Here is a 56,977-nt window from a genome sequence, read left to right as displayed (position 1 = left end):
GAGTACTTCGATTGATCTTGAAGGCGATGCGCGGCTGTTTTATTGGGACGTGGTGGCGTTGGGTCGCCCGGCCAGTGGCGAGCGTTTTGACCGTGGGCATTTTCAGGCGCATCTGGATATTCGCCGCGATGGCCGATTGCTCTGGCATGAACGCCAGCGCATTGTCGGTGACGACGGTTTGCTTGATTCGCCGATCGGGCTGGATGGTCATCCGGTGTTTGCGACGTTGTTGGTCACTGGTGAGATTGATGCTGAGTTGCTGGAGCGCTGCCGCTCGCTGGGCCACGAAGTGCGTGGGGATTTGACCCAACTGCCGGGGCTGTTGGTGGCTCGTTGCCTGGCCAGTGAGGCGCTGCTCGCCCGCGCCTGGCTCATCGATTTATGGCGTTTGCTCAGACCCGCCCTGCTGGGTCGCGACGCGGTATCCCCCAGAATATGGAGCACCTGAAAAGCGACCCTCACCCCCCGCCCTCTCCCGGAGGGAGAGGGAGCCTGACCGAGTCGTTTGAAATGAATGTAACTGCCTGAACGAATACTGCTGACTGAACCGGCCACTGAAAACAACCGAGATCAGTCCCCTCTCCCTCGAAGGAGGGAGCCTGACCGAGTCGTTTGAAATGAATTTAACTGCCTGAACGAATACTGCTGACTGAACCGGCCACTGAAAACAACCGAGATCAGTCCCCTCTCCCTCGAAGGAGAGAGCCTGACCGAGTCGTTTGAAATGAATTTAACTGCCTGAACGAATACTGCTGACTGAACCGGTCATTGAAAACAACCGAGATCAGTCCCCTCTCCCTCGGGAGAGGGCTAGGGTGAGGGGTTGCTCCAACGGGCACCCCGCGCCCGCAAGAACCTCACAAATCTGCCCTGATGGAACCCCACAATGGACCTGACTCCACGCGAAAAAGACAAGCTGCTGATCTTCACCGCCGGCCTCGTCGCCGAGCGGCGTCTGGCCCGCGGCGTGAAACTCAATTACCCGGAAGCCATGGCCTACATCTCCGCCGCGCTGCTCGAAGGCGCGCGTGACGGCCAGACCGTGGCCGAGCTGATGCACTTCGGCACCACCCTGCTCAGCCGCGAACAAGTGATGGAAGGCATCCCGGAAATGATCCCGGAGATCCAGGTTGAAGCGACGTTTCCCGACGGCACCAAACTGGTCACCGTCCACCAGCCGATCGTCTGAGGCCGCGCCATGACTTACACCATTCGCGATGCGCTGCACGCCGACCTGCCGGCGATCCGTGACATCTACAACGACGCCGTGCTCAACACCACGGCGATCTGGAATGAACAAGCCGTCGATCTCGGCAACCGCCAGGCGTGGTTCAGCGCGCGTCAGGCCCAGGCTTATCCGATTCTGCTGATCGTCGACGGCGACAACAGCGTGCTCGGCTACGCTTCCTTCGGTGACTGGCGACCGTTCGACGGCTTTCGCCACACCGTCGAGCACTCGGTTTATGTGCGCAGCGACCAGCGTGGCAATGGCCTCGGCCCGCAATTGATGGCAGCGCTGATCGAGCGCGCCAGAACCTGCGGCAAACACGTGATGGTCGCCGCCATAGAAAGCGGCAACGCTGCCTCGATTCGTCTGCATGAGCGCGCCGGTTTCAACATTACCGGGCAGATGCCGCAAGTCGGCACCAAATTCGGCCATTGGCTCGACCTGACCTTCATGCAACTGACCCTCAACCCTGGCGCGGAGCCGCCTGACGCCAACAAGGAGTGACACCGATGAACGCCGCCCAACTGCGCCGCGTCAATGCTGAAAGTTTTGCGCATTACCGTCAGGGCCTGATTGATCTGCTGCTCGATGCCGTGGGTTACGGCGCCAGCGTCGGCTTCATGGCCGACCTTGATGCGGCGCAGGCGCGCGCGTATTTCGATGAGGTGCAGGACAACGTCAACAAGGGCAGCGTGCTGCTCTGGGTGGTGGTCAAGGACGAGCAGGTACTGGCCAGTGTGCAACTGGGCCTGTGCCAGAAGGCCAACGGCGTCAATCGTGCCGAGGTGCAGAAACTGCTGGTGCGCGAACACGCACGACGTCGCGGCCTCGGCCAGCAACTGATGAGTGCGCTGGAACTCGAAGCGCCGAAACACAAGCGCGGCATGCTTTACCTCGACACCGAGGCCGGCTCGCCCGCCGAAGATTTCTACAAGGCGTTGGGCTACAGCCGCGCAGGCGAAATCCCTGATTACGCCTGCGATCCGCACGGCACCTATCGGCCGACCGCCCTCTATTACAAGATTCTGCAAGGAGCCCAGTGATGATTCCTGGCGAGTACCAGATCCAGCCCGGCGACATCGAACTCAACGTCGGCCGCCGCACTATCAGCCTGAAAGTCGCCAACAGCGGCGACCGGCCAATTCAGGTCGGCTCGCACTATCACTTTTTTGAAACCAACGACGCGCTGACCTTCGATCGCGCCGCCAGCCGTGGCATGCGCCTGAACATTCCGGCGGGCACCGCCGTGCGCTTTGAACCGGGGCAGAGCCGCGAGGTTGAGTTGGTGGATTACGCCGGGCATCGGCGGGTGTTCGGGTTTGCCGGACGAATAATGGGTGACCTCTGACATCTGCGTGCACCGCTGCCCCTCACCCCAGCCCTCTCCCGAGGGAGAGGGAGCCGATCACCGATAACCGCCCCACCGCGACCAGTCCCCTCTGCGGCGCCGATCTCCGATAGCCGGCCCACCGCGTACAGTCCCCTCTCCCTCTGGGAGAGGGCTAGGGTGAGGGTCGATGGCTCACCACTATTTTCCTGAAGGACGCTGCATGAAAATTTCCCGTCAAGCCTACGCCGACATGTTCGGCCCCACCGTCGGCGACAAGGTGCGCCTGGCCGACACCGAGCTGTGGATCGAAGTCGAACAAGACTTCACCACCTACGGCGAAGAAGTGAAATTCGGTGGCGGCAAAGTCATCCGCGACGGCCAGGGCCAAAGCCAGTTGCTGGCTGCCGAAGTGGTCGACACGCTGATCACCAACGCGCTGATCATCGACCACTGGGGCATCGTCAAAGCCGACGTCGGCCTCAAGGACGGGCGCATCGCCGCGATCGGCAAGGCCGGCAACCCCGACGTGCAGCCCAACGTGACCATCGCCATTGGCGCCGGCACCGAAGTAATCGCCGGCGAAGGCATGATCCTCACCGCGGGTGGCATCGACACACACATCCATTTCATCTGCCCGCAGCAGATCGAAGAAGCGCTGATGAGTGGCGTCACCACCATGATCGGCGGCGGCACCGGCCCAGCCACTGGCACCAACGCCACCACTTGCACCTCCGGCCCGTGGCACTTGGCGCGCATGCTTCAGGCCGCTGACGCGTTCCCGATGAACATCGGCCTCACCGGCAAAGGCAACGCCAGCCTGCCGGAGCCGCTGATCGAGCAGGTCAAGGCCGGCGCCATCGGCCTCAAGCTGCACGAAGACTGGGGCACCACGCCGGCGAGCATCGATAACTGCCTGAGCGTCGCCGATCAGTTCGACGTGCAGGTGGCGATCCACACCGACACCCTCAACGAATCCGGTTTCGTCGAAACCACCCTCGGCGCGTTCAAGGGCCGCACCATTCACACCTATCACACCGAAGGTGCCGGTGGCGGTCACGCACCGGACATCATCAAGGCTTGCGGCTTCCCTAACGTGCTGCCGAGCTCGACCAACCCGACCCGGCCGTTCACCCGCAACACCATCGACGAACATCTCGACATGCTGATGGTCTGCCACCATCTCGACCCGAGCATTGCCGAAGACGTCGCCTTCGCCGAAAGCCGGATCCGCCGCGAAACGATTGCCGCCGAAGACATCCTTCACGACCTCGGCGCGTTCTCGATGATCAGCTCCGACAGCCAGGCCATGGGCCGTGTCGGCGAAGTCATCACGCGCACCTGGCAGACCGCCGACAAGATGAAAAAGCAGCGTGGCCCGCTGCCGCAGGACGGCGCAGGCAACGACAACTTCCGCGCCAAGCGCTACATCGCCAAGTACACGATCAACCCGGCGATCACCCATGGCATCAGCCATGAAGTCGGCTCGATCGAAGTCGGCAAGTGGGCCGATCTGGTGCTGTGGCGTCCGGCATTCTTCGGCGTGAAACCGACGTTGATCCTCAAGGGCGGTGCGATTGCCGCGAGCCTGATGGGCGATGCCAACGCCTCGATCCCGACGCCGCAACCGGTGCACTACCGCCCGATGTTCGCCAGCTACGGCGGCTCGCTGCATGCCACCAGCCTGACCTTTATCAGTCAGGCGGCGCAGGAAGCCGGGCTGCCTGAAACATTGGGTTTGAAGAAGAAAATCGGCGTGGTCAAAGGCTGCCGTGATGTGCAGAAAACCGACCTGATCCACAACGACTATCTGCCGAATATCGATGTCGATCCGCAAACCTATCAGGTCAAGGCGGATGGCGTTCTGCTGTGGTGTGAGCCGGCAGAAACGCTGCCGATGGCCCAGCGGTATTTCCTGTTCTGACGCAGCCGCCACGCTGTAGAAAGGCCTCGGGACCGCGCCTTGCGCACAGTCTCGGGGCCTTTTTCGTGCCGGTATGAAACCACCACGCAAACAGTCGTGTAATTCTCGCCAAAGGAACTACTATTCGATTCGCTCCACCTCTTTTCAGGAACTGCCCATGCGTCTATCCGAGTTCATCCTGGCGAATATCGAGCCTATAGTCGATGAGTGGGAACAGTTCGCCGCAACGATCACGCCAGCCGCCGACTACCTGGATTCCACGGCTCTGCGCGATCACGCCAGCGCCATTCTACGGGCCGCGGCCCGCGACATGAGCAAGCCGCAGAGCCCTGCCGAACAGGCCGCCAAAGCCAAGGGCGAAGGCCCGGAAAAGACCCCGAGTCTGGACGAGGCCGGCGCCAGTCATGGCGAGTTGCGCCACACCGTGGGTTTTGACCTGGTGCAGATGACCTCAGAGTTCCGTCATCTGCGCGCTTGCGTGATCCGCCTGTGGGTCGACAGCCTCAAAGCCCCGGACATGGCCTGTTTTCAGGACATGATCCGCTTCAACGAAGCCATCGACGAAGCACTGGCCGAATCGACTGCGGCCTATGCCGAGCAGGTCAATCGCTCGCGGGACATCTTCCTCGCCATTCTCGGCCATGACCTGCGTGCGCCGCTGCAAGCGGTGAGCATGTCCATCGAGTTGCTGCTGCGCAAATCCAGCCTCGAGGGCGATGCGCTGGCCTGCGCCCTGCACATCAAGCGTGGCGCGCGGCACATGGCGGCGATGGTCAGCGACTTGCTGGAACTGGTGCGCAGTCGACTGGGCAGAAGCCTGCCGATCGAACCGACGCCAATGGATCTGGCCGATGCCGCACGGGCGGCGATTGCCGAGGCGTGCGCCGGCAATCCGGAGTGCGATCCGAAGCTCAATGTTAACGGCGACCCGCGCGGTACCTGGGATGCCGGCCGAATCGACCAGTTACTGCAGAACCTGATTGGCAATGCCTTGCAGCACGGAGCCAAAAAGCGCGATGTCACTCTCGATATCGATGGCGCGGGCGAAAACGTCTGCCTGTCGGTGCACAACTACGGCACACCGATTCCCGAAGAGGCGCTCGGCACGATTTTCGATCCGCTGGTGCGCAGCGCCGACGAAGAACTCGGACAGCCGTCAACCAGCCTCGGGTTGGGCCTGTTTATCGTCAAGGAAGTGGTGAGTGCCCATGGCGGCACCATCGAAGTCAGCTCGAACGAGACTGACGGGACGCGGTTCAACGTGGTGTTGCCCAGAACGGTTTAAGCAGGATCACCGCGTTATCGTTCTTCGCGAGCAAGCTCGCTCCCACAGGAGACCGTGCTCACATGTGGGAGCGGGCTTGCTCGCGAAGAGGCGCGATCAAGCAACTGATAAACATCAGGCAGACTACTCGACCACCAGCCGCGCCAAACGCTGGCGCAACATGCGGTTCTCGGCCCGCAGCTCCTGCACTTCTTCAAGCAGATCGAGTGCCAGCGCGACGCCCTCCCACTCAAGCTCCAGATCACGCCGCAACTTCGCGGCGCGTTTGGCCAGACTCAGCTCGTAGTCGGTGAAACGCCACTCCCGGGGCTGCGCACCCTGAGGTTCGAGGATGCCGTGTTCGACGATTTCGATCACGTAGACGTCCGACAGATCGGCCGCCTCACAGAATTCTGCCAGGTCCAGTTGAACGATCAGGGGGCTGCTCATGGGCTACTCCGTCGTCGGGTTCAGAAGTTCTCGCGCGGGTTGAAGGCGGCTTTCTTCGCCAGTTCCTGCCACAGTGCCTTGACCTCGTCGTCAGCAGCTTTCGGCATCACGGCTTTGAGCTGGACGAACAGGTAACCGCGCTCGCCGGCCTTGTTTTTCAGACCATGACCCTTGGCGCGCATGCGTTGGCCGTTCTGGCTGCCGGCCGGGACCTTGAGGTTGATCTTGCCGGTCAGGGTCGGCACGGCCACTTCGGTGCCCAACGCCAGCTCCCACGGGGCCAGCGGCAAGGTGATGATGAGGTTTTCGCCTTCAACATCGAATTTCGGGTGTGGCGCAAAACGAATGGTCAGGTACAGATCGCCATTCGCCCCGCCACCAACGCCCGGTGCGCCCTGGCCCTTGAGGCGGATGCGCTCGCCGTCGGTCACGCCCGCCGGGATCTTCACGTTCAGGCTCTTGCTGGTGTTACTGACGTGCTGGCCGTTGGCGTTGTACTGCGGCACCTGGAAGGTGACTTTCTTCGACTCGTTCGACAGCGTCTCCTCGAGGAAGATCGGCAGTTCCATTTCCACGTCTTGCCCTCGGCGCCCGGTACTGCGTTGTTGTCGACCTTCGCCGCCACCGAAACCGGGGCCGCGATTGCCGAAGATCGAACTGAAGAAGTCCGAGAAGTCACCGGTGTCGCCACCGCCGCCGCCAAAGCCGCCACGGCTCTGCCAGCCCGGTGGTCCCTGGAACGGCTGACCGTGCTGACCATAACGGCGCAGCTCGTCGTATTCAGCGCGCTTGTCGGCGCTTTTCAGCGCTTCGTAGGCTTCCGAGGCGTCTTTGAACTTGGCCTCGGCGTCTTTTTCCTTGCTGACATCGGGGTGGTATTTGCGCGCCAGCTTGCGATAGGCAGCCTTGATTGCCTTGTCGTCTGCTGTCGGCTCCACGCCGAGTATCTTGTAATAGTCTTTGAAGTCCATCGAAGGAGTCACCGTCCGTTATCGATTTCGCGCCGATGCCAGCATGCGCCGATTCGCGCGTGCCAGGTTGACCGATCTCAAAGTTGTGACCGGGTGGCGCAGCAGAAGTTTATCGGCAGTGGACGGCGGTTCTTGCGACCGCCGGTGGTTCTGCCGGCCCATGCCAGCAAGTTTGGGGCAAAGCTTGAGGTTTCAAGGCAGTTTAGTCGTGAAATAGCAGATGACCGGCCTTCGAATCTGGCGCGCACTGACATACACTGCGCGGCCGTTTTTTTGACCGGAACCGAAAGACATGAAAGACGCCTCTCCAGCCCGTGCCTGCGGTATCGACTTCGGCACGTCCAACTCCACCGTCGGCTGGCTGCGCCCCGGCATGGAAACGATGATCGCGCTGGAAGACGACAAGATCACCCTGCCGTCGGTGGTCTTCTTCAACATCGAGGAACGCCGCCCGGTGTACGGTCGTCTGGCGCTGCACGAGTACCTGGAAGGCTACGAAGGCCGGCTGATGCGCTCGCTGAAAAGCCTGCTCGGTTCCAAGCTGATCAAGCACGACACCAGCGTGCTCGGCACGGCGATGCCGTTCAAGGACTTGCTCGGCCTGTTCATCGGCCAGTTGAAGAATCGCGCCGAAACCGCCGCCGGTCGGGAATTCGAGCAGGTGGTGCTCGGCCGTCCGGTGTTCTTCGTCGATGACGATCCACTGGCTGACCAGGAAGCCGAAGACACCCTGGTCGAAGTGGCGCGCAAGATCGGCTTCAAAGAGGTCTCGTTCCAGTACGAACCGATTGCGGCGGCCTTCGACTACGAGTCGACCATCGAGAAAGAAGAGCTGGTGCTGATTGTCGACATCGGCGGTGGTACCTCTGACTTCTCGCTGGTGCGCCTGTCGCCCGAGCGTCGTGGCCTCGATAACCGTCACGATGACATCCTCGCCACCGGCGGTGTGCACATCGGCGGGACCGACTTCGACAAACAGTTGAGCCTGCAAGGCCTGATGCCGTTGTTCGGCTACGGCAGCCGCATGAAGAGCGGCGCCTACATGCCGACCAGCCACCACATGAACCTGGCGACCTGGCACACCATCAACTCGGTGTACTCGCAAAAATCCAGCCTGGCGCTGGGCAGCATGCGTTACGACATCGAAGACACTGGCGGCATCGATCGCTTGTTCAAGCTGATCGAACAGCGCGCCGGGCACTGGCTGGCGATGGAAGTCGAAGAAACCAAGATCCAGCTGACCCACAGCGACAGCCGCCATGTGCCGCTGGACCGGATCGAAGCCGGTTTGAGTGTCGAGCTGACCCGAGCGCTGTTTGAATCGGCGATCGATGCGCTGCTGGAGCGGGTACGCGGCAGTGTTACGCAGTTGTTGAACGATGCCGGTGTGGCGGTGGAACAGGTCGACACGGTGTTCTTCACCGGCGGTTCGAGCGGCATTCCGGCGCTGCGCAACAGCGTCTCGGCGATGTTGCCGAATGCGCGGCATGTCGAAGGGAATATTTTTGGCAGCATTGGTAGCGGTTTGGCGATTGACGCGATGAAACGCTATGGTTCGATGACCTGATGATCGTTCCCACGCTCCGCGTGGGAATGCCGCCATGGACGCTCTGCGTCCGCTGTTGAGGCTGTGACGCGGAGCGTCACGGGATGCTTTCCCACGCAGAGCGTGGGAACGATCACGGGGTGGTTACACCATCCCGCCCAGCTTCAACTCACTCTTCAGGTACGCATAATAAATCGGCCCCGCCACCACCCCCGGCAGGCCGAACGCGGCCTCGAACACCAGCATCGCCAGCAGCAACTCCCACGACTTGGCACTGATCTGCCCGCCGACAATCCGCGCGTTGAGGAAGTACTCGAGCTTGTGGATAAAAATCAGATAGCCCAGCGCGGCAATCGCCACCCAGATCGATAGCGACAGGCCGACGATGGTGATCAGCGTGTTCGACATCAGGTTGCCGATCACCGGCAGCAGGCCGAGCAGGAAGGTCAGCACGATCAGGGTTTTGGTCAGCGGCAATTTGATGCCGAACATCGGCAGGATCACCGCGAGGAAGATCCCGGTGAAGAAAGTGTTGAGCAGGGAAATCTTGATTTGCGCGAAGACGATGTTGCGGAAGGCCTGCACCAGCAAGTGCAAGCGATCAAACAGGGCCGCCGCCAGCGGTTTGCGCTTGGTGACGTCGGGGATGCGCTGCAAGGCGATGATCGCACCGAGCACCATGCCGATCAGCAGCGTAACGAACATATGTGCCGCGTCTTTGCCGACCAGTTGCAGGTCGGACAGGTGCTTGCCCATCCACTCGCCAATCGCTACGCGAAATTCCGCAGCACTGGCCGGCAGATAGGCGTCGATGAACGGCGGCAATTGCCCCCGCGCGCGGTCGACCACGCCCATGAACTTGTCCAGTGAGGCGCCGGGATTTTCCGCTTCATGCAATAAGAAGCTGATGGCGCCGGCGAAGATCAACGCCAGCACACTCACCACTAACGTGCCCAGCAACGCCACCGCCAGCCAACGCGCGCGGCGACCTTCGATCAGCCGTTGCAGTTGCGGGGTGAGCATGTTGACCAGTTCAAATACCAGCAGCCCGGCCAGCAGGCTCGGCAACAAGCGCAGCGGCAGCACCAGCAGCAAACCGCCGAAAATGATGATGCAACTGACCCAGAACACTACATGACGCTCAGAAAACGTTGGCATACAGCCTCAAAACGAACGGCGTAAAAGGATTGGCAGTCTGCCAGCGTTCCGGGGTGAGCACTAGAAATATGCGGTGCTTCAGGTCCCCTCACCCTAGCCCTCTCCCAGGGGGAGAGGGAACCGATTGGGGGATGCTCTGGATATCCAGTGACCTGAGACAGCGCCATGGAATCCATAATCGCCCGGTTTTTTCAGGTCGACGAATGTCTTGAGACACCGCAGTCAGTCCCCTTTCCCTCCGGAAGAGGGCACCGATTGGGGGATGCACTGGATATCCAGTGACCTGAAACAGCGACATGGAATCCATAATCGCCCGGTTTTTCAGGTCGACGAATGTCTTGAAACACCGCGGTCAGTCCCCTCGCCCTCCGGAAGAGGGCACCGATTGGGGGATGCACTGGATATCCAGTGACCTGAAACAGCGACATGGAATCCATAATCGACCGGTTTTTTTCAGGTCGACGAATGTCTTGAGACACCGCGGTCAGTCCCCTTTCCCTCCGGAAGAGGGCACCGATTGGGGGATGCACTGGATATCCAGTGACCTGAAACAGCGCCATGGAATCCATAATCGCCCGGTTTTTTTCAGGTCGACGAATGTCTTGAGACACCGCGGTCAGTCCCCTCTCCCTCCGGGAGAGGGTTAGGGTGAGGGCAAATCTCAAGCGGACGCGTCGACCCTGACACTCCACAGAACCGGATTATTTTTTCTTCAGGCAATCACTCATGAACGTCTTGCGCGCATCGCCGGTCAGGGCTTTGGTTTTCGCGTCGGCGTTACAGGTTTTCATTTTCTCCTGCTGCGGGGTCAGGGCCTTGGCATCGTTGGCCGCTGGCGCTGCCTTAAGGCAGGTGCTCATGAAGGTTTTGCGCTCATCGCCTTTCAGACTCTTGGCGGTCGCATCGGCATTGCAGGTGGTCATCTTGTTCTGTTGCGCCGTGGCGGCAAAACCTTGGGAACACAGGAGCAAACCAATCATCAACAAAGGGACACGCAACATCTTCATGGAGTTTTCTCCTTGTCGCCGCACCGATGGGAACGGCCTCTGCTGGAGTGTAGCCAAATCTTGTTACACCTTCCTGCCTTCCAGATGGCTACGGCGATACTGCTCTGGCGTACACCCGGCCTGCCGCGCGAACATGGCGATAAACGCCGAGCCACTGCTGTAGCCGAGATCGAAGGCGATTTCCTGCACGCTGCGCGAAGTTTCCAGCGCCTCGATTGCCGCGAGATAGCGCAGACGCTGGCGCCACTCGCCGAAACTCATCCCCAGCTCCCGAACGAATTGCCGGGCCAGCGTGCGTTCGCTGACATGCACCTGCAGCGCCCAATGCGCCAGCGGCTGATTGTTGCCCGGCTCGGCCTGCAAGGTTTCGAGAATCGCCAGCAACCCCGGACTGCTCGCGTACGGCAGATAGCATTCGTGCACTGGCGCCTGTTGCAGTTGATCGACGAGAACCTGAGCCAGACGCTGATCGGCATCGAGTTCAGGAATCTTCACGTCGCGGGCGGCGAAGTCTTTGAGAATCGCCTTGAGGATGTCGCTGATCGCCAGGGTACAGGCGCGCTTGGGCAGTTCGGCGCAGACCTTGGGGTCAAGGCACACCGCGCGATAGTTGACCGGTTGATGGCTGTAGAAGCTGTGCTCGACCTGCGGCGGCACCCACACCGCATACTGCGGCGGCGACATGAAACGGCTGCCGTCGACGTCCATGTGCAGCACGCCATGAGCGGCGTACTCCAGCGTGCCCCACGGATGCCGATGCGGCGCGGCGAATTCGTGGGCATTGAAGTCGGCGTAGCGGAAGTACACCGCTGACGGCAGTTCGCTGAAATCCAGCAGATCGATGTGTTTGCTGTTCATGCTGTCCGGTTTCAGAGGCAGGTTGTCTGGTTCGCAGTATAGGCCTGCATCCAGACAAGGGATAATCGCCCTTCATCAACGTACTGGTTTCGACTCATGCAATACGCGTTTCCGCTGCTGGCGATTTTTATCTGGGCCGGCAATACCGTGATCAACAAACTGGCGGTCGGGGCGATTTTCCCCGCCGAGATCGGTTTCTACCGCTGGCTGCTCGCCGGTTTGCTGTTCACCCCGTTCATGCTCAAAGCCGTCATCGCGCACTGGCCGCAGATCCGTCCAAACCTGGGCAGGATTTTCATCCTCGGCGTACTCGGCATGGCGGTCTATCAGAGCCTCGCCTACTTCGCCGCAACCCTGACCACGGCGACCAACATGGGCATCATCCTCTCGCTGATGCCGTTGATGTCGCTGGCCATGGCGATCATCAGTCTCGGCCAACGCCTGACCGCCGGTGCGCTGGTCGGTGCGGTTCTGTCGTTTGCCGGCGTATTGGTCGTGGTCTCGTCCGGCAGCCTCGGCGCGTTGCTGCAGCACGGCGTGAACATGGGCGATGCGATGATGTTGATCGCCACCCTGGCCTATGCGATCTACAGCACGTTGCTGAAAAAATGGCAGCTGCGCCTGCCGCCGCTGGTGTTGCTGTATTTGCAGGTGCTGGTGGCGATTGTCGTGTTGTTTCCTTTGTATGCCGCCTCGCCAAAAACCGGTTTGACCCTGCAGAACATTCCGCTGGTGTTGTATGCATGCCTGCTGGCGTCGATGCTTGCGCCACTGGCGTGGATGCAAGCTGTGCAGCGGTTGGGGCCGAGTCGCACGACGTTGTTCTTTAACTTGCTGCCGTTGATTACCGCGCTGATTGCAGCAGTGGTGTTGAAGGAGCAGTTGGCGATGTATCACCTGGTCGGTGGGTTGCTGACCTTGGGTGGGGTGATTTTGTCTGAGCGCTGGACAACCGTGTTGGGCCGCCGGATCAGCGTTGCCTGACCCGACCTCTTCGCGAGCAAGCTCGCTCCCACAGGGAAATGCATTCGAATGTGGGAGCGAGCTTGCTCGCGAAGAACGATAACGCGGTCTGACGGTTATACCCCGGCAGCCTCAAGCCGCGCCGCATGCTCGACAAACAATCGCACCGGATCCGCACCTTTGCCGACCAGCCCCAGCGACTGATTGACGATGTCGAAGTGATCCAGCGGATAGTCATCGCCAATCACCGTGCCCAGATGCGAGCTGTACCGCCCGACCATGCCGTCGCACTGCCCCGGCTCACGCACGAAGGTTTTCGCAAACAAGCGACAGCTACGATTGGTGCCGTCGAACAGATTACCGCCACGATCAGTCTTGCCCGGCTGCAACGTCCCTGACCATGAGTAATAACGCACGCCGTTAACCTCCTCCGGCCCGTGCCCACCCCAGATTTCAGGCAACCCCTGTGGATAACGCTGATTGAACAGCGCCACACCCTCAGTCGTCAGCGATTGGTGCGAGGCGTGAATATCCACCGGCAGTTTCGGCCCGTGGTAACCGGTCTCCAGCAGTGCCATCAGCCAGCCGACAAAACGCAGCAATGCTTCAAGCAGACGGCCCTTGGCGCTGTCCGCCGGGTAGTGTTTTTGCAGATAGTCGGCCAGTTCCGAGCCATGATTCGGTCCGGCGACCGACGTCACCGAGGCCACCAGATCCGGCCGTTTCGCCGCCGCATAGCGCGCCGTCAGCGAACCCTGACTGTGGCCGAACAGGTTGACCTTGTGCGCCCCGGTCTCGCGCAAAATCTCATCAATCCGCGCCAGCAACTGCTCGCCGCGCACCTCCGTCGAATGCAGCGGCGATACCTGTACAGCAATCACCGTCGCCCCACCACGGCGCAGCGCCTTGATGATGCCGTACCAGTACGGATAGAGAACCAGCCGGATAAACCCGAGCATGCCGGGCACCAGCACCAGTGGATAACGCGTTGACATGGGCAAACATCCTTGTGGTCGGTGAGTGGATGCCAGGCGTGCAAAACGCCCGCCAAGCATCCTCCTTGATGATGACAACTCAACGACCAGCCTACTTCAGGCCCACCACCCCCGCCACAATCAGCCCGACTGACAGCAGTTTGACCAACGTCAGGCTCTCGCCCAACAGGGCGAAACCGAGGAACACCGTGCCGAGTGAGCCAATCGCGGTCCAGATCGGGTAGGCGATGCTCACCGGCAACTCGCGCATTGCCAGTGTCAGGAAGTAGATCCCGCCGAACGCTGCAATCACCGTGATCAATGACGGCCAGAGCCGGGTGAAGCCTTCGGCGTATTTCATGCCCATGGCGAACGTCACTTCAAATCCGGCGGCGATCAGCAGGAACAGCCAGGCCACCTAGAACTCCCGGGCAAGGCTGAGCAAACGCTGCTCGGCCTCGGCCAACGACACCGCGAAGGTGCGTTCGGCGGACTCTTCGCCCTCGGCAGCGACCACGCTGACGTCGTTGATGCCGATGAACCCCAGCGCCGTGCGCAACCAGGGATCGGCGTGGTTCAAGGCTTCCAGCTCGCCGCCCGGGCCGAAGCCGAAACCACCGCGACTGGTGACGATCAGCGCCTTCTTGCCCTGCAACAGTGGGGTGTACTGCGCGACGCCATTGTCCAGCGTGTGATCGAAGGTCAGGCCGAGCCGCACGATCTGATCGACCCAGGCCTTAAGGCCGCTGGGTACGCTGAAGTTGTACATCGGCGTGGAAATCAGCAGCAGGTCGTGGTCGAACAACTCGCCAACCAGTTGATCGCTCAATGCCAGATCAGCCTGCATCGACAATGGGCGCGCTTCAGGCTCCGGATAAAACGCGGCAGCGACAAAGGCCTCGTTGACCGCCGGAATCAACGCTCGGCCGACTTCACGCCGGGTCACCTGCGCCTGTGGATGACGCACCTGCCAGGCGCTGAGAAAAGCTTCCGCCAACCGCCGCGAGTGCGAACGGTCACCACGTGGGCTGGCATGTATCGCAAGAATCTTGCTCATCTGAAACTCCTTGAGGCTAGACTTTGATTGCTGTGTCGCTGCAGATTGCAGGCAGCAGACCGTTGCCTCAAATGAGCAAAAATCAGTCGGGATGAATTGATTTCATCCATGGAGTTTTCCAATGTTTGCCTCGTTACCGCTGACCGCCCTGCGCGCCTTTGAATCGGCATCACGATTGCTGAGCTTCAAGGCTGCCGCCGAAGAGCTTTCGGTCACGCCGACCGCGATTTCTCATCAGATCCGTTCGCTGGAAGACTGGCTCGGTGTCGCGTTGTTTGAACGTCTGCCACGCCAGGTGCGCCTGACCGAGGGCGGCGAACGCCTGTTTCGCAGCCTGCACGGCGCATTGCTGGAGGTGGCGCAAAGCGTCGACACCCTGCGCCCGCAACGCAACGCCAGCACGCTGACGCTATCGACCACCGCCGCATTCGCGGCGCTGTGGCTGGTGCCGCGTCTCGGGCGCTTTTACGCGCAGCATCCGAACATCAACGTGCGCCTCGATACGCACTGCGAAGTCATCGATCTGCATCAGGACGCCAGTGTCGACCTGGTTTTGCGCTATAGCCTCGACGATTACCCGAACCTGTATGGCCTGTGCCTGTTCGATGAGTCGTTCGGCGTGTACGGCTCACCCGAGCAAGTGGCGCTGGCGGCGCGGCGTACACCGACGTTGATCAGCGTGCGCTGGCACAATTCCAAGCTGTATGCCCATGGCTGGGAAGCGTGGTGCGCCAAGGCCGGCGAAAACTGGTTACACGCGCAACCGGCCATCCGCGAATACGATGAAGAGCATTACGCCCTGCAAGCGGCGATCGCCGGGCAAGGGCTGGTGCTGGCGAGCAATATTCTGGTGTCGGAGAGTGTCGCCAGCGGTTTGCTGGTGCCGTTCATGGGCCAGGTTCAGGTCGATGGCGCCGGGTACAGCGCGTTGTGCGTGCCGGGGCGCGAGCGGCATCCGCCGGTGCGGGCGTTTTTTGCCTGGTTGCGCGAGGAGGCAGTTTTGTCCGCGCTGGCGCCAAGATCGCAGCTTTCGGCAGCTCCTACAGGGGTTGCGTAAACCGATAAAACTTTTTGCAACGCTCACGACTCACAGCTTAGGTAGCGACCGCGTCCGCAGAACGTGGCGACAATCGGATTAGCCTCCAGGAGATCGAAATGAGCGACGACCTGCATCTGTCAGATGTTCAAACCTTGCGCGAACGTGCGCGCCAACACGTCGAGAACGGCGCCGTCACCGAGGGCTACAGCGCCGACCGTGAAGAGGTGCTGCGCTTGCTCAATGAATCGCTGGCCACTGAACTGGTCTGCGTGCTGCGCTACAAGCGCCACTACTTCATGGCCAATGGCGTGAAAGCCCATGTGGCCGCCGAAGAGTTTCTCGAACACGCCACCCAGGAAGCCCAGCACGCTGACCGTCTGGCCGAGCGCATTGTGCAATTGGGTGGCGAGCCCGAGTTCAACCCCGACATGCTGTCGAAGATGTCCCACGCGCAATACGTGGCCGGCAACACCCTCAAAGAGATGGTCTACGAAGACCTCGTTGCCGAGCGGATCGCCATCGACAGCTATCGCGAAATCATCCAGTACATCGGCGAGAAAGACCCGACTACGCGACGTATCTTCGAAGATATCCTGGCGCAGGAAGAAGAGCACGCCGATGACATGGCTGACATCCTGAACGACCTCTAACCCCTATCGCGAGCAGGCTCACTCCTACATGGGAACGCATTCCAAATGTAGGAGTGAGCCTGCTCGCGATGGCGTCTTTACTAACGCTGAAGATTACTTGGTAGGTTTTACGGTAACCGGCGCCTTGCCCGCCTTCATCTGCTCCAGCAACGGCGCACACTGATTCGGCTCACCGCCACTCGGTGCCACCAGCGCCAACAGCCCCGCCGCCGGCGCGGCGATCACACCCAGCGCAACCATCCCCGCCCCTCGCAACATCAGCGGCACAGCCTTCACACCCGCGTCCGGCTTGATGAACCTGCCGCGCACGTACAGCGGTGAACGCAGGGAAATCAAACGCCAGCCCTTGGATTCCGGGGTCACCGTCAGATCCAGTTGCTCGGTGGCCATGTTCGCCGTGCCGTCGATATAGATGATCGCGTTCTCGGTATCGAAGACAAACAGCTGCGTGGTCGCCAGACCGGTCTTGATGTCGAAGTCCGCCGCCGCGCAGTTGATCTTCACTTCCTTGTCGCCAAAGATCTTGCCGACCACATAGTTGCCGACGTTGAGCCCGGCCAGTTCCATCAGCTCACGGCTGATCGCGCCGTCGTTGATCAACATCTTCAACTTGCCGTTGGCGCCGCCCAGCAGTTTGGCCACCGAGTTGCCGCGACCAGTGATATCGGCGTCGCCGTTGAGTTCACCGAAACTGGTCTTCATCGGCTCGAACGTCGGGAACAGCTCCTTGAGCTTGAACTTGCGCGCGGTCAATTTCGCGCGGCCCTCAAGCGGTTCGGTACGACCGTTGAGGCGGATCTGTGCATCAAGATTGCCGCCCGCCACGCCAAAGCGCAGTGGCTCCAGGCTGAGCTCGCCATCGTTAAGTTTCAGGTGGGTATAGAGGTCGTTGAATGGCAGTTTCTCGCTGTGGACGATGCGCTTGCCGGTGAACTCGACATCGGCATCCATCGCGCGCCAGCGATCAGTCTTGAACTCTTCCACCGGCAGCACTTTATCGGCCGGCTGTTTGCTTTCGCCGCCGCGCGCCTTCTGCTTGTCATTGGAGTCAGCGCCGATCAGCGGTGCGAGGTCAGCGAACAACAGTTGATTGGAAAGCAACGCGCCGCTGAGTTTCGGCCGTGGCTGGCTGGCGACGTAGGTAAGGTCGCCATGGATGTCGCTGCTGCCGATCTTGCCGTTGAACTGCTCGTAGGTAAATTTCGCCCCGGCCTCATCGTGCAGTTTGGCGATCAAGTGACCGTCAGTGGAATACGGAGGGGTGTCCGGCAGGGTCACGCCAGTCAGCGGATAAAGATTGCCGAGGCTGGCGCCGGCCAGTTTCAGGCGCAGATCGAGGGCGCCGAGGTTGAGCGGATCCGTCAGCGTGCCGGCCAGTTCGATGCGAGTGTCGCCGATCTTCGCCTGGGCCTGCAGCGGGAATGGCTTGCGCGCATCCTGCAAGGCGAGCAGCCCACCGATCTTGCCTTGGCCGGTGAGGTTTTGACCGTGGTATTGGCCTTTGACCTTCAAGGCAAACGCGTAATCCTGCGGCGCACCGCCCTTGTCCTGCGCAGTCTTCGCTGCTTTGTCACCGACGATATCGCTGTAGGGGATGGGTTTGCCCAGCGGATCGATCAGCACATCCAGATTGGTTTTGAGCGTTTGATCGTCGAGGGTGACATGGCCCTTGTCAAAACCGATGGCGCCGATGTCGACCACCCAGCTCGAGGGTTCAGCGTTCGGATCCTTCGGGTCAAACTTGAACGTCCAGTTGGCGCGGCCATCGGCCAGACGCTGCAACTCTGCATTGGGTTCGGTCAGGTCGATGCGCGGAATCACCACCCGTTGCGCCAGCAATGCCAGCGGCGAGATACGCAGCTCAACGCGTTTGAGCGTGACCATCTGCTGCTTTTTCGACCAGTCCGGGTTGCCCAGGCTCAAATCCTCAGCGACCACGTGCGGCCACGGCACCCAGGCGCGCCAGCCGCCCTCGTCCGGCTCGCGCTGCCAGATCACCGCGAGGTTGCCGTTAATAGCAAACGGTCGGTGCAGTTCTTCCGAGACTTTGGCGTTGAGCGGCGGTTTGATCCGGTTCCAGTCGAAGAACACGATGATCAACACCAGCACGGCCAGTAGCAGCACAAGGATGGCGAAGGTCCAGCTGAAGATTTTTCCAGTGCGCGTCATGCACAAAGCTCCTGATCACGACCGCACGCAAAGACTGCGGCGTACGGCTGAAACGGCGGGCCAAAGCGGCCCTCATGAAATCTACGACTGGCAAACCAGCCGCAGGTTTAATCGAAAGGCCAATAACCGCGTAAAAAGTCGCGCGAAATCTGACCGATCAGTCGAACAGTGTTACCGCGACCCGCACTTTTGCGAGGCGCGAGTGAGTCGGAAATACCCACCCCGGTGCAAAACCGTCGCCCGGAAAGCCGCGATCTAGAGCCTCCCGGCAGAACAATCAATTCTGTTGATTATTACCATTGCGTTTATGAACTTTTATATCGACTTATCGAGAGTAGCATTGCCCTCGTACCCACTTTATCGCCCTCCCAAGGAGCAACCCATCATGAAACGCCAACTACTGCTCAGCCTTACCCTGTCGATGCTAGCCAGCACTGCTTTCGCCCTGCCCGCTGCCGACCAGGCTACCCCGCAAGTGAAATCCAGCCACTCGGTATTCAGCCAGACCGTAGCAGCTGATGGTTCGGACCGTACCCCACAAGGCCAGACCCTGGCTGAAGGCGGCCGTGATCGCCTGGAAGAGAAAGGCCTGGTTCAGGACGGCTACGACAAGACCCCACAAGGTCAGACCCTGGCTTCCGACGGCAGCGACCGCACCCCACAAGGCCAGACTCTGGCTTCCGACGGTAGCGACCGCACTCCACAAGGCCAGACTCTGGCTTCCGATGGTAGCGACCGTACTCCACAAGGCCAGACCCTGGCTTCCGATGGCGGCGACCGCACTCCACAAGGTCAAACCCTTGCCGAAGGTGGTGGTGACCGTGTGATCGAACGCAACAGTGCCTTGAGCTAAGCCCATGGCGGCCTCGAAAAAAAGCCCAATCACCGGATTGGGCTTTTGACTTTTCTGGCCGGTGAAATCTCCTGCTCCATGTCCTCTCGTTCGACGCCGACAAAGCCGATTTGCTAGAGTGCGGCGCTTGTCCTGCCAAAGAACACACCCTGCGATGCTGCCCCGCGCCGAACAGAAACAACAGACCCGCAACGCCTTGATGGACGCTGCCCGCCACCTCATGGAAAGCGGCCGAGGATTCGGCAGCCTGAGCCTGCGCGAAGTGACCAAAACCGCCGGGATTGTGCCCACCGGTTTCTACCGGCATTTTGCCGATATGGATGAGCTCGGCCTGGTGCTGGTCAGTGAAGTCGGCCAGACCTTCCGTGAAACCATCCGCTTGGTGCGCCACAACGAATTCGTCATGGGCGGCATCATCGATGCCTCGGTGCGGATCTTCCTCGACGTGGTCAGCGCCAATCGCTCGCAATTCCTGTTTCTCGCCCGTGAGCAGTACGGTGGCTCGCTGCCGGTGCGTCAGGCAATCGGCCGGTTGCGCGAGAACATCAGCTCCGACCTGGCGGCCGACCTGACGATGATGCCCAAGCTTCAGCACCTGGATGCCGCCGGTTTGAGCGTGATGGCTGACCTGATCGTCAAATCGGTCTTCGCTACCCTCCCCGACATCATCGATCCGCCGGCCGAAGCCTTGCCGGAACATCTGACGCCGCAGGCGAAGATCACCCAGCAACTGCGCTTTATCTTTATTGGGCTCAAGCACTGGCAGGGGCTGGGCAGTACCGAATAACCTTCCTTTATTTCAGCCCAGACCAAATCCCCTGTGGGAGCGAGCTTGCTCGCGAAGGCGTCGTGTCAGCCAACTTCTAAATCACTGACCCACCGCTTTCGCGAGCAAGCTCGCTCCCACATTTGGTTCGGCGCATCGGCCTCCATTTGGTGCATAAAAAAATCTTCACGCACCAAAACCTTCCATATTCCAGCAACATCTTGAAACATCCACTACGCTCCGACAGGGATTTCCTACATCTCGTCCGATTGGCAAGGCCCTTGCTCTAGCCTGAGTATTGTCCATAGCTGGAAGCTTTCCGATGCTGGTGATTCACCGCAGAATCGACCCTCAACCCGTCTGGGCCGCCGAGTTGCACCTGACCTTCGAAGCGCGGAGCAAAAGCCGTTTGCGCTGTTTCAGTGCCGAGGGCGAAGACGTCGGGTTGTTTTTGGAGCGCGGACAGCCGCCGCTGTATGACGGCGAATGCCTACAAGCTGAAGACGGCCGCATCGTCCGCGTCTGCGCCCGCCCCGAGCAATTGCTGCACGTCACCTGCGCCAACGCCTTCGAACTGACCCGCGCTGCCTATCACCTGGGTAACCGCCACGTCGCCTTGCAGGTTGGCGATGGCTGGCTGCGCCTGCTCGACGATTACGTGCTCAAGGCGATGCTCGAACAGCTTGGTGCGCAGGTAGAAGCGATCGAAGCGCCATTCCAGCCCGAGCACGGTGCCTATGGCGGCGGCCATCACCATTCACGCCACGGCGACGAAGACTTCAACTACGCGCCGAAACTCCATCAGTTCGGCGTACGCCTGTGAATCCGGCCTGGGCGCTGCTGCGCCTGGCCAGTCCGCAATTGCCGATTGGCGGCTACAGCTATTCGCAAGGCCTGGAAATGGCGGTGGATAACGGCCGTGTGAACAACCCGGACAGTGCCCGGCGCTGGATCAGCGATCAGTTACTGCTCAACCTCGCCCGCTTCGAAGCGCCGCTGCTGCTCGCGCATTGTCAGGCGGCGGCGGATGGCCGATGGGCCGAGCTGCTGAGCCTCTGCGAAAGCCATCGCGCCAGCCGCGAGACGCGCGAGTTGCATCTGGAAAGTCGGCAGATGGGTTATTCGTTGCAACAACTGCTCAATGGTTTGCCGGAACTCGACGCAGCCGCCCGCGATTTTCTTGATCAATGCCCCGAACCGCATCTGGCCCTGTGCTGGGCGCTGGCCGCGCGTGCCTGGAGCATCAACCCGCAGGACGCGCTCGCCGCCTGGTTGTGGAGCTGGCTGGAAAACCAGCTCGCCGTCCTGATGAAAACCTTGCCGCTGGGCCAGCAAGCCGCCCAACGCCTGACCAGCGAACTGCTGCCGCTGCTGCAACAAGCGCAGCAGGACGCGAGCCGAATCAATCCCGACCACATGGGCAGCGCCGCGTTCGGCCTGTCCTTGGCGTGCATGGCCCACGAGCGCCAGTACAGCCGCCTCTTCCGTTCTTAGGAGAAACACTCGATGAACACACAACCTCTGCGCGTCGGCATCGGCGGCCCGGTCGGTTCCGGCAAAACCGCGTTGACCCTGGCCCTGTGCCTGGCCCTGCGCGAGCGCTACAACCTCGCCGTGGTCACCAACGATATCTACACCCGCGAAGACGCCGATTTTCTCGTGCGCAACGAAGCCCTCGCGCCGGAACGGATCATCGGCGTGGAAACCGGTGGCTGTCCGCACACCGCGATCCGCGAAGACGCCTCGATCAACCTGGAAGCGGTCGATCAACTGAACCGCCGTTTTCCGGGACTGGATCTGATTCTGGTGGAATCCGGCGGCGACAACCTCTCGGCGACCTTCAGCCCGGAACTGTCCGACCTGACCATCTACGTGATCGACGTCTCAGCGGGCGACAAATTGCCGCGCAAGGGCGGGCCGGGGATCTGCAAATCCGATCTGCTGGTCATCAACAAGATCGACCTCGCACCGCTGGTGGGCGCCTCGCTGGAGATGATGGACAGCGACACAAAACGCATGCGCAACGGCAAGCCGTTCGTCTTCAGCAACCAGAAAACCGGTCAGGGCCTTGAGCAAATCATCGCCTTCATCGAACGCCAGGGCCTGCTGACTGCAGCCTGATTCACTTATCAACAAGGAAGCTTATCCATGACACTCAAACGTATTCTTGGCGCCGTGGCGCTGCTGCTGACGCCAGCGCTGGCCTTCGCTCACCCGGGGCATGGCGACAGCGGCCTGGTCGCCGGTATCAGCCACCCGATTGGCGGCCTCGACCATTTGCTGGCGATGCTGGCTGTCGGTTTGTGGGCTGCGCAGCAGCAGGGCGCCGCGCGCTGGGCGCTGCCGTGCACGTTTGTCGGCACCATGCTGATCGGCGGCATGCTCGGTTTTGAAGGGCTGGAATTGCCAGCGCTGGAAAGCGGAATTGCCGCATCGGTGCTCGCGCTGGGTCTGGCAGTGGCCTTGGCGGTGCGGCCGCCGTTGGTCATGGCAGTAGCGGCGACGGCGCTGTTTGCGTTGTTCCATGGCGTCGCGCATGGTCTGGAACTGCCAGACATGAGCAGTCCTTGGGCGTATGCGGCGGGTTTCGTTGTGGCGACCGCCGCTTTGCATGCCGTCGGTTATGGCGTGGTTCGCGTGTTGCCGCAGGCAGCGGCGCCGCTGGTGCGGTTGGCGGGTGCGGCTTCGGCGGTGACTGGGGCTTGGTTGCTAGCAGGCTAGTTTTTATTGTCTGAACTGGCCTTTTCGCGAGCAAGCGCGCTCCCACATTGGATTTGTGGCGAACACAAAACCTGTGGGAGCGAGCTTGCTCGCGAAGGCGGCCGATCAGACGCCGCATCGCTGATGTCAGTCTCTCTGCTACCATGTCGCGCAATCGCCCCAGCCGTGACGACGTCCGCCCATGCCCCACGCTTCTCGCTCCACCTCCCTGCCCGAATTGACCGCCCTGTTCGGCGCTGTGCAACAGCACTTCGTCAACGTGATCGTGCCGCTCTGGCAAGGCCCGGGCTGGAACGCCGACATGGCGTTGCCCTACGAGGCGCTGGACGCCGCGCATCAGCCGCTGCCACCGCAGCGCTATCGGGCGATGGCCTGTGCACGGCAGCTGTATCTGTTTTCCAGTCTGATCGGGGTTGTGGATAACGCTGAAGTGCGTGCAGCGGCACTGTTCCGCTCCTTGCAACGGCACTTTCATGATGCCGAGCATGGCGGCTGGTTCTACAGCGTCGATGCCCAAGGCAAACCGCTGGATCAGCGCAAGGATCTCTACACCCACGCCTTTATCCTGTTTGCCTGCGCGCATTACTGGGCAAAATCCGGCGATCCGCTGGTCGAGTCGACGTTGAATGCGGCGCTGGAAATCATCGGCCGGCGCTTCGCCACCGGCGATGGCCTGTACGAAGCCTGCCTGGAACGCGACTGGATCACCCTGCAAACCGGTCCACTGCAAAACCCGCTGATGCACCTGGCCGAAGCGTTCCTCGCCACCCTTGCCGTGCGCGAAGATGCCCAAACGCAGAAAGCGTTGCTGGCGTTATGCACAGCCATGCACAAGCAGTTCGTCGATCCGCAATATGGCGTGTTGATGGAGAAGCCGCTCGGGGCTGTGGATAACTGGTATGAGCCGGGGCATCAGTTCGAATGGTATTTCCTGCTCGAATCGTCGCCGTTATTGCGTGGTTCGAAACTGCATGCGGCGCTTGACCGGGCGTTTGCCTTCACCGAGCAATACGGTGTGGTGCAGCCATCCGGCGCAGTACGGGCGATGCTCGATCTGGAAACGGACGGACGCCCGCGAGACTCGACCCAGCGGATCTGGGCGCAGGCGGAATATCTGCGCGCCCTGACCTTGCGTCAGGGCAGTGAAGCGGTGGTGCTGCGCCAGTTGCAGGCATTGCAGCAGCGGTTTTTGCATGCTGATGGCTGGCATGAGTGCCGGGATGAGTTGGGCGAGGTGAGCCGTAAGGACATGCCTTCGACTACGCCGTATCACTTGGCGACTTGCTATAGCGGCCTGGCTGAATATCTTCGCTGACGGATAAATAGCTATCGCGAGCAGGCTCACTCCTACAGGGGAACGCATTCCAAATGTAGGAGTGAGCCTGCTCCGGGCGGCGATCCGACGAATGGCCGTTATGCGGTCTCTAGGCAATCCACTTCTTGTCCCCGGTAAAGCTGATGGTCAACCACCGCGCCGCATCCGGCTTGCCCAGCTTCGCCGAGATCTCTTCGCGCAACGCATCCAGTTGCCCGACATTGCTCAGCGCATAATCCGCCGGCAACACCACATGAATCTCGATAAACCGCGCCCGCCCGTGCTTCTGCACGTACGACACGTAATCGTCGAAACCATGCTCGATTTTCGCCGCGTCCATCACCTGGCGCACCTGATCATCCAGCGTGTCCGGGGCAATCCCCAGGACATCTCGCAGGGCCGGGCCAAGAATCTTGAACGCCGGCGGCAACATGGTCAGGGCCAGCACGATCAGGATCAGCGGGTCGACATACACCGCCCACTGCCCATAGCCCTGCGACTTGAGCAGCAGCGCCGCGAGGAAACTGATCAAAAGGCCCACGGACAGCATCGCGTCCACCAGCCAACTGATGTTGTCGAACTGGATCAGGCTGGATTTGAGCTTGCGGTTACGGTGCCGGACGTAGAAAAAGTAGGCGAACTCGACCACGGTAAACACCGCCGCATAAATGATCACCAGCCCCAACTCGATCTCGCGGCCACCGTTGATGATGCCGAACACGCCGTTGAGAAACGCGTAGATCGCGATCAACATCAGGAAACTGCCTTCGATCAGCAGCACCATCGGCTCCAGATGCCAGAAACCAAACTGGAAACGGTGGTTGCTTTGCTTGGCGATCAGCTTGGCCGTGATCAGCATCAGGACTTTGATGAAGGTTGCGATCAGCGAGAAAAAACCATCAAACAGGATGGATTGGGAACCTGAAACAAAACCGGTGACGATCCCGGCAATCGCCACAGCCAACATCAGAATGGTCGATTGTTTGAGCAGTGCCTGCTCACCTCGGTTACTCACTTTGACTCCTCGAAAAACCCTGAAAACCGCGGGGTGCGGTTGGGTTGTTGCGAGGGGAGTTTACCTTATCGGGATTTATTGCCTGTGACGGCCCCTTCGCGAGCAAGCTCGCTCCCACATGAGACCGCGATCAAATGTGGGAGCGAGCTTGCTCGCGAATGGCTTCAACGCGGTCTTAGGCCTTGTTCCGCTCAATGGCAAAACCCGCCCAGGTCTGGCTTACCGGCATCAATTCCAGACTGTTGATGTTGATGTGCGCCGGCGCGTTCATCACCCAGAAAATCGTCTCGGCAATGTCCTGCGGCTGGATCGGCTCGGCACCGGCGTAGGTCGCGTTGTAGCGTTCCTGATCGCCGGCAAAACGCACCAGCGAGAACTCGCTCTCGCACAGCCCCGGCTCAATGTTGCTGACCCGCACGCCGGTGCCTTGCAAGTCGCAGCGCAGGTTCAGCGAGAACTGCTTAACGAACGCCTTGGTCGCGCCATACACGTGGCTGCCCGGATACGGATAGTTGCCAGCAATGGAGCCAAGGTTGACGATGCCGGCGCCACGGCCATGGGCGATCAGGCGCGGCAGCAGCAAGCGGGTGGCGTACATCAGGCCTTTGACGTTGGTGTCGACCATGGTGTCCCAATCGTCGAGATCGCACTTCGGCGCCGGATCCACGCCCAGCGCCAGACCGGCGTTGTTGATCAACCCGCGAAGCTTTGCGAACGACGGCGGTAGATTGGCAATCGCCGCTTCCATCGCCTTACGGTCACGCACATCAAGCACCAGACCGTGCACTTCGGTCTGTTTCGACAATTCGGCGCACAACGCATTGAGGCGTTCTTCACGACGGCCGGTCAGCACCAGTTTCCAGCCAGCCTCGGCAAAACGGCGGGCACAGGCTTCACCAAATCCGGACGTCGCGCCGGTGATAAGCAGGGTGTTGGACATCGTGTTCTCCTTGCTTCGGCCGCCGGGGCAGCCCTTGGAATAGAAAATCAGCAGGCAGCATGCCCGCCCGCGCATTCACGGGCAACACCCACAAGCTGTACAAAAAACAACCAGACATGCCAACGCCATAGCGACCGTGGCCTGTAGCCATGTGCACGCATGTTATCCACAGTCCCTTCCACAGTTTCCGGGGGCAACTGGAAACGCGCAAAGCCGCGCCACACAAGGCTTTGCGGGCGAAATAGAAAGTTTTTTGCTTGACCCTGAAGCGGCAGATGTGCGGGAGATGGCATTTTGCACGACCGAGCAGTCAGCGCAGTGATTGCGCGAGGCCAGTAATTACGGCCCTCAGCGCAGTCTTTCCAGAGTTTAATCACAGACTTATCCACAGGATTGTTCACCCGGAATCGCTGCTATCCGCGACACTATAAAAAGGTTGACAACAAAGACTTCAAGCCCCGCAAAAACGCCTGATCAAAAAACAACCACACACTTGCAGGCCACGGTTTACATGGCGCGCAGCCAGATACACCCACGTTATTCACAGCCAGCTCCACAGCAAACGGGGACAAGTCAAAACTGTGGAAAAACAGCCATTTGCAGCGTCTATATGTCGCGCTTTGGCAGCTTGGGGAATTTGTTTTCCACAATTCTGGATTCTGGCGCAGATCAACTGTAGGAGTGAGCCTGCTCGCGATAGCGGTGTATCAGCCACCGGTGATGGCGAATGGGAAACCGCGATCGCGAGCAGGCTTACTCCTACAGGGGGTTGCGGTGGATTTGCGGAATGAAAAAACCCCGGGACTTCGTCGCCGGGGCTGTGCATAACGTCGAAGAATCAGTGCCCGCCCAGATAGGCGTTACGCACCTCCTCATTCACCAGCAACTCTTTACCCGTGCCCGTCAGGCGAATCTCGCCGTTAACCATCACATATGCGCGGTCCGACAGCTTCAGCGCATGGTTGGCGTTCTGCTCGACCAGGAAAATGGTCATCCCGGTTTTCGCCAATTCGCGCAGGGTCGCGAAAATCTGCTTCACCACAATCGGCGCCAGGCCCAGGCTCGGCTCATCGAGCAGCAACAACTTTGGTCGGCTCATCAAGGCACGGGCAATGGCGAGCATTTGCTGTTCACCACCAGACATGGTCATCGCCCGTTGGTTACGTCGCTCTTCAAGCCGTGGGAACAGCGTAAACATACGTTGCATGTCCTCTTTGGCGTACTTGTCGCCAATCGGGATGGTGCCCATCAGCAGGTTTTCCTCGACGGTCATGTCGGGGAACACTCGCCGCCCTTCCGGCGACTGCGCAATGCCGTTGGAAGCGATGTAGTGCGAGGACTTGTGGGTGATGTCGACGCCTTGATAAAGAATCTGCCCGCCTGCCGCCCGTGGCTGGCCGAAGATCGACATCAGCAACGTCGATTTGCCGGCACCGTTGGAGCCGATCAGGCTGACGGTTTCCCCTTCATTGATCTGCAGCGAAACACCTTTGAGCGCCTGGATCGGGCCATAGAAGACGTCGAGGTCTTTGAGTTCGAGGATCGGTTGCGTCATACCAGCTCCTCTTCGTCGGCGCCCAGATAGGCTGCGATCACTTTCGGATCGTTGCGAATCGCTTCAGGCCCGCCTTCGGCGATGACGATGCCGTGGTCCAGCACCACGATGTGGTCGGAAATGCTCATAACCATGCCCATGTCGTGTTCGATCAGCACCACGGTCAGATCGTGCTCGTCGCGCAGCAGCCGGATCATCGCGCTGAGCGCTTCGGTTTCCTGAGGGTTGAGGCCGGCGGCCGGTTCGTCGAGGCAGATGATCTGCGGCCGCGTGCACATGGCCCGGGCAATTTCCAGACGACGCTGTTGGCCGTAGGAAAGCTCACCGGCGAGCCGGTTGGCGCAGTCCACCAGATCGACCACTTCCAGCCAATAGAACGCGCAATCCAGCGCGTCACTTTCGGCCTTGCGGTAGCCCTTGGTGTTGAGGATGCCGGCAAGCATGTTGCGGTTGACCCACATGTGCTGGGCCACCAGCAGGTTTTCCAGTACCGACATTTCCTTGAACAGGCGAATGTTCTGGAATGTCCGCGCCAGGCCTGCCCGGTTTACCAGGTGCGTACCGCCGAACATTTTGTAGTACATGCGGCTGAGGAATGATTTCGGCGAGACGAAATCGGTCGGCTTAAACGACTCGCCCAGCAACTGGATGACGTTGGTCTGCTGCCCGCGCACGTTGAGTTCGATCTTGCCGCCAGTGGCCTTGTAGAACCCGGTCAGGCAGTTGAACACCGTGGTCTTGCCAGCACCGTTGGGACCGATCAGGGCGAAGATCGAGTTGCGTTTGACCTTCAGGCTGACATCGCTCAAGGCCTTGATGCCACCGAAATGCATCATCAGTTTTTCAACAGAGAGTACGACTTCACTCATGGCGCAGTCCTCTCATAGTGAATGGCACCTTTGCGTGGAGTGACCCCGGTGCGGCTGATGCGGATCAGCCCGCGTGGTCGCCAGATCATCATCAACACCATCAGGATGCCGAACAGCAGCACGCGGTATTCAGCGAAGCCGCGCAGCAATTCCGGAGCAACCGTCAGCACGAACGCGGCGATCACCACACCGATGGTCGAGCCCATACCGCCGAGCACGACGATGGCGAGGATCAGCGCCGATTCGAAGAAGGTGAACGAGGTCGGGTTGACGAAGCCTTGATAGGTCGCGAAGAACACACCGGCAAGACCGGCGGTCGATGCACCGATGGTGAACGCCGAGAGCTTGACCAACACGTGGTTGAGACCCATCGAGCGGCAGGCGATTTCATCTTCACGCAAGGCTTCCCAGGCGCGACCGACCGGCATTTTCACCAGACGATGCTTGATGTACAACACGGCCAGCACCACGAGGAACAAAACCGCGTAGATGAAGTAATACTTCACATCCGGGTTGTAGGCGATGCCGAAGAACTCGTGAAACGGCACCCCGCCATCCTTCGCCCGCTTACCGAACTCCAGACCGAAGAACGTCGGCAATGGCGCCGGCATGCCGTTCGGGCCGCCGGTCAGTGACAACCAGTTGTTGAGGACCAGGCGAATGATTTCACCGAAGCCCAGGGTCACGATTGCCAGGTAGTCGCCGTGCAGGCGCAGCACCGGGAAACCGAGGATGCAGCCGGCCAGCCCGGCCGTGATCGCCGCCAATGGCAACACCGTCCAGAAGCCCAGGCCGAGGTACTGATAACCGAGCGCCAGACCGTAGGCGCCGATGGCGTAGAACGCCACGTAACCGAGGTCGAGCAGACCGGCCAGACCGACCACGATGTTCAGCCCCAGCCCCAGCAGCACGTAGATCAAGCCGAGGATGACCACGCCGAGCAGATAGGAGTTGGAGACAAACGGCACGATGACGGCCAGCACAATCAGCAGCGGGATGATCCAGCGCAGCGAGGATTTGTGATCGGCAGGCAGCACGTGCACACCAGAGCCAGTACTCTCGAATCCGTCGAGAATTTTCAGGCCCTTGGGCGTTTGCAGGAACAGGCTGAGGGCAAAGCGGCCGATCATGACAATGCCGATGATCCAGGCCACCCGGGTCGGTTCGAGGTTGAAGCTGTAACCCTCGAGCACGACGCCGACAATCGGACCGAAAACGATCAGGGCAATCAGGCCGGCAAGAATCGCCTCAACCAGGCTTTTTTTGATATCGATGGATTTTTGAGTGGTTGAAGACATCGCTTACACCTTCGACACAAGAGGACGGCCCAACAGGCCCTGCGGCCGGAAGACCAGAACAAGTACGAGCAGCGAGAAGCTGAACACGTCTTTGTAGTCGGAGTTGACCAGGCCGGAGAACAGCGACTCGGAGATGCCGAGGATGATCCCGCCGAGCATTGCCCCGGGCAATGAACCGATCCCGCCGAGTACCGCTGCGGTGAACGCCTTGATGCCGATAATGAAGCCGGCATAGAAGTCGAAAGTGCCGTAGTTCATGGTGATCAGTACGCCGGCCAGCGCCGCCATGGCTGCACCGATGATGAACACATAGGAAATGACCCGATCGGTATTGATGCCGAGGATCGAAGCCATCTTGCGGTCTTGCTGGGTCGCACGGCACATGCGTCCGAGCTTGGTGTACTTGATGACGTAGGTCAGCAGGCCCATGCCGACGAATGCGGCCACCAGAATGAAGACTTTGGTGTAGGTGAGTTGCACGAAGCCGGTACCGATTTCAACACGCCACGCACCGCTCAGCAGGGTAGGTACGCCCTGTTGTTTGGCGCCCTGGGCGATCTGTGCATAGTTTTGCAGGATCAGCGAGATACCGATGGCGCTGATCAACGGTGCCAGGCGGGTGGAGTTGCGCAGGGGTTTGTAAGCGACACGCTCGATGACCCAGCCATACACCGCCGTGACGACGATGGTGAAGATCAGCGTGCCGAGCATCAGCAGTGGGAAAGATTCGATACCGAAGTACGCCAGCAGAGCCAGACTGATTGCCGCCAGGTAAGCAGAAATCATGTAAACCTCGCCGTGGGCGAAGTTGATCATGCCGATGATGCCGTAGACCATTGTGTAGCCGATGGCGATCAGGCCATAGACCGACCCGAGGGTCAGGCCGTTGACCAGTTGCTGCAGGAAAATACCATCCATAACGCAATCTCACGCAGTGAGAACCTGCACACCTGTGGAGTGCGGTTCTTCTAGGAAAAATACAGATTTACGTCGGAGCAATGTCAGAGCGCGAACGGTTCGATCACCACAGGACCTTGTGGGAGCTGGCTTGCCAGCGATAGCGGTAGAACATTCAACACAGTTGTCGACTGTCAGGCCGTCATCGCGGGCAAGCCCGCTCCCACAGGGCTTTGCGGAGTTCAAAGGGTCGCGTCAGCCCTTACTTCTGTTTTTCCAGCTGGTGATATTTGCCGTCCTTGTCCCACTGGTAAACCACGTAGTCGGAGACTTTCAGGTCGCCCTTGGAGTCCCAGGTTTTTTCACCCATCACGGTTTTCACCGGATTTTTCTTCAGCCAGGCCGCAGCCTCTTCGCCCTTGTTGGACTTGGCGCCGTTGAACGCGGCAGCCAGGGTTTGCACCGAAGCGTAGGCGTACAGGGTGTAGCCTTCAGGCTCGGTACCGGCCTTGCGGAAAGCGTCCACTACGGTCTTGCTCTCTGGCAACAGACGCGGGTCGGCGCCGAAGGTCATCAGCACGCCATCGGTGAATTGCGGGCCACCGGCGGTGGTCACCAACTCGTCAGTCACGATGCCGTCATCGGACATGAACTTGACGTCTTTCAGGCCTTGTTCACGCAGTTGGCGAACCAGCGGGCCGGCTTCCGGGTGCAGACCGCCGAAGTAGACGACGTCGGCGCCAGCGCCACGGATCTTGGTAACGATGGTGCTGAAGTCTTTTTCGCCACGGGTCAGGCCTTCGTACAACACAGGCGTCACGCCGCGCTTGACCAGTTGGGCTTTGGTGGCATCCGCCAGGCCTTGGCCGTAGGTGTCTTTGTCGTGCAGTACGACGACTTTCTTGCCCTTGAGCACGTCGACGATGTAGTCGCCGGCCACAATGCCTTGCTGATCGTCACGCCCGCACATACGGAACATGGCGCTGAGGCCACGCTCGGTGACTTGTGGGTTGGTCGAACCCGGGGTGATCGCGATGATCCCGGCTTCGTCGTAGATTTCCGACGCTGGAATGGTCGAAGAGGAGCAGAAATGACCGACCACGCCGGCGACTTTCTGGTTGGTGAGGTCCTTGGCGACCGTCACGGCCTGCTTCGGTTCGCAGGCGTCATCGCCTTTGACCAGTACGATTTTCTCCCCGTTGACGCCGCCTGCCGCGTTGACTGCGTCAGCCGCTGCCTGTGCACCCTTCATGTACTGCTCGCCAAATGCCGCGTTGGCGCCCGTCATTGGACCAGCTACACCGATTTTCACATCAGCTTGAGCAAACGCAGAAACACCCAACGCAGTAGCCACTGCGAGGGCCAGAAAGCCTTTCTTGTAAAACGTCTGGGACATGAGGTGGTGCTCCAAGGTTTTTTTTAGTTGGCACTGCGACTTCACTTCACTGATTGCTCTGAGCAAGGGCCGTGCCATCGGTTTTTTATTCTTCAAAAAGTCGCTGCTTTCTTGTTATTTCGACTGTTTCGTTCCCATTTTCATTGGGCGTGCAACCGTCTAAACCGCGGAAGGTGAAACCATTTATTTTTTCAGGCGCAACCCGCACGCGCCATCATTGCAACCGCGGCGCCAAACGACGTGCAACCAGCCTGTAACAACCCGCGTCACCGAACTGCACACTGCTGGTGCGGGACTGCTACAACCCGCACCATTACAGGCTAGTCGCTACGTGAAAAAGCGCCGCGTCCGGCAACATATTTCAACACTCAAATCACAATGCGCAGGCACTGGCCCGCGTGATACAGCGAGAACCCGGCCTCGTACAGGCAACTGCGCAAGCCCACACCGGTCAGGGGCTGCATCGGTGCGAAGGGAATCGGCAGGGCTTGAGGATTTCCGTTACACAGGTAATCAGCGAAAGCCTTGCCGACCACGGTGCCGGTGGTGACGCCACGGCCGTTGTAACCGGTGACGGCCACCAGTCCCGGCGCAGGCTCGAACAGGCGCATGAGGTGATCTGGCGTAAAAGCTATACGCCCGGTCCAGGTGCATTCCCACTCGACCGGTTTCAGATTGGGGAAATAATGCTGCTGCACGCGGTCGGCCCAGGCCTTGAGAAACCAGGTCGGTTTTTGATTGCCGTTGCCCAGGCTGCCGAGCAATAACCGCCCTTCTTTGTCACGGCGGATGCTGCTCAACACCTGACGCGTATCCCACGAGCCCTGCCCGCCTGGGAGAATTGCCTGCGCGGCGTCTTCGCTCAGCGGCACCGAAGCGACCTGATAGTAGTAACCGGGGAAGAAGTTGCGCTTGAGTTCGGTCCAGTCGCCTTCGGTGTAGGCGTTGGAAGCGATGACCACTTGCTCGGCCAGCACTGAACCGTGTTCGGTCTGCATCGACCACTTCGCGCCCTGACGCTCAAGGCGAGTGACCGGAGAATGATCGAACATTTGCCCGCCGAGACCGCTCACCGCGTTGGCCAGCCCGGTGACATAAGCCATCGGGTTGAGCGTGCCGGCGCGGCGATCGAGCAAAGCCGCGGCAATCTTTTGCGTGCCGGTGGCTTGCTCGCAGGCCTTGCCGGTCAGCAGTTCAACCGGTGCGCCGCGACGTTTCCATTGTTGCTCGCGGCTGCGCAAATCCGCCTCGCCCTTGGCGTTGTGCGCCATGTGCAGGGTGCCTTCGCGGCGCAACTGGCAATCGATGTTGTACTTGTCCACAAGGCTGAACACCAGCGCCGGCGCCGCACCGAGCATGCGGTTGAGCTGGCTGCCCACCGCTTCGCCGAAACCGGCTTCGATCTCGTCCGGCGGGATCCACATGCCGGCGTTGACCAGTCCGACGTTACGCCCGGAACCACCGTGCCCCGCGCGATGAGCCTCCAGCACGCAGACGCTTTTGCCTTTTTCCAACAGATGCAGCGCCGCCGACAACCCGGTGAACCCGGCGCCGATCACGCAGACATCGACTTTGACTTCGCCTTTGAGCGCGGTTTTATCCGGCCTTTGTGGCGTGAGCTTTTCCCACAGACATTCTTCGCGTAACGGCATTGCCAGACTCCAACAGAAACCTGCCAAACACAGTGCTGATCCTGTGGGAGCGAGCTTGCTCCGGGCGGCGTTCCGACGAAAGGGGCGTATCAGCCAACATCAATGTCGACTGACCCACCGTATTCGCGAGCAGGCTCGCTCCCACAAGGAGGGATCTCCACCTGTCAGTCGAATGTGATGCCCTGCGCCAGCGGCAACTCTAGCGAGTAGTTCACGGTGTTGGTCTGCCGGCGCATATAGGCGCGCCAGGCGTCCGAGCCGGACTCACGCCCGCCACCGGTCTCTTTCTCGCCACCAAACGCGCCGCCAATTTCGGCACCGCTCGGGCCGATGTTGACGTTGGCGATACCGCAGTCGCTGCCGACTGCCGACATGAACTGCTCGGCCTCGCGCACATCGGTGGTGAAGATGCACGACGACAAACCTTGTGGCACGGCGTTGTTCAGGCGCAGCGCTTCCTGGAAATCGCTGTAGCCGACTACATAAAGAATCGGTGCGAAGGTCTCACTGCAAACCACATCACTTTGCTCGGGCATTTCAACGATCGCCGGCGAAACGTAGTAGGCGTTGGGGAATTGATCCTCAAGCTGACGCTTGCCACCGAACACCCGACCGCCCTCGCTCAACGCCTGCTCCAGCGCGTCCTGCATGTTTTCGAAGCTGTGCTTGTCGATCAGCGGGCCGACCAGATTGCCTTCCAGCGGATTGCCGATGCGCACTTTCGAGTACGCAGCTTTGAGGCGAGTAACGATTTCTTCCTTCACCGACTCATGGGCAATCAGTCGACGCAGGGTGGTGCAACGCTGCCCGGCAGTACCGACGGCGCTGAACAGAATCGCCCGTACCGCCATGTCCAGATCGGCGCTCGGGCCGAGGATCATCGCATTGTTGCCACCCAGCTCCAGAATGCTGCGAGCGAAACGCGCGGCGACTTTCGGCGCCACTTCGCGACCCATGCGCGTGCTACCGGTGGCGCTGATCAGTGCGACACGCGGATCATCGACCAGCGCTTCGCCGGCATCGCGACCGCCGATGATCACCTGGCACAGGTTCGCCGGCGCATCGATGAAATTCTTCACCACGCGATCAAACAGCGCTTGGCAGGCCAACGCGGTCAACGGGGTTTTCTCTGACGGTTTCCACACCACCGGGTTGCCGCAAACCAGCGCCAGCGTGGTGTTCCATGCCCACACCGCAACCGGGAAGTTGAACGCGCTGATCACCCCGACCACGCCCAGCGGATGCCAGGTTTCACGCATATGGTGGCCCGGCCGCTCGGAGGCAATGGTCAAACCGTACAGCTGGCGGGACAGGCCGACGGCGAAATCGCAGATGTCGATCATCTCCTGGACTTCACCCAAGCCTTCCTGAGTGATCTTGCCCGCCTCCCAGGAAACCAGTTCGCCGAGATCAGCCTTGTATTCGCGCAGTACTTCACCGAATTGACGCACCAGCTCGCCACGACGCGGAGCCGGTACCTTGCGCCACTGCTCGAACGCATGATCTGCGCGACTGATGTGCTGCTCGACTTCGGCCGGGCCTTCCCAGTTCACGGCGGCAATGCGGCTGCCGTCGATCGGCGAATTTACCGGCACTTTGCCGTTCTGATAAAGGGCCGGGTTCACACCAAGACGATCAAGCAATGCGGCAACCATGGGTCACTCCTCAAGCAAAAAACTGAATGTGTGCGGACGCTTTTTCGCGACCGGGCAGGCCTTTAGTTGTAGCGTCACAATGGCGAGGCAACAAACGACCTTTACGCGAGATATCATTCCGTTTATTCATGCTGCGCTAGAAAGACAAGAAAAGGATCGGCCATGCTGAACAAACGCCACTTGCCCTCGATCACCGCCCTGCAGTGTTTCGAGGCCGTGACCCGGCACCTCAGTTTCACGCGCGCCGCTGAGGAACTGAATCTGACCCAGAGTGCGGTGAGCAAACAGGTCGCGCAGCTTGAAGAGCTGTTGCAGCATTTATTGTTTCGCCGCGTGCGTCGACGTTTGCAGATGACCCCGGCAGGGGATTTGTACTTGGTTGAAGTACGAAAAATCCTCACACAAGTGGAGATGTCGACGCATTACCTGCGTTCCTACGGCGGCGAGACCGAAGTCCTGCGCGTCTCGACGCCCTCGACCTTCGGTGCGCGCTGGCTGGTGCCGCGCCTGAAAGGCTGGCGGCTGCGCCATCCGTCGATTCATCTGGACTTGTGCAACGAGCAGGAAGCGGATGATCTGCTGCAAGGGCGCAGCGATCTGGCGTTCTATTTCGGCCAGGGTTCACGGCCCGGCACTGAATGCCTGAAGTTGTTCGGCGAAGAGTTGGTGCCGGTGTGCGCGCCGGGCAGCCTGCCTGATAAGCCGTTTACTGATCCGACGCAACTCACCGATCTGGTCCTGCTGCAAAATGCCTCGCGCCCGCAGGCCTGGCACGACTGGTTCGACAGTCAGGGTTATCAGACCGAGCACAGCTATCACGGGCCGCGTTTCGAAACCTTTTATATGTGCATCCGTGCCGCGCAGGTTGGCTGCGGTGTGGCGTTGTTGCCGCGATTTCTGGTGGAAGAGGAATTGGCCGACGGCAAACTGGTCATTCCTTTTGAGCATGCCATGCCCAGCACCGATGCCTATTACCTGGCATACCCGGAGCATGCGGCGGAAGTGCCGAAGGTACGGGATTTCGTGAAGTGGATGCTGGAGCAGATCGACAATCCCTGACCGATCACCCTATACGAGCTGTCGAGTGTAACGAGGCTGCGATCTTTTGATCTTAAAAAACCAACATCAAAAGATCGCACATCGACTCCCTCGACAGCTGCTAATACGGGAATTTTTCAGGCGATAACAAATAGGCCCTCAACAACTTGAGCCTGAGCTAGACGCGCGCGCAGATCATCGTCGATAGCGCAATCATCAGTCTTGTACAACCGAACACGTCGATAGGCATCTACCCGATCGATTTCCTGCCCCAGATACTCCCAGACAACCCTCGAGCACGCGGGGGCACGACAGTCCGCAGCAGACACCCCCATCTTCAAACCATTGAGCCGTGTAATACAGCTTTTAAAACTGGGGATGAGAATAGTCTGACTTATTTCGTTGGAGGTAAGCGATTCATAATCGATGAAAAACAAACGATCCCGCAGGTAATAAGCAACACCCAAATATTGATACCTTTCAAAGCCCTCCCCCGCACCGGCTATTTGTAAGCGCTCGTTTCGCTCGTAGATGATGTCATCGCCCTCCTCCCGCACTTGCACAAGCGAACACAGAATAGAGCCGGGGTCAGTCATTGCATGATAATACTCGTAGTAATAACCGATATGGGCTTTCAGTTCCGCCGAAGAATTCTGGCGAAGATGTTCATGCATTATCTGTGGTGCAGTCGTTTTTCTCGGAGCCGGACTTTTACTGTCCTTAATGCTAATCAGGGCTATGAATTGCTCCGCCGGCAGTCCTATCTCAAACTCTTCCACACCAAAAAAATCGCAGATCCGCTTGAGATTAAAAGGTGTAGGAACACTTTTCCCACAAAGGTACTTATTGAATTGCCCACGATTAATACGAACTTTCCTACAAACCTCCGCGACAGATCTGTAGTGACTACACAGCAGCCTCAAATTCGCCGGAAGAAACTCACACATACAATGACTCAACATAAATAAAGAAGGCGCAACCATAGCAGCAACTCGCATCACTTTTAAGCAACTTGCGAAATTGCATCGAATGAAATATGGCTGGATATTACGCCCCTGAAAGTCGTCAGGACTGACCACACCATCAATTTGCCAGCACTCTAAATAGCAAGGAGCTTTGAATGCTAGACGTTATCAACGATTTTCTGTCGGGCAAGGTATTAATACCTTTGGTTCTTGGATTGGGAAGCTACTTCACAATCCGGTCGAATTTTGTCCAAATTAGATACTTCCCCCACATGTTCGGTGTTTTACGCGGCAGTTGGCACACCGGCAGCCATCAATTGAGTTCATTTCAGGCGTTGACACTCAGCCTTGCGGGTCGTGTCGGCACCGGCAATATCGTTGGGGTCGGTATTGCGGTGAGTATGGGTGGGCCCGGCGCAGTATTCTGGATGTGGATGACCGCTCTGTTGGGCATGTCGAGTAGCTTCTTCGAATGTATGCTCGGTCAACTCTATAAGCGCAGCGACGAAAACGGTCTCTATCGAGGGGGCCCGTGTTGGTACATCCAACACGGTCTGGGCAAACGCTGGCTCGGGATAATAGCGGCTGTATTAATGCTGGTGACCTTCGGATTTGCAATCAATGGCCTCGAGTCCCATGCAGTATCGCACTCGTTAAAGGACGCGTTTAGTCTGCCGCCCATGTGGTCAGGACTAGCACTTTCCTTGATTCTGGGAGTCGTCCTCGTCGGCGGGATAAAGCGCATAGCAGCAGTCGCTGACCTTTTGGTTCCCCTTAAGGTTCTCGCCTACATCGGCGTGACGGGCTACGTGTTGATTCTGCAGATCGATCAAGTTCCGATAGTGCTGGTGACCATTATCAAAAGCGCATTCGGTCTGGATCAGGCGTTTGGCGGTCTGGTTGGCAGCGCAATCATTATGGGAGTCAGACGCGGAGTATTTTCCAACGAAGCAGGACTGGGTAGTGCTCCCAACGTTGCGTCAGTAGCGAAGGTCGGTCATCCGGTTGCGCAGGGAGTCGTACAAGCACTGAGTGTTTTCATCGATACGTTCGTGCTCTGCACATGCACTGCACTCATGATTTTGCTATCCGGGTTCTACACTCAGGGCCTCGAAGGTGACGGGATTGCTCTGGCACAAAATTCTCTAGCCGCCGTTGTCGGAGACTGGGGGAGGATGTTTATAAGCGTGGTGCTTGCGTTGTTTGTATTCACGGCGATGCTATACAACTATTACCTAGGAGAAAACAGTTTGCGGTTCATGTTTGACGAACCTCGTAAAATGCTAATTCTCTATCGTGCGCTAGTGTTGATTTTAGTGTTCTGGGGATCCATCGAAGATCTCTCCACTGTTCTGGCCTTTGCAGATATCACCATGACGTTACTGGCACTCGTCAACCTAATAGCGATGGCTTTGCTTTTCAAAATATGCATGCGCATCTTGCGCGACTATGAAGAACAACGTCGCGCCGGGATCAAGACACCTCTTTTCGATTCAAAGTTGTTTCTTGATCTGGACCTTGATCCTGGGGCGTGGCCGCCGCTGGCTGGCCACTCATGCACAACGAATCGTAGCGAGCCCGCTCGACCTCTGGAAGTCGACAAACAGACAACTCCGGCATAGATAAAATAAATGCAGAGTCATTAAAGCAAGCGATGGCTCTGCAGAAAGCCAACCAATAACCTTACTAGCAAACTAAAAGAGCAATAGGCTCTTCGATCTGTCGCGCCTAAAACGACCTGAAGGATTTTACACCATGCAACGATTTTACCCCCTCAAAGCTAACGCAACCAATATCCCCACCTTTTTTATAGACTCGCACGCCGCACCTGATCAGTTATTTGAAGACGCCTGCTTCAGAATCCGCGCCGCCGCCAGTCTCTTGGAGACTTTCACATCAGTCACTATTAAAGGCACCAATGACTCTGACTTCTATCGACTAATACTGCCTGCTTACGTATTACTTCAGGATGGTGTTGATACGCTGGAACAGATCTCCTTCAAAGGAAATTTCATCCATGTATAAAATTGCAACCAACGAAATGATAAGAGCAGCCATGATTAAAGCAGTTGAAACCAGGCTAATACCAAGACACTCACTGCTCGCCGAGTATTTAAAGAGCTGGGACTGTCTTGAGCAAGTGATTCACGCCGCACTTGAGGTACAACCGAAAATGAACAATTTTTGCGGGCTAAGGTGTATGGCCTCAGCGGATCTTTCACCTGAAAGTAAAAAAGCACTGGCAATCCCCACCGCTGATATGCGCCACTAGCGCCATCGATTGAGACCGCGCACAGGCGCGGCGCACTTGGAGACCCCGTTATGAGCGAGAGCGTGTTTGCCGATCGCATCGTGCAGAACCTGCTCGACACCGACTTCTACAAATTGACGATGATGCAGGCGGTGCTGCACAACTACCCCAACGTCGAAGTCGAATGGGAGTTCCGTTGCCGTAATAGCGAGGATCTGCGCCCGTATCTGGCCGAGATCCGTTTTCAGATCGAGCGTCTGGCCGAACTGAGCCTGAGCGCCGATCAACTGAGCTTTCTCGAGCGCATCAGCTTCCTCAAGCCGGACTTCCTGCGCTTTCTCGGGCTGTTCCGCTTTAACCTGCGGTATCTGCACACTGGCATCGAGAACGGCGAATTGTTCATCCGCCTGCGCGGGCCGTGGCTGCATGTGATTCTCTACGAAGTGCCGCTGCTGGCGATCGTCAGCGAAGTGCGCAACCGCTATCGCTACCGCGAAACCGTGCTGGAACAAGCGCGCGAACAGCTCTATCGCAAGTTCGACTGGCTAACCGCCAACGCCTCGGCCGACGAGTTGTCACAACTGCAGGTCGCCGATTTCGGCACCCGCCGCCGCTTTTCGTATGGCGTGCAGGCTGAAGTGGTGAATGTACTCAAACACGACTTCCCCGGGCGTTTCGTCGGCACCAGCAACGTGCACCTGTCCCGCGAGCTGGACATGAAACCGCTGGGCACCATGGCCCACGAGTGGATCATGGCGCACCAGCAACTCGGTCCACGGCTGATCGACAGCCAGATCGCCGCGCTCGATTGCTGGGTCCGCGAATACCGCGGCTTGCTGGGGATTGCCCTGACTGATTGCATCACCACCGATGCCTTCCTCGGCGATTTCGACCTGTTCTTCGCCAAGCTTTTCGATGGTCTGCGCCACGACTCCGGTGACCCTGTGGTGTGGGGCGAAAAATGCATCGCGCACTATCACAGGCTCGGCATCGACCCGATGAGCAAGACCCTGGTGTTCTCCGACAGCCTGACCCTGCCCAAGTCGCTGGAGATCTTCCGTGCGCTGCACGGGCGGATCAATGTCAGCTTCGGCATCGGTACCAACCTCACCTGTGACATTCCGGGTGTCGAACCGATGAGCATCGTGCTTAAAATGACCGCCTGCAACGGCCAACCGGTGGCGAAGATCTCCGACGAGCCAGGCAAGTCCCACTGCAAAGACCCGAATTTCGTCGCCTATTTGCGGCACGTGTTCCAGGTTCCTGCCGATTCCAGTCTATCTAGCAAGGAGTGAATTCATGCAAGCCGTACAGCGTGAGATTGCTGAACAGCTCAAGGTGCAACCGCCGTTCGCCGACCACAAGGCCCTGCAGGCCGAAGTCGCCCGGCGCATCACCTTTATTCAGGATTGTCTGGTCAATTCCGGGCTCAAGACGCTGGTGCTCGGCATCAGCGGTGGTGTCGATTCGCTGACCGCCGGCCTGTTGGCCCAGCGCGCGATGCGCGAGCTGCGCGACCAGACCGGCGACAACAGCTACAAATTCATCGCCGTGCGTCTGCCTTATGAAACCCAGTTTGACGAACACGACGCCCAGGCCTCGGTGGATTTCATCGCGCCGGACGAGCGCCATACCGTAAATATCGGCCCGGCGGTGAAGTCGCTGGCCAGTGAAGTGGCGGCGTTTGAAGGCAAGCACGCGGTGTCGGTGGACTTCGTACTGGGCAACACCAAGGCGCGGATGCGCATGGTGGCGCAGTACACCATCGCCGGCGCGGCGCACGGTCTGGTGATCGGCACCGATCACGCGGCGGAAGCGGTGATGGGTTTCTTCACCAAGTTCGGTGACGGCGCTTGTGATCTGGCACCGCTCAGTGGCTTGGTGAAGAATCAGGTGCGGGCGATTGCGCGCAGCTTTGGCGCCCCGGAGTCGCTGGTCGAAAAAGTCCCGACAGCAGACCTTGAGGATTTGTCGCCGGGCAAACCTGATGAGGCTTCGCATGGCGTGACGTATGCCGAGATCGATGCGTTCCTGCACGGTGAACCGGTGCGTCAGGAAGCGTTCGACATCATCGTTGCGACCTACAACAAGACCCATCACAAGCGTGTGATGCCGTTTGCGCCGTAAACGCTGATGGAATGAAAAAGCCCGCTGAGGAGCGATCCTCAGCGGGCTTTTCTTTGGCACAGATATCAGTTGATGCTGATGGCCCCTTCGCGAGCAAGCTCGCTCCCACAGGTTTATCTGTTGTTCACAAAATGTGTGACCGACACAGAACCCTGTGGGAGCGAGCCTGCTCGCGAAGAACGATGACGCGGTGGTCCTGATTACTTGACAGTAATCGTGCCTTTCATCATCGAGATGTGGCCCGGGAACGAGCAGAAGAAGCCGTAGCCGCCATCAGCAATCTTCGCTACGTCAAAGGTCAGCGAATCGGTTTCCTTGGCGCCGATGATCTTGGTATGAGCGATGATGCGTGCATCACCTTCCGGCAGGTAGTTCTTGTCGATACCGGCGGCCAGGCCAGCGGTAGCGATCGGCTGCATGTCAGCTTCTTTGCTGATCACCAGGTTATGGCCCATGACGTTCTTCGGCAGGTTACCCGAGTGGGTCAGTTCGACGGTGAAGGTCTTGCAGCTCTTGTCGATCACGATTTCCTTGGTGTTGAAGGACATCTGATCGGTGGAGTCAACGGTGGTTTTGCACTCGGCAGCCATCAATTGGCTGCTGGCCAGCGCCAGCAGGGATACCGCAACAACTTTGGAAAACATGGTGAATCTCCAAGGCAGGGTTAACAAAAACACGAATGATGGAAAGACTGCCTGAAATCTTCGCAAGTTCCTATGACTTGAGTCAAAAATTGTATACAACTTTCAGGCTATGACATTCATCGAAACAATCTAACGGCCAGAATTCCCGGCCCGCCCTATGATCGGCGCATCTACTGAGACGGAGTGCCTGTCATGTTCTTTAACGGTCTGTTGTGCAGTTTGCTCGCCGCCTACGCCTGTGGCGCCAGCGGTACCTTTGAATCGCCTGAACGCGAAGTTTAGGCCTTGGATCGAGGCTTGCCAGCCATTACCCTGTGACGGATTGACCCAGGAGGAAGGCATGTCTCTGAAATCCGTTTGTGTATTTTGCGGTGCCAACGCCGGCACTGTTCCGGCCTACACCGAAGCCGCCGTCGCCCTTGGCCGGGCCTTGGCCGAACGTAAATTGACCCTGGTCTACGGCGGTGGCGCCGTGGGTTTGATGGGCATTGTTGCTGACGCGGCGCTGGCTGCCGGCGGCGAAGTAATCGGGATCATCCCGCAAAGCCTGATGGACAAGGAAATCGGTCACAAAAGCCTGACTCGCCTGGAAGTGGTCGACGGCATGCACGCGCGCAAGGCACGCATGGCCGAGCTGAGCGACGCCTTCATCGCCCTGCCCGGCGGCCTCGGCACGCTGGAAGAGCTGTTCGAAGTCTGGACCTGGGGCCAGCTCGGCTACCACGGCAAGCCGTTGGGTTTGCTGGAAGTGAACGGTTTCTACAGCAAACTCACCGCATTTCTTGACCATATCGTCGGCGAAGGCTTCGTTCGCGCGCCACACCGTGACATGCTGCAAGTGAGCGAATCAGCGCAAACCCTGCTCGATGCCCTGGATAACTGGAAGCCGACCGTCACGCCAAAATGGGTCGACCAAAAACCCGGCTAACCACGAGGCACCGATACAAGGCAGAATATGCGCCGCTCAACCTCACCTTCGACCCAAGAGGATCGCCCATGGCCAAACCCAATTACTCCTTCGCCAAACGTCAACGAGACCTGGCAAAGGAACAGAAGAAAGAGGAAAAGCTTCAGCGCAAGAAACAAACCGCTGAGGAAGCGGCACTGAACCCTGACGGTGAAGTGGCGACGCAAGATGATGTTGATGCAACCGAAGCGACTGAAACACCGAAAGATCAGGCGCCCGACGCCTGAACCCCACCGGGTTTGATCATCGAATCAGACCCTGCGGATTTGTGACGGGGCTGGCGGTTCCACTGCCGGCCCTCACAGCCCTTCTCCTCCCCAATACACCAAAATCCCCTGTGGGAGCGAGCCTGCTCGCGAAAGCGGTGTATCAGTGTAAATATTTGCTGCTGACACACCGCTATCGCGAGCAGGCTCACTCCTACAGTTTGATCGGCGTTAATCCAGGGGCATTACGGTGACGCGCACTTCCGGGTCATGATTGCCGCCGCCCAGAATCACCCCGCGCAACGGCGACACATCGGAAAAATCCCGCCCCCACGCCAGCGTGATGTGCTCCAGCGCCGGCTGCACATTGTTGGTCGGATCAAAATCCACCCAGCCCAGCACCGGACAAAACACCGACACCCAGGCGTGCGACGCATCAGCGCCGATCAGGCGTGGTTGCCCCGGCGGTGGCTGGGTCAGCAGATAGCCGCTGATATAACGCGCTGCCAGCCCTCGCGAGCGCACGCACGCCAGCATCAGGTGAGCGAAGTCCTGACAGACCCCGCGCCGCCGTTCCAGCACTTCCACCAGCGGTGTCGCCACCTGGGTCGCCTCGGCATCAAAGGTGAATTCACTGAAGATCTTCTGCATCAAGTCCTGCACACCCAGCAGCAACGGCCTGCCCGGCGGAAAACAACTTTGCGAAAACTCGACGAAGCTGCTTTTCAAATGCACGTAAGGGGATTGGAACCGGTAGCGACAAGCTTCGAGCAACTCAGCGGACAGCGGTTGACTGCTGTAGGTCAGCGCATCGCGGGTCAGCTCCCAGGCGGGCGACTGACTGAAGTCCAGCACCGGCCGCGCCAGCACCTCAACAGTGAGCCGAGCATTGACCTGCAATTCATCGTGAGGCCGTTCGAAGGCCAGCCGGGTGAGCGGATTGCCAAACACGTCGAGCTCATCGCGGCGGGCTGTCGGGTCCGGGCTGATCAGCAATTGCTGTTCGGTGCAACGCTGCCAGGCACATTCACGCGGCCACAAGTGCGCCAGTTGCTGCGCCAGGGACACCGGGCTGTCGTAGTGGTAACAGGTGTCGTGGAGGATCTGGTAGCGAGCATTCATCAAACGGACACCGTGCGTTGGCTGACGTCATCGACATGGGCGAAATGGCGCAGGGCCAGACGATCCGACACCTGCCCGCTGGCCTCGGCAATGTCCTGTAGCAGATCCGCCAGACCATTCAGAGCGGCTCGTACGCTGGATTCCCCGAACAGCGGATTCTCCAGACATCCCAGATCAAACCGCGCCAGACGCTCGACCAGTTGCGGCAATCCCGCCTCCCGTGGCGCCGCGAAATCATCGTTCAAACGTTTCAAGGTGCGGGTCACCAGTTTCAACTGAAACAACACCGCGTGCGGGTTCTGCTCGTCGAGCAACAACAGGTCGAGCACCGGAATCAATTGCGCCACCGCCAGATAACGTGAGCGGTAGGTGATGCTGCTGTTGCCCAACTCCAGCAACCACTCCAGGCCTGCCTGATCGAAAGCACCGGCGCCACGCAGAAACGCCGCAAGGCTGCTGCTGAGAAACTGCAGTCGCTCGATGCGCCGGCCAATCATCAGAAAGCGCCAGCCTTCATCGCGGGTCATGTCGTCGAGGGCAAAACCGGACAGCGCCGCCAGCGACATCACCAGCCGGTTGAGGAAGTCCAGCAGTTCGCCGAAGTCGGGTTCGTCGGTATCCAGTTCCATCGCTTCGCGCTGCAACTCCACCAGCGCCTGCCAGTTCTCCCGCGAAAGCTTGCCGCGCACCTGCGAGGCCGCCCACTGCAAACGCTGCAGGTTGGAACGCAGGCTGAACGACCAGTCCTCACCGAGCAGCGCCGCCAACAGGCGCTCAGGGAGTTCACCTTCATCCGGCAGCAGCGTCAGCCGCTCACCGAGGTCGACCGCCGCCTGCAACGCTTGCGGGTCGTCGCCGTCGACATACCGCGCGAGCATGATGCGCAGCAACCGCGCACTGTCATCACAGCGCTCGCAGTATCGGCCGAACCAGAACAGGTTCTCCACCACCCGTGAGGGCAGATACGGGTCGCGCCGTACCAGATCGTGGACGCCGACGTTGCGTTGAGTCTTCCACTGTTCGCCGCTGGGCGGACGATCGCCCAACACCCAGGTGTCTTTACTCGCGCCGCCGCGCTGCATCGACACTACTTCGGCATCAGCCTCGGCGGCCACCCGGGTCAGACCACCGGGCAGCACGCGATAACCGTCAGCACCCGCCACGGCGTACATGCGCATGCCGATCGCCCGTGGTTGCAGTTGACCATTTTCCGCCTGCCAGATCGGTGCCTGGGACAGTTGAGCCAATTCTTGCGCCACATAAGCATAAGGACGCGCCTGCATGCGCTCGGCAAGCGCCTGACGCTGTTTTTCACTCAGATCACGGCCAAAGACCGGCGCGAAGCTCTGCGAAGGAAATGCTGGTTTGATCAGCAGTTCGGGCAGTTTTTCCAGGGCTTGGGCCAACACCGGCGCCTCACCGCACCACCACGTCGCGATCGACGGCAAAATCAGTTCTTCGCCAAACAGGTATTGGTTGATCTTCGGCAGAAAGCCCAGCAATCCCGGCGACTCCAGTACGCCGCTACCCAGCGCATTGGCGACCAGAACTCGCCCTTGGCGTACTGCCTCAAGCAACCCGGGAACGCCGAGTGCCGAGTCCGTGCGCAACTCCAGCGGATCGCAGAAATCATCATCGAGCCGGCGCATGATCGCATGCACCCGACGCAAACCACTGAGGGTTTTCAGGTAGACCGTGGCGTCGCGCACCGTCAGGTCACCGCCCTCGACCAGCGGATAACCAAGTTGCCGAGCCAGATACAAATGTTCGAAATAGCTTTCATTGAAGCGCCCCGGCGTGAGCAGTACCACCAGCGGTGCGTCATCGTCACTGGGCGCCTGTCGCGCGAGGGTTTCCTGCAATGTGCGGAAGAATCCCGCCAGATGCTGCACCTTCAGATCCCGGTACAACTCGGGAAAGGCGCGCGACACGATGGTACGGTTTTCCAGGGCATACCCTGCGCCCGATGGCGCTTGTGTGCGATCGGCAGTCACCCACCAGCGCCCGTCCGGCGTACGTGCCAGATCCACGGCGTACAGGTGCAGAAATATCTCTTCCGGCGGCGCGATATGCTGACACGGCCAGAGAAAGTTGTTGTGACCAAAGACCAGCTCTGCCGGCAGCAAACCTTCACTGATCAACCGCTGCGGCCCGTACAAATCTGCCAACACAGCGTTGAGCAGTCGCGCGCGCTGAGCGATGCCTGCCGACAATTGCTGCCATTCATCCGCCGCAATCACATGCGGCAACAGATCCAGCTCCCATGGCCGATCCGCGCCTTTCGGGTCGGCATAGACGTTATAAGTGACGCCGTTTTCCTGAATCTGCCGCGCCAGCAGTGCCTGACGCTGCAGCAGTTGCGCCGGCGTGCTGCGCTGCAACTGATCGAACAATCGCCGCCAGTGCGGGCGCACCGCGCCACTGCCATCGAGCAGTTCGTGATAAGTGCCCGCCGTAAGCGGGTAGCGGTCTAGCAGGTCAGGCATGGAAAGCTCGGCAGACAGCAAGGAACGGTCAGACTAACGCAGGCACATGACGCGCGGATATACGAAAAATCCGCGTGTCGCGTAGGCCTTAGAAACGTCGCAAATCGATTGTCATCGGTAGCTCGTCACTGATTTCCACATTCGGTACAGGAAGTTTCCCCGGCGTGTGTCCGACGCGGAAGAAGCGCGCCATCCGCCGGCTCTCGGCTTCGTTGGCATTGACCGGCAACGTCTCGTAATTGCGCCCGCCCGGATGCGCGACATGGTACTGACAACCGCCCAGCGAGCGGCCCATCCAGGTGTCGAGCAGGTCGAACACCAGCGGTGCGTGCACGGGGATGGTCGGTTGCAAGCAGTTGGCCGGCTGCCATGCGCGGTAACGCACACCCGCGACAAACTCGCCAACCCGCCCGGTCGGATGCAACGGCACGGCGATGCCGTTACAGGTCAGCAGATAACGCTGCGGAGGCAGGCCTTTGACCTTGACCTGCAAGCGCTCCAGCGATGAGTCGACGTAACGCACCGTGCCACCAGCCGCACCCTCCTCGCCCAGGACATGCCACGGCTCCAGCGCCTGACGCAGCTCCAGTTCGATGCCGTTGACGGCGTAATCGCCGACCTTGGGAAAACGAAACTCCAGGTGAGCGGCAAACCATTCCGCCCGCAGCGGATAACCGGCATTGTTCAGTTCGACGATGACATCGGCGAAATCCTGTTCGATAAAGTGCGGCAGCAGGAAACGGTCGTGCAGTTCAGTGCCCCAGCGCGCCAGTTTCGGCGGCGCATAAGGTTCGCGCCAGAAACGCGCGACCAGTGCCCGCAGCAACAACTGCTGGGCCAGGCTCATGCGCGCATGGGGCGGCATTTCAAAGGCACGCAGCTCAAGCAAGCCGAGACGCCCGGTGGCACCGTCCGGTGAATACAGTTTGTCGATGCAGAACTCGGCACGGTGCGTGTTGCCGGTGACGTCGATCAGCAGGTTGCGCAGCAGTCGATCAACCAGCCACGGCGCGCATTCCTCGCCCGGCTCGGGCATCTGCGCAAAAGCGATTTCCAGTTCATATAAAGCATCATTACGCGCCTCATCGACCCGCGGAGCCTGCGATGTCGGGCCGATGAACAATCCGGAGAACAGATACGACAATGACGGATGGTTGTGCCAGTAACTGATCAGGCTGCGCAGCAGATCCGGGCGGCGCAGAAACGGTGAATCCGCCGGAGTCGCCCCACCGAGAACGAAATGATTGCCGCCGCCGGTGCCGGTGTGACGACCGTCGATCATGAATTTCTCGGTGGTCAGGCGGGTCTGGCGCGCCTCTTCATAGAGAAATTCGGTGCGTTCGACCAACTCGTCCCAAGTCGCCGACGGCTGCACATTGACCTCGATCACACCCGGGTCCGGGGTGATGCGGAAATTGCTCAAACGCGGATCGCTCGGCGGCTCATAGCCTTCCAGCAGCACCGGGCAATGCAGCTCTTCGGCGGTGGCTTCGATGGCGGCCACCAGTTCCAGATAATCCTCAACCCGCTCCAGCGGCGGCATGAACAGGTACAAACGCCCCTCGCGGGCTTCGGCGCAGAATGCAGTGCGGGTCAGCCAGTCGGCGGATTCGTCGATTTTCGGCACGCGTTCGTCAGTCGCGGCAGGTTCGCCATGACTGTTGAGCTGCGCGGTTTCCGGCAACTCAGGGAAGTCCTGATTCGGATCCTGAGGATGAATGAACGGATACTCGGCGGCCTTCACCCACGGCTGCGACCCCAACGGCAGGCGATAGCCCAACGGCGAATCCCCCGGCACCAGTCGGCAATGCTCGTCACGCAGGTACCAGCGCCCGCTCTGCCATTGATCACCCTTGGCGGTGCGCGCCAGCGGCAATACCTGGCCGATCACCTTGTTCAGGCCCTGACTGAAGACCTTGCGCAGGCGTGCGCGCTCCAGCGGTTCCTCAAGACGTGAATCTTCGGCGGCGACATTGCTCGGCAACATCCCCTCGCGCCAGAGGTAGTAGAAATTATCCTCGTAGGCCGGGAAGACAAAACGTGTAGGCAATTTCAGGCGCTCGGCGACACTGGCGAGGAAGCGTCCGGCCAGCTCGCCATCCGCTCCGTAGTCCTGCTGCTCATCGGCGATCAGTGCGTTGTTGTGCCAGATCAGCGCACCGTCGCGACGCCAATAGCAATTGAGCGACCAGCGCGGCAGTTGCTCGCCGGGATACCACTTGCCCTGGCCGAAATGCACCAGACCTTGCGGCGCGTAATGCTTGCGCATGCGCTGGAACAGTTCAGCGGAAAGTCGCCGCTTGGCCGGCCCCAGCGCGGCGGTGTTCCACTCGGCGCCATCCGGGTCATCGATGGAAACGAAGGTCGGCTCGCCGCCCATGGTCAGGCGCACATCATCCGCCAACAGGTCAGCATCGATCTGCCGGCCCAGCGCCTGAATCGCCAGCCATTGCTCATCGGTGTAGGGCTTGGTGACGCGCGGCGCCTCCCAGATCCGCTCCACCGACATTTCATGGCTGAACTCACATTCGCATGGCTCGACCAAGCCACTGATCGGTGCCGCCGAGGACGGATCGGGACTACACGCCAACGGGATATGCCCTTCGCCGGCGAACAGCCCGGACGTGGCGTCCAGTCCGATCCAGCCAGCGCCAGGCAAATACACCTCGCACCAGGCGTGCAGGTCAGTGAAATCGACTTCAGTGCCGGACGGGCCATCGAGGCTTTTCACGTCTGCGGTCAGTTGAATCAGATAACCGGAGACAAACCGCGCGGCCAACCCGAGGTTGCGCAGCAGTTGCACCAGCAACCACGCCGAATCGCGGCAGGAACCGGAGGCGTGCTCAAGGGTGTGTTCCGGGGTCTGCACGCCCGGCTCCATGCGAATCAGGTAGCCGATGTCTTCGCTCAAGCGCTGGTTGAGCGCCACAAGGAAGTCCACCGCCGGCAGCGGCGTGCGGTCGATGGCGTCCAGATAGGCTTTGAATTTCGGCGTCAGCGGCAGGGTTTCGAGGTACGGCGCCAGTTCCTTGCGCTCATCGGCGGCGTAGGAGAAAGGGATTTTCTCGGCGTAGGGTTCGAGGAAGAAGTCGAACGGGTTGAACACCGCCATTTCGGCGAGCAGATCGACCTCGATGCGCAACTCATTGGTTTTCTCGGGAAACACCAATCGCGCGAGGTAGTTGCCCTGCGGGTCTTGCTGCCAGTTGATGAAATGCTGTTCGGGCGAGACTTTCAGGGCATACGACAGAATCCGCGTGCGGCTGTGGGCAGCCGGGCGCAGACGTACGATCTGCGGGCCGAGTTCGACAGCGCGGTCATAGCGGTAATGCGTGACGTGATGCAATGCGACATGAATCGACACGGCGTGCCTCCTGCGAGCCTAAGCGTATTCGAAAGCGCGCAAGACTTATGCCATGCAGAGGCTTGGGCGCTTTCCCGGAATGCTTAGGGCAGTACAGCACCAAAATCGGGCGATGCGGGGAAATGGTTTGGGCTGATTGCACGTAAATGTTGCGAAGAGCCCCTCACCCTAACCCTCCCGAAACGTCGGACCGCCCGTAGGGAGAGGGGACTGACCGAGTTGACTAAGCGAGCTACACCGACCTGAAGGTCTTGAGTCGAACTCAAATCTTGAAAAGCATGGAGATCTGCTCCCTTCCCCCTCGCCCCCCATGGGGGAGAGGGCTGGGGTGAGGGGGATGGATCTCCCGGACAACCCAATATCCAGCCCCTGCAATGCAAAACGCCAACCCGAAGGTTGGCGTTCTGTTCAGCTCAAGTGATGTTTAGCGCGGTACGACCGGCTTGCGGGTCGGCTTCGGCCCTTTGCCTTTAGCGGCGTCCTTGCGCTCCTTGGCCGCCTGCTGGTTACGGGCAAACGCCGCCGCCTTGGCCTGCTCCCGCTTGTCCCAAGGGTTACCACCATCACTGGCACGCGGCGGCAAGCCAGTGTGCTGGGTGAGAATCTTGGTGGTCTTCTCTTTACCGTCCTTCGCCACTTTATGGCTGCCGGCCGGTGTCGAGTTCTTGCGACGGGCGCTCTGGTAGCTGTCGGTCGCCGGTTGATGGGTCGGGATCAACTGATCCTTGCCAGAACCGATCAGATCAGCGCGGCCCATGCGGATCAGCGCTTCACGCAGCATCGGCCAGCCTTTCGGGTCGTGATAACGCAAGAACGCCTTGTGCAGACGACGCTGCTCTTCGCTCTTGACGATGGTCACGCCGTCGCTCTTGTAGGTGACCTTGCGCAGCGGGTTCTTGCCCGAGTGGTACATCGCGGTGGCGGTGGCCATCGGCGACGGGTAGAACGCCTGCACCTGGTCGGCGCGGAAGCCGTTGCCCTTGAGCCACAGGGCCAAGTTCATCATGTCTTCGTCGGTGGTGCCCGGGTGAGCGGCGATGAAGTACGGAATCAGGTACTGCTCTTTGCCCGCTTCCTTGGTGTACTTCTCGAACATGCGCTTGAACTTGTCATAGCTGCCGATACCCGGTTTCATCATCTGGTTGAGCGGACCTTCCTCGGTGTGTTCCGGGGCGATCTTCAGGTAACCACCGACGTGGTGGGTCACCAGCTCTTTGACGTACTCCGGCGACTCGACCGCGAGGTCGTAACGCAGGCCGGAGGCGATCAGAATCTTCTTCACACCCGGCAAGGCACGAGCACTGCGGTACAGCTGAATCAGCGACGAGTGGTCGGTATTCAGGTTCGGGCAGATGCCCGGGAACACGCAGGACGGCTTGCGGCACGCGGATTCGATTTCCGGCGTTTTGCAGGCGATGCGGTACATGTTCGCGGTCGGGCCGCCGAGGTCGGAAATGACCCCGGTGAAACCTGGAACCTTGTCGCGGATCTCTTCGATTTCGCGAATGATCGACTCTTCGGAACGGTTCTGAATGATCCGGCCTTCGTGCTCAGTGATCGAACAGAAGGTGCAGCCACCGAAGCAGCCACGCATGATGTTCACCGAGAAACGGATCATGTCGTAGGCCGGGATCTTCTCCTTGCCGTACGCCGGGTGCGGGACACGGGCGTAAGGCATGCCGAACACGTAGTCCATTTCTTCAGTGGTCATCGGAATCGGCGGCGGGTTGAACCAGACGTCGACTTCACCGTGCTTCTGCACAAGCGCACGCGCGTTGCCCGGGTTGGTTTCGAGGTGCAGCACGCGGTTGGCGTGGGCATACAGAACGGCGTCGCCGCGCACCTTTTCTACCGATGGCAGGCGAATCACGGTCTTGTCACGGGTCATGCGCGGGCTGGCCAGGATCTGTACGACCTTGGCTTCCTGCGGATCGTCGACCGGACCTTTTTCCTGCTCGATGGCGCAGGCTTGGGTGTCCTGAGTGTTCACGTACGGGTTGATGATCTTGTCGACCTTGCCCGGACGGTCGATACGCGTCGAGTCGACTTCGTACCAGTCTTTCGGCGTATCGCGACGGATGAACGCGGTGCCGCGCACGTCGGTGATGTCTTCGATCTTGTGCCCGTAGGACAGGCGCTGGGCGACTTCGACGATCGCGCGCTCGGCGTTGCCGTACAGCAGAATGTCGGCGCTGGCGTCGATCAGGATCGAGTTACGCACGCGATCCTGCCAGTAGTCGTAGTGGGCAATGCGGCGCAGGGACGCTTCGATGCCGCCGAGCACGATCGGCACGTGCTTGTAGGCTTCTTTGCAGCGCTGGCTGTAGACCAGGCTCGCGCGGTCCGGACGCTTGCCGGCCATGCCGCCGGGCGTATAGGCGTCGTCGGAACGGATTTTCTTGTCCGCGGTGTAGCGATTGATCATCGAGTCCATGTTGCCCGCCGCAACCCCGAAGAACAGGTTCGGCTCGCCGAGCTTCATGAAGTCGTCTTTGGACTGCCAGTTCGGCTGGGCAATGATCCCGACACGGAAGCCCTGGGACTCCAGCAGCCGGCCAATGATCGCCATGCCAAACGACGGGTGATCGACGTAGGCATCACCGGTAACAATGATGATGTCGCACGAATCCCAGCCAAGCTGATCCATCTCCTCCCTGCTCATCGGCAGGAATGGCGCTGGCCCGAAACATTCGGCCCAATATTTTGGATAGTCAAATAACGGCTTGGCTGCTTGCATGTCGACGACCGGTGTTGAAGTGAAAATTCGCGGGCGCGGAATATAGCACAAAAAATAACCAATTCCGACGGCAATGGTCGGTTTCTCTTACAACCCGCGTCGAGCCTGCCCGATACCCCGTAACAGGCAAAAAAATCATCGTTCAAACTTAACGTTCATCAGTCCGGTGCCTGCGCCGACTGATGTGGCAACCCTTCAAGGATGAAGCAATGTCACCCAAACAGCCCGCCAAGGGCAGCATCAAAGTCAAGCCCCCCACCAGCCCGGATGCGCCGCAGCAAGGCAATACCGGGCGAGCGCCACGGATAGGGCCTGAACCGTCCCTGCCTGGCCCCTCTGCGACGCGTCCGGGCGGCACTCACGGCACTGCCAGCCCTGAGGTAACAAGACCGTCTCCCGTCGTCATCACGCACACAGCAACCGCCTCGGTGAAAACGGGCGCAACGGGAGCAAAATCGCTGGAGAGTTACCGTATCCCCGCACCTGACCGTTTGCCCCTGGCCAATACCGAGGGCTTGAGGCTGTACAAGGGCCGCGAATACGTCGATGTCGCGCACGGCAGCATCGTGATGGTCGGGGTCGATCCGCAGACCGGCCTCTACCGCGCCCAACTCGCAGCCGAGCGGGTTGCCACGGGTCCGCTACTGCTGCGCGACGCCGACAGTGGTCTGTGGCATTCGCTCAAGGACGGTGACGCCGTGACCTTGATTGACACTCACCTGCAGACGTTGCGCACGGATCTCGAACTCACAAGCGCCAAGGCCGACAGCGACGGGTTATTGCGCCACGAGGGCCGACTGTACCTCCTGCACACCCACGTTTATCAGGTCATGCACGATGTGAGTGCCTCCACGGCGACACAAAAAGCGTGGCGTATCGTCAACCCGAAAGATCCCGTGGCAACCGATATCGCCAATATCTACCGCGCCAGCCGCAGCGGCGAAACGCGGACTGTGCGGCGCGATGAGGGCAATCGCTGGGTCTATCATTTGCCAGAGCTGAAGGGAGCTATTCAGGACGCAGAGATTGCCCGCCTGAGTAAAGACACGTTGTTGCAGATGCATGAGCCTTTTCAAAAGGCCCACACGGAATTGACGAATTCGTCGGAGCGCCACAACACGCTCTGGGCAGAAACCCAGAAACTGCCGCAGGGCAGTGCAGAGCAAAACGCAAAACTGCTGAGCCTGGAAGTGCATTTGCTCAAGCATGTGCAAAAACAGGCGGATTTCGTAGAGTCGCTGGTGCTCAACAGAAAATGGCTGACCCTTGCGAAAGCCAGCGGGCTATTCAAGCAGGAACTGCAGACTTTCCGCATAGAACGCGCCGAATTTCTGAACCGCCTCATGGCGGCCATGGACCTGCGGGTCAAGCCTACCGTCTCCAGTCTGGATGCCGACAGTTGCAAGCGGATCATCCCTCACCTGAACAAGAAGCTGAGGTTTATCGAAGAACGTGAAGTAGTGTTGGCAGAAATCAGAAAAGCCGACCCGGGAGCGGCACCGATACTCGAAGAAATCAGGCAGCAAGTGCCGTCGCCCGAGCGCATCAACTTCAACAAGCTGACCCTCTACGTGCACCTGTATGCGGGCACGCCCGACCATTCGCCCAATACCACCATGCCGTCGCTTTCCTGCGTCGATCTGGTCACCGGAGACCTGAAAAACATTCCGCAACACGAGCACCCCATGGCACTGCTTTTGAGCCTGGATCAGATCAGGGCGGACAAATCACGATTTGAAATGCAACTGGCCACCCACGCTGACAGCGATGCCTCTCGGGCCGGGTACCTCAAGGAAATCCTCAGTTTTATCGACCCACTCGAGAGGCGAATCGATAACAGGCTCAGCGACATTCTGGAGTCGATCGGGCGCGACCGCGAACTGCCCAACATCGACCACGATATCGATTTTGACTTCCTTCCAGCGCTCCCCGACCCTTCCGAAAGCTCCCGCCCGTTAACGCCCAGGAAAGTTTTCCGGGTCCGTCAGCACGGTACTTACCGGGTTCTGGTCGGTGAAACGGAAACGGCTCAGGACGGCAATGTCATCGTCAGGGTTCCGGACCCGTTGCGCCCTGGCTCTCCATCCGCTCGCTACGAAAAAAGACAAGGTGAATGGCTGCCAGTGCGCCCGCCCATCACCAGTACACCCAGACCACAGCTGGTCGCCGAGGCCAACCGGTTACTGGCCGACGTGAAACAACACGTTGCCAAGGCCAGGGTGGACGAGGCGAGAAAAACCAATCCGACCGATATTGTCGAAGACCTGAGTAAAGAGACTGAACGACTGAACGAGCAGGCAAGGCGCCTGGAAAGCCATGAAGACGCGGACACCGAAATCCTCGACCTGGCTGCGCGCTTGCGAAGCGCTGGCGGGTCACTGGACGCGCATGGCCAAAGTGTTCTGGTGCGCATGTACAAGAACAGGGAGGTGCTCGACATCATGCGCTTGAACTATCTGATGGATGCCGACGAAGTCAGCGTGAGCAAAACCGTTGATCGCAAGCCATCGGGCAAAGGCAAGGGCAAGTCGTTTCTCGACGTTTATTCGATCACTGATCGCGCCGATGACGCACCGTTATGGGAGGCACACTTCCACTATGACCAGCACAACGCCGCGCCACTGAGTTTCACCACAAGAGGCGGCCACCTCAAAACCCTCGAACAGAGCCGACGCGGTATCGAGTCTCAGCGCCGCGATGAACAGGCAGGCTTGCCGCACGTGGCCATCTGGCGCCAGACCTTCGATGGCAAGACCGCGAGCAAGATTTTTGCACTGGCCAGCGAGGCTGGCGTGCCTTCCAGGCCTGAGTAAAGGACTCAGGGCCATACGATCAATCAGGCAATGACGCCGCCCCTGCCATCAGCTCCCGTTCAGGCGAACTGATGCGCAAACCCGCAAGGATAGAAAGACATGCCCGTTAAATCGCCCCCCAGAGGCAACAATTCCGGCAATCCCCCGGTTCGCCAAAACACTGTGCCAGACGTGGACACCCCGCGCCTCGACCTGCCACCGCGCACACATTTAGAGGTCTCGATACCCGGTGGGCAACCACCACGACCGGGCCGCTTACCAACGCCAGCCGATATCGACGCGATCGAGCCGGCTCCGAGCATCACCATTCATCGACCCGCGTTGCCGATTGAAAATCCGCGTGCGGCTAGCCAGTCCCTGGAACATTACTGGGTGCCTGCGGCCAGCGGTTTGTCGGATCGCAACGCTGACGGCTTGAGAACCCACAAAGGCCGCCAATATGCCGATGTACCCGGCGGCATCGTGCTGGTCGGCAAAGATGCGCAAACAGGACTGTATCGGGCCAGGCTACCCAGCGAATCCAGTCCCTCGGGACCCGTGTTGCTGCGTGACTCCAGCGCGGGACTCTGGCATGAGCTGGAACACTTCGAGCCGATCGGTGTGCCATTGTCGAGCAGCCGCCTGGAAGCTTTCCGCACGCCACTGGATTTCAGCGGCATTCAAAAGGGCAGCGATGGCCTTCACCGGCTCAACGGTAAACTCTATGCGGTGATCGACAACCACAGTTATCAGGTTCTGCA

The 56,977-nt window shown here is 59.6% G+C and carries 52 protein-coding genes (2 of these 52 only partly in view); 28 read left to right on the top strand and 24 right to left on the bottom strand.

All coding sequences use genetic code 11. The annotated features are described in order from the left end of the window. The 7 genes from AC0ZWN_RS11500 to AC0ZWN_RS11470 all read left to right on the top strand — a co-directional run. On the top strand, positions 1 to 448 hold the 3' portion of the coding sequence (locus tag AC0ZWN_RS11500) for an urease accessory protein UreD (RefSeq protein WP_116255811.1). 392 nt of this gene lie to the left of the window's left edge; 448 of the gene's 840 nt are visible here — the last part of the coding sequence; the start codon falls outside the window, past its left edge; it ends in the stop codon at positions 446 to 448. Positions 449 to 886: 438 nt separating this feature from the next. Beyond that, positions 887 to 1,189, top strand: a complete 303-nt coding sequence (gene ureA / locus AC0ZWN_RS11495) for an urease subunit gamma (RefSeq protein ID WP_007915951.1) — start codon at positions 887 to 889, stop codon at positions 1,187 to 1,189. 9 nt (positions 1,190 to 1,198) lie between these two features. Further along, complete coding sequence (locus tag AC0ZWN_RS11490) at positions 1,199 to 1,732, top strand: N-acetyltransferase family protein (protein ID WP_476335094.1); 534 nt, start codon at positions 1,199 to 1,201, stop codon at positions 1,730 to 1,732. A 5-nt stretch (positions 1,733 to 1,737) separates the two neighbouring features. Further along, positions 1,738 to 2,271: an N-acetyltransferase family protein gene (locus AC0ZWN_RS11485; RefSeq protein WP_476335093.1), complete on the top strand. Its 534-nt coding sequence runs from the start codon at positions 1,738 to 1,740 to the stop codon at positions 2,269 to 2,271. Further along, entirely contained in the window at positions 2,271 to 2,576 is a 306-nt protein-coding gene (locus AC0ZWN_RS11480) for an urease subunit beta (protein WP_093430217.1), read from the top strand. The genes AC0ZWN_RS11485 and AC0ZWN_RS11480 overlap by 1 nt, the downstream gene beginning before the upstream one ends. 202 nt (positions 2,577 to 2,778) lie before the next feature. Next, positions 2,779 to 4,479: an urease subunit alpha gene (ureC, locus tag AC0ZWN_RS11475; RefSeq protein WP_093430216.1), complete on the top strand. Its 1,701-nt coding sequence runs from the start codon at positions 2,779 to 2,781 to the stop codon at positions 4,477 to 4,479. Between the two features lie 157 nt (positions 4,480 to 4,636). After that, positions 4,637 to 5,764: a sensor histidine kinase gene (locus AC0ZWN_RS11470; RefSeq protein WP_476335091.1), complete on the top strand. Its 1,128-nt coding sequence runs from the start codon at positions 4,637 to 4,639 to the stop codon at positions 5,762 to 5,764. Between the two features lie 123 nt (positions 5,765 to 5,887). On the opposite strand, the gene AC0ZWN_RS11465 is transcribed toward AC0ZWN_RS11470, so the two are convergent. Continuing rightward, the gene (locus AC0ZWN_RS11465; RefSeq protein WP_320335897.1) at positions 5,888 to 6,193 is read right to left on the bottom strand and encodes a chaperone modulator CbpM; all 306 of its coding nucleotides are present in this window, start codon (positions 6,191 to 6,193) and stop codon (positions 5,888 to 5,890) included. 20 nt (positions 6,194 to 6,213) lie between these two features. Continuing rightward, positions 6,214 to 7,164, bottom strand: coding sequence for a DnaJ C-terminal domain-containing protein (locus AC0ZWN_RS11460; RefSeq protein WP_186620996.1), 951 nt, complete (start codon positions 7,162 to 7,164; stop codon positions 6,214 to 6,216). A gap of 292 nt (positions 7,165 to 7,456) precedes the next feature. Here AC0ZWN_RS11460 and AC0ZWN_RS11455 point away from each other — a divergent pair, with 292 nt between their 5' ends. Beyond that, on the top strand, positions 7,457 to 8,731 hold the full coding sequence (locus tag AC0ZWN_RS11455) for an Hsp70 family protein (protein ID WP_476335088.1): 1,275 nt from the start codon (positions 7,457 to 7,459) through the stop codon (positions 8,729 to 8,731). A 123-nt stretch (positions 8,732 to 8,854) separates the two neighbouring features. Here the strand turns inward: AC0ZWN_RS11455 and AC0ZWN_RS11450 are convergent, their stop codons facing one another. The 3 genes from AC0ZWN_RS11450 to AC0ZWN_RS11440 form a co-directional block, all read right to left on the bottom strand. Continuing rightward, entirely contained in the window at positions 8,855 to 9,868 is a 1,014-nt protein-coding gene (locus tag AC0ZWN_RS11450) for an AI-2E family transporter (protein ID WP_093430211.1), read from the bottom strand. Between the two features lie 701 nt (positions 9,869 to 10,569). Beyond that, on the bottom strand, positions 10,570 to 10,875 hold the full coding sequence (locus AC0ZWN_RS11445; RefSeq protein WP_007950613.1) for a PsiF family protein: 306 nt from the start codon (positions 10,873 to 10,875) through the stop codon (positions 10,570 to 10,572). A gap of 63 nt (positions 10,876 to 10,938) precedes the next feature. After that, the gene (locus AC0ZWN_RS11440) at positions 10,939 to 11,733 is read right to left on the bottom strand and encodes an AraC family transcriptional regulator (protein ID WP_093430359.1); all 795 of its coding nucleotides are present in this window, start codon (positions 11,731 to 11,733) and stop codon (positions 10,939 to 10,941) included. Positions 11,734 to 11,829: 96 nt separating this feature from the next. Here AC0ZWN_RS11440 and AC0ZWN_RS11435 point away from each other — a divergent pair, with 96 nt between their 5' ends. Beyond that, positions 11,830 to 12,717: a DMT family transporter gene (locus AC0ZWN_RS11435; protein ID WP_093430210.1), complete on the top strand. Its 888-nt coding sequence runs from the start codon at positions 11,830 to 11,832 to the stop codon at positions 12,715 to 12,717. A 95-nt stretch (positions 12,718 to 12,812) separates the two neighbouring features. Here AC0ZWN_RS11435 and AC0ZWN_RS11430 read toward each other — a convergent pair whose 3' ends face one another. From AC0ZWN_RS11430 to AC0ZWN_RS11420, 3 genes are all read right to left on the bottom strand, one after another. Then, positions 12,813 to 13,691 (bottom strand): alpha/beta fold hydrolase, encoded by an 879-nt coding sequence (locus AC0ZWN_RS11430; RefSeq protein ID WP_476335085.1) that lies wholly within the window; start codon positions 13,689 to 13,691, stop codon positions 12,813 to 12,815. Between the two features lie 91 nt (positions 13,692 to 13,782). Next, positions 13,783 to 14,088, bottom strand: a complete 306-nt coding sequence (locus AC0ZWN_RS11425) for a DMT family transporter (protein WP_476335083.1) — start codon at positions 14,086 to 14,088, stop codon at positions 13,783 to 13,785. Beyond that, complete coding sequence (locus AC0ZWN_RS11420; RefSeq protein WP_116255807.1) at positions 14,089 to 14,727, bottom strand: NAD(P)H-dependent oxidoreductase; 639 nt, start codon at positions 14,725 to 14,727, stop codon at positions 14,089 to 14,091. Between the two features lie 121 nt (positions 14,728 to 14,848). Between AC0ZWN_RS11420 and AC0ZWN_RS11415 the strand changes: the two genes are divergently transcribed. Together AC0ZWN_RS11415 and AC0ZWN_RS11410 are read left to right on the top strand one after the other, a co-directional pair. Beyond that, on the top strand, positions 14,849 to 15,784 hold the full coding sequence (locus tag AC0ZWN_RS11415; RefSeq protein WP_320335903.1) for a LysR substrate-binding domain-containing protein: 936 nt from the start codon (positions 14,849 to 14,851) through the stop codon (positions 15,782 to 15,784). Positions 15,785 to 15,882: 98 nt separating this feature from the next. Then, complete coding sequence (locus tag AC0ZWN_RS11410) at positions 15,883 to 16,416, top strand: ferritin-like domain-containing protein (RefSeq protein WP_093430205.1); 534 nt, start codon at positions 15,883 to 15,885, stop codon at positions 16,414 to 16,416. A 93-nt stretch (positions 16,417 to 16,509) separates the two neighbouring features. On the opposite strand, the gene AC0ZWN_RS11405 is transcribed toward AC0ZWN_RS11410, so the two are convergent. Continuing rightward, positions 16,510 to 18,585: an AsmA family protein gene (locus tag AC0ZWN_RS11405; protein ID WP_476335080.1), complete on the bottom strand. Its 2,076-nt coding sequence runs from the start codon at positions 18,583 to 18,585 to the stop codon at positions 16,510 to 16,512. Between the two features lie 385 nt (positions 18,586 to 18,970). Here AC0ZWN_RS11405 and AC0ZWN_RS11400 point away from each other — a divergent pair, with 385 nt between their 5' ends. From AC0ZWN_RS11400 to AC0ZWN_RS11370, 7 genes are all read left to right on the top strand, one after another. Next, positions 18,971 to 19,438, top strand: coding sequence for a hypothetical protein (locus tag AC0ZWN_RS11400; protein ID WP_093430203.1), 468 nt, complete (start codon positions 18,971 to 18,973; stop codon positions 19,436 to 19,438). A 154-nt stretch (positions 19,439 to 19,592) separates the two neighbouring features. After that, the gene (locus tag AC0ZWN_RS11395; protein WP_007915913.1) at positions 19,593 to 20,225 is read left to right on the top strand and encodes a TetR family transcriptional regulator; all 633 of its coding nucleotides are present in this window, start codon (positions 19,593 to 19,595) and stop codon (positions 20,223 to 20,225) included. Between the two features lie 301 nt (positions 20,226 to 20,526). Then, positions 20,527 to 21,027, top strand: a complete 501-nt coding sequence (ureE, locus tag AC0ZWN_RS11390; RefSeq protein ID WP_008087160.1) for an urease accessory protein UreE — start codon at positions 20,527 to 20,529, stop codon at positions 21,025 to 21,027. Continuing rightward, positions 21,024 to 21,698, top strand: coding sequence for an urease accessory protein UreF (locus AC0ZWN_RS11385; RefSeq protein WP_476335078.1), 675 nt, complete (start codon positions 21,024 to 21,026; stop codon positions 21,696 to 21,698). Before ureE ends, AC0ZWN_RS11385 begins: the two co-directional genes overlap by 4 nt. Positions 21,699 to 21,710: 12 nt before the next feature. Then, complete coding sequence (gene ureG, locus AC0ZWN_RS11380; protein WP_007915910.1) at positions 21,711 to 22,325, top strand: urease accessory protein UreG; 615 nt, start codon at positions 21,711 to 21,713, stop codon at positions 22,323 to 22,325. A gap of 27 nt (positions 22,326 to 22,352) precedes the next feature. After that, the gene (locus AC0ZWN_RS11375; protein WP_093430201.1) at positions 22,353 to 22,925 is read left to right on the top strand and encodes a HupE/UreJ family protein; all 573 of its coding nucleotides are present in this window, start codon (positions 22,353 to 22,355) and stop codon (positions 22,923 to 22,925) included. Between the two features lie 181 nt (positions 22,926 to 23,106). After that, positions 23,107 to 24,240: an AGE family epimerase/isomerase gene (locus AC0ZWN_RS11370; protein ID WP_476335075.1), complete on the top strand. Its 1,134-nt coding sequence runs from the start codon at positions 23,107 to 23,109 to the stop codon at positions 24,238 to 24,240. Positions 24,241 to 24,349: 109 nt separating this feature from the next. Here AC0ZWN_RS11370 and AC0ZWN_RS11365 read toward each other — a convergent pair whose 3' ends face one another. From AC0ZWN_RS11365 to amaB, 9 genes are all read right to left on the bottom strand, one after another. Beyond that, positions 24,350 to 25,255 carry a cation diffusion facilitator family transporter gene (locus AC0ZWN_RS11365; RefSeq protein WP_257356913.1) on the bottom strand — a complete coding sequence of 302 codons (906 nt, stop codon included), beginning with the start codon at positions 25,253 to 25,255 and terminating at the stop codon, positions 24,350 to 24,352. 175 nt (positions 25,256 to 25,430) lie between these two features. Then, on the bottom strand, positions 25,431 to 26,195 hold the full coding sequence (locus AC0ZWN_RS11360) for an SDR family oxidoreductase (RefSeq protein ID WP_476335074.1): 765 nt from the start codon (positions 26,193 to 26,195) through the stop codon (positions 25,431 to 25,433). A gap of 838 nt (positions 26,196 to 27,033) precedes the next feature. After that, positions 27,034 to 27,750: an ABC transporter ATP-binding protein gene (locus AC0ZWN_RS11355; protein WP_007915900.1), complete on the bottom strand. Its 717-nt coding sequence runs from the start codon at positions 27,748 to 27,750 to the stop codon at positions 27,034 to 27,036. Continuing rightward, positions 27,747 to 28,619 (bottom strand): ABC transporter ATP-binding protein, encoded by an 873-nt coding sequence (locus AC0ZWN_RS11350; RefSeq protein ID WP_007915898.1) that lies wholly within the window; start codon positions 28,617 to 28,619, stop codon positions 27,747 to 27,749. The genes AC0ZWN_RS11355 and AC0ZWN_RS11350 overlap by 4 nt, the downstream gene beginning before the upstream one ends. Then, positions 28,616 to 29,917, bottom strand: a complete 1,302-nt coding sequence (livM, locus tag AC0ZWN_RS11345; protein WP_095047315.1) for a high-affinity branched-chain amino acid ABC transporter permease LivM — start codon at positions 29,915 to 29,917, stop codon at positions 28,616 to 28,618. Before livM ends, AC0ZWN_RS11350 begins: the two co-directional genes overlap by 4 nt. A 3-nt stretch (positions 29,918 to 29,920) precedes the next feature. Then, the gene (locus tag AC0ZWN_RS11340; protein ID WP_095047314.1) at positions 29,921 to 30,835 is read right to left on the bottom strand and encodes an ABC transporter permease subunit; all 915 of its coding nucleotides are present in this window, start codon (positions 30,833 to 30,835) and stop codon (positions 29,921 to 29,923) included. A gap of 241 nt (positions 30,836 to 31,076) precedes the next feature. Continuing rightward, positions 31,077 to 32,210: an ABC transporter substrate-binding protein gene (locus AC0ZWN_RS11335; protein ID WP_038360427.1), complete on the bottom strand. Its 1,134-nt coding sequence runs from the start codon at positions 32,208 to 32,210 to the stop codon at positions 31,077 to 31,079. Positions 32,211 to 32,578: 368 nt separating this feature from the next. Next, entirely contained in the window at positions 32,579 to 33,862 is a 1,284-nt protein-coding gene (gene amaA, locus AC0ZWN_RS11330; protein ID WP_476335073.1) for an L-pipecolate oxidase, read from the bottom strand. Positions 33,863 to 34,026: 164 nt separating this feature from the next. Beyond that, positions 34,027 to 35,517 carry an L-piperidine-6-carboxylate dehydrogenase gene (gene amaB / locus AC0ZWN_RS11325; protein WP_476335071.1) on the bottom strand — a complete coding sequence of 497 codons (1,491 nt, stop codon included), beginning with the start codon at positions 35,515 to 35,517 and terminating at the stop codon, positions 34,027 to 34,029. 162 nt (positions 35,518 to 35,679) lie between these two features. Between amaB and AC0ZWN_RS11320 the strand changes: the two genes are divergently transcribed. Continuing rightward, the gene (locus AC0ZWN_RS11320; RefSeq protein ID WP_194935489.1) at positions 35,680 to 36,576 is read left to right on the top strand and encodes a LysR family transcriptional regulator; all 897 of its coding nucleotides are present in this window, start codon (positions 35,680 to 35,682) and stop codon (positions 36,574 to 36,576) included. 116 nt (positions 36,577 to 36,692) lie between these two features. Here AC0ZWN_RS11320 and AC0ZWN_RS11315 read toward each other — a convergent pair whose 3' ends face one another. Continuing rightward, entirely contained in the window at positions 36,693 to 37,502 is an 810-nt protein-coding gene (locus AC0ZWN_RS11315; RefSeq protein ID WP_476335070.1) for a helix-turn-helix domain-containing protein, read from the bottom strand. A gap of 173 nt (positions 37,503 to 37,675) precedes the next feature. Here AC0ZWN_RS11315 and AC0ZWN_RS11310 point away from each other — a divergent pair, with 173 nt between their 5' ends. The 5 genes from AC0ZWN_RS11310 to nadE all read left to right on the top strand — a co-directional run bounded on the left by AC0ZWN_RS11310 (position 37,676) and on the right by nadE (position 41,898). Further along, positions 37,676 to 39,142: an alanine/glycine:cation symporter family protein gene (locus AC0ZWN_RS11310; protein WP_476335069.1), complete on the top strand. Its 1,467-nt coding sequence runs from the start codon at positions 37,676 to 37,678 to the stop codon at positions 39,140 to 39,142. A gap of 133 nt (positions 39,143 to 39,275) precedes the next feature. Further along, on the top strand, positions 39,276 to 39,545 hold the full coding sequence (locus AC0ZWN_RS11305) for a hypothetical protein (RefSeq protein ID WP_320413829.1): 270 nt from the start codon (positions 39,276 to 39,278) through the stop codon (positions 39,543 to 39,545). Continuing rightward, the gene (locus AC0ZWN_RS11300) at positions 39,538 to 39,792 is read left to right on the top strand and encodes a hypothetical protein (protein ID WP_476335067.1); all 255 of its coding nucleotides are present in this window, start codon (positions 39,538 to 39,540) and stop codon (positions 39,790 to 39,792) included. Before AC0ZWN_RS11305 ends, AC0ZWN_RS11300 begins: the two co-directional genes overlap by 8 nt. A 50-nt stretch (positions 39,793 to 39,842) precedes the next feature. Further along, positions 39,843 to 41,066 carry a nicotinate phosphoribosyltransferase gene (pncB, locus tag AC0ZWN_RS11295; protein ID WP_108224408.1) on the top strand — a complete coding sequence of 408 codons (1,224 nt, stop codon included), beginning with the start codon at positions 39,843 to 39,845 and terminating at the stop codon, positions 41,064 to 41,066. A gap of 4 nt (positions 41,067 to 41,070) precedes the next feature. Then, positions 41,071 to 41,898, top strand: coding sequence for an ammonia-dependent NAD(+) synthetase (nadE, locus tag AC0ZWN_RS11290; RefSeq protein ID WP_093430191.1), 828 nt, complete (start codon positions 41,071 to 41,073; stop codon positions 41,896 to 41,898). Between the two features lie 200 nt (positions 41,899 to 42,098). On the opposite strand, the gene azu is transcribed toward nadE, so the two are convergent. Next, positions 42,099 to 42,542: an azurin gene (azu, locus tag AC0ZWN_RS11285; protein WP_095138131.1), complete on the bottom strand. Its 444-nt coding sequence runs from the start codon at positions 42,540 to 42,542 to the stop codon at positions 42,099 to 42,101. 340 nt (positions 42,543 to 42,882) lie between these two features. On the opposite strand from azu, the gene AC0ZWN_RS11280 reads away from it, so the two are divergent. Beyond that, positions 42,883 to 43,470 (top strand): LOG family protein, encoded by a 588-nt coding sequence (locus tag AC0ZWN_RS11280; protein ID WP_093430190.1) that lies wholly within the window; start codon positions 42,883 to 42,885, stop codon positions 43,468 to 43,470. Between the two features lie 68 nt (positions 43,471 to 43,538). Beyond that, positions 43,539 to 43,736: a hypothetical protein gene (locus AC0ZWN_RS11275; RefSeq protein ID WP_095047310.1), complete on the top strand. Its 198-nt coding sequence runs from the start codon at positions 43,539 to 43,541 to the stop codon at positions 43,734 to 43,736. 210 nt (positions 43,737 to 43,946) lie between these two features. Here AC0ZWN_RS11275 and AC0ZWN_RS11270 read toward each other — a convergent pair whose 3' ends face one another. From AC0ZWN_RS11270 to AC0ZWN_RS11255, 4 genes are all read right to left on the bottom strand, one after another. Then, on the bottom strand, positions 43,947 to 44,837 hold the full coding sequence (locus AC0ZWN_RS11270) for a transglutaminase family protein (protein ID WP_476335064.1): 891 nt from the start codon (positions 44,835 to 44,837) through the stop codon (positions 43,947 to 43,949). Next, positions 44,837 to 47,323 (bottom strand): circularly permuted type 2 ATP-grasp protein, encoded by a 2,487-nt coding sequence (locus AC0ZWN_RS11265; protein WP_476335063.1) that lies wholly within the window; start codon positions 47,321 to 47,323, stop codon positions 44,837 to 44,839. The genes AC0ZWN_RS11270 and AC0ZWN_RS11265 overlap by 1 nt, the downstream gene beginning before the upstream one ends. Before the next feature lie 88 nt (positions 47,324 to 47,411). Next, complete coding sequence (locus AC0ZWN_RS11260; RefSeq protein WP_476335062.1) at positions 47,412 to 50,687, bottom strand: transglutaminase family protein; 3,276 nt, start codon at positions 50,685 to 50,687, stop codon at positions 47,412 to 47,414. Between the two features lie 424 nt (positions 50,688 to 51,111). Then, positions 51,112 to 53,424, bottom strand: a complete 2,313-nt coding sequence (locus AC0ZWN_RS11255) for a YgiQ family radical SAM protein (protein WP_093430185.1) — start codon at positions 53,422 to 53,424, stop codon at positions 51,112 to 51,114. A 209-nt stretch (positions 53,425 to 53,633) separates the two neighbouring features. Here AC0ZWN_RS11255 and AC0ZWN_RS11250 point away from each other — a divergent pair, with 209 nt between their 5' ends. Then, positions 53,634 to 56,237 (top strand): hypothetical protein, encoded by a 2,604-nt coding sequence (locus tag AC0ZWN_RS11250; protein ID WP_476335061.1) that lies wholly within the window; start codon positions 53,634 to 53,636, stop codon positions 56,235 to 56,237. Positions 56,238 to 56,408: 171 nt separating this feature from the next. Continuing rightward, positions 56,409 to 56,977 carry the beginning of an NEL-type E3 ubiquitin ligase domain-containing protein gene (locus tag AC0ZWN_RS11245; RefSeq protein ID WP_476335060.1) on the top strand. It continues 4,027 nt past the right edge of the window, so the window shows 569 of its 4,596 coding nt (coding positions 1-569); the start codon lies at positions 56,409 to 56,411; its stop codon lies off the right edge, out of view.

The sequence above is a fragment of the Pseudomonas sp. 3B-A001-10F genome (assembly GCF_056313565.1).
This window is presented reverse-complemented; position numbering and strand designations above follow the sequence as displayed.

What these genes read in the sequence shown, in the direction of transcription:
- ureA (WP_007915951.1), top strand. Translation starts at nt 887, where the DNA reads ATGGACCTGACTCCACGCGAAAAAGACAAGCTGCTGATCTTCACCGCC.
- AC0ZWN_RS11490 (WP_476335094.1), top strand. Translation starts at nt 1,199, where the DNA reads ATGACTTACACCATTCGCGATGCGCTGCACGCCGACCTGCCGGCGATC.
- AC0ZWN_RS11485 (WP_476335093.1), top strand. Translation starts at nt 1,738, where the DNA reads ATGAACGCCGCCCAACTGCGCCGCGTCAATGCTGAAAGTTTTGCGCAT.
- AC0ZWN_RS11480 (WP_093430217.1), top strand. Translation starts at nt 2,271, where the DNA reads ATGATTCCTGGCGAGTACCAGATCCAGCCCGGCGACATCGAACTCAAC.
- ureC (WP_093430216.1), top strand. Translation starts at nt 2,779, where the DNA reads ATGAAAATTTCCCGTCAAGCCTACGCCGACATGTTCGGCCCCACCGTC.
- AC0ZWN_RS11470 (WP_476335091.1), top strand. Translation starts at nt 4,637, where the DNA reads ATGCGTCTATCCGAGTTCATCCTGGCGAATATCGAGCCTATAGTCGAT.
- AC0ZWN_RS11465 (WP_320335897.1), bottom strand. Translation starts at nt 6,193, where the DNA reads ATGAGCAGCCCCCTGATCGTTCAACTGGACCTGGCAGAATTCTGTGAG.
- AC0ZWN_RS11460 (WP_186620996.1), bottom strand. Translation starts at nt 7,164, where the DNA reads ATGGACTTCAAAGACTATTACAAGATACTCGGCGTGGAGCCGACAGCA.
- AC0ZWN_RS11455 (WP_476335088.1), top strand. Translation starts at nt 7,457, where the DNA reads ATGAAAGACGCCTCTCCAGCCCGTGCCTGCGGTATCGACTTCGGCACG.
- AC0ZWN_RS11450 (WP_093430211.1), bottom strand. Translation starts at nt 9,868, where the DNA reads ATGCCAACGTTTTCTGAGCGTCATGTAGTGTTCTGGGTCAGTTGCATC.
- AC0ZWN_RS11445 (WP_007950613.1), bottom strand. Translation starts at nt 10,875, where the DNA reads ATGAAGATGTTGCGTGTCCCTTTGTTGATGATTGGTTTGCTCCTGTGT.
- AC0ZWN_RS11440 (WP_093430359.1), bottom strand. Translation starts at nt 11,733, where the DNA reads ATGAACAGCAAACACATCGATCTGCTGGATTTCAGCGAACTGCCGTCA.
- AC0ZWN_RS11435 (WP_093430210.1), top strand. Translation starts at nt 11,830, where the DNA reads ATGCAATACGCGTTTCCGCTGCTGGCGATTTTTATCTGGGCCGGCAAT.
- AC0ZWN_RS11430 (WP_476335085.1), bottom strand. Translation starts at nt 13,691, where the DNA reads ATGTCAACGCGTTATCCACTGGTGCTGGTGCCCGGCATGCTCGGGTTT.
- AC0ZWN_RS11420 (WP_116255807.1), bottom strand. Translation starts at nt 14,727, where the DNA reads ATGAGCAAGATTCTTGCGATACATGCCAGCCCACGTGGTGACCGTTCG.
- AC0ZWN_RS11415 (WP_320335903.1), top strand. Translation starts at nt 14,849, where the DNA reads ATGTTTGCCTCGTTACCGCTGACCGCCCTGCGCGCCTTTGAATCGGCA.
- AC0ZWN_RS11410 (WP_093430205.1), top strand. Translation starts at nt 15,883, where the DNA reads ATGAGCGACGACCTGCATCTGTCAGATGTTCAAACCTTGCGCGAACGT.
- AC0ZWN_RS11405 (WP_476335080.1), bottom strand. Translation starts at nt 18,585, where the DNA reads ATGACGCGCACTGGAAAAATCTTCAGCTGGACCTTCGCCATCCTTGTG.
- AC0ZWN_RS11400 (WP_093430203.1), top strand. Translation starts at nt 18,971, where the DNA reads ATGAAACGCCAACTACTGCTCAGCCTTACCCTGTCGATGCTAGCCAGC.
- AC0ZWN_RS11395 (WP_007915913.1), top strand. Translation starts at nt 19,593, where the DNA reads ATGCTGCCCCGCGCCGAACAGAAACAACAGACCCGCAACGCCTTGATG.
- ureE (WP_008087160.1), top strand. Translation starts at nt 20,527, where the DNA reads ATGCTGGTGATTCACCGCAGAATCGACCCTCAACCCGTCTGGGCCGCC.
- ureG (WP_007915910.1), top strand. Translation starts at nt 21,711, where the DNA reads ATGAACACACAACCTCTGCGCGTCGGCATCGGCGGCCCGGTCGGTTCC.
- AC0ZWN_RS11375 (WP_093430201.1), top strand. Translation starts at nt 22,353, where the DNA reads ATGACACTCAAACGTATTCTTGGCGCCGTGGCGCTGCTGCTGACGCCA.
- AC0ZWN_RS11370 (WP_476335075.1), top strand. Translation starts at nt 23,107, where the DNA reads ATGCCCCACGCTTCTCGCTCCACCTCCCTGCCCGAATTGACCGCCCTG.
- AC0ZWN_RS11360 (WP_476335074.1), bottom strand. Translation starts at nt 26,195, where the DNA reads ATGTCCAACACCCTGCTTATCACCGGCGCGACGTCCGGATTTGGTGAA.
- AC0ZWN_RS11355 (WP_007915900.1), bottom strand. Translation starts at nt 27,750, where the DNA reads ATGACGCAACCGATCCTCGAACTCAAAGACCTCGACGTCTTCTATGGC.
- AC0ZWN_RS11350 (WP_007915898.1), bottom strand. Translation starts at nt 28,619, where the DNA reads ATGAGTGAAGTCGTACTCTCTGTTGAAAAACTGATGATGCATTTCGGT.
- livM (WP_095047315.1), bottom strand. Translation starts at nt 29,917, where the DNA reads ATGTCTTCAACCACTCAAAAATCCATCGATATCAAAAAAAGCCTGGTT.
- AC0ZWN_RS11340 (WP_095047314.1), bottom strand. Translation starts at nt 30,835, where the DNA reads ATGGATGGTATTTTCCTGCAGCAACTGGTCAACGGCCTGACCCTCGGG.
- AC0ZWN_RS11335 (WP_038360427.1), bottom strand. Translation starts at nt 32,210, where the DNA reads ATGTCCCAGACGTTTTACAAGAAAGGCTTTCTGGCCCTCGCAGTGGCT.
- amaA (WP_476335073.1), bottom strand. Translation starts at nt 33,862, where the DNA reads ATGCCGTTACGCGAAGAATGTCTGTGGGAAAAGCTCACGCCACAAAGG.
- amaB (WP_476335071.1), bottom strand. Translation starts at nt 35,517, where the DNA reads ATGGTTGCCGCATTGCTTGATCGTCTTGGTGTGAACCCGGCCCTTTAT.
- AC0ZWN_RS11320 (WP_194935489.1), top strand. Translation starts at nt 35,680, where the DNA reads ATGCTGAACAAACGCCACTTGCCCTCGATCACCGCCCTGCAGTGTTTC.
- AC0ZWN_RS11315 (WP_476335070.1), bottom strand. Translation starts at nt 37,502, where the DNA reads ATGTGTGAGTTTCTTCCGGCGAATTTGAGGCTGCTGTGTAGTCACTAC.
- AC0ZWN_RS11310 (WP_476335069.1), top strand. Translation starts at nt 37,676, where the DNA reads ATGCTAGACGTTATCAACGATTTTCTGTCGGGCAAGGTATTAATACCT.
- AC0ZWN_RS11305 (WP_320413829.1), top strand. Translation starts at nt 39,276, where the DNA reads ATGCAACGATTTTACCCCCTCAAAGCTAACGCAACCAATATCCCCACC.
- AC0ZWN_RS11300 (WP_476335067.1), top strand. Translation starts at nt 39,538, where the DNA reads ATGTATAAAATTGCAACCAACGAAATGATAAGAGCAGCCATGATTAAA.
- pncB (WP_108224408.1), top strand. Translation starts at nt 39,843, where the DNA reads ATGAGCGAGAGCGTGTTTGCCGATCGCATCGTGCAGAACCTGCTCGAC.
- nadE (WP_093430191.1), top strand. Translation starts at nt 41,071, where the DNA reads ATGCAAGCCGTACAGCGTGAGATTGCTGAACAGCTCAAGGTGCAACCG.
- azu (WP_095138131.1), bottom strand. Translation starts at nt 42,542, where the DNA reads ATGTTTTCCAAAGTTGTTGCGGTATCCCTGCTGGCGCTGGCCAGCAGC.
- AC0ZWN_RS11280 (WP_093430190.1), top strand. Translation starts at nt 42,883, where the DNA reads ATGTCTCTGAAATCCGTTTGTGTATTTTGCGGTGCCAACGCCGGCACT.
- AC0ZWN_RS11275 (WP_095047310.1), top strand. Translation starts at nt 43,539, where the DNA reads ATGGCCAAACCCAATTACTCCTTCGCCAAACGTCAACGAGACCTGGCA.
- AC0ZWN_RS11270 (WP_476335064.1), bottom strand. Translation starts at nt 44,837, where the DNA reads ATGAATGCTCGCTACCAGATCCTCCACGACACCTGTTACCACTACGAC.
- AC0ZWN_RS11265 (WP_476335063.1), bottom strand. Translation starts at nt 47,323, where the DNA reads ATGCCTGACCTGCTAGACCGCTACCCGCTTACGGCGGGCACTTATCAC.
- AC0ZWN_RS11255 (WP_093430185.1), bottom strand. Translation starts at nt 53,424, where the DNA reads ATGCAAGCAGCCAAGCCGTTATTTGACTATCCAAAATATTGGGCCGAA.
- AC0ZWN_RS11250 (WP_476335061.1), top strand. Translation starts at nt 53,634, where the DNA reads ATGTCACCCAAACAGCCCGCCAAGGGCAGCATCAAAGTCAAGCCCCCC.